Origin of the sequence: Asanoa iriomotensis (assembly GCF_016862515.1) — a bacterium.
Classification (GTDB): Bacteria; Actinomycetota; Actinomycetes; order Mycobacteriales; family Micromonosporaceae; genus Asanoa; species Asanoa iriomotensis.
The window spans coordinates 1-55,752 of sequence record NZ_BONC01000038.1; the positions used below are offsets into that span (position 1 = coordinate 1).

Here is a 55,752-nt window from a genome sequence, read left to right on the forward strand (position 1 = left end):
CCATGACTTCGACACAGACCCTGGGCGCGCTAAGTTCGGGCACATGTTGTCGACGATGCGGCTGCGACGGCTGCGCGACGTGCTCACCGATTATGTCGAGCGGGGCGACGTGCCCGGGGTGGTGGCGCTGGTGAGCCGGCGCGGACAGACCCATGTGGAGGCGATCGGCACGACCGCGTACGGCGGCGGGCGCCCGATGAGCGCCGACACCATCTTCCGGGTCAGTTCGATGACCAAGCCCGTCACCGCGGCCGCGACGATGATGCTGGTCGAGGAGTGCCGGATCCGGCTCGACGACCCGATCGACCCGCTGCTGCCCGAGTTGGCCGACCGCCAGGTGCTGCGCAGCATGGGCGCGGCGCTGCACGACACCGTGCCGGCCTTCCGCCCCATCACCGTGCGGGATCTGCTGACGTTCACGTGGGGGTTCGGGCAGGTGCTGGCGCCGCCGGACGCGTACCCGGTGCTGAAGGCGGCCTGGGACCTGGGCATCGGGATGGGCGAGCCGCGGCCGCGCGACATGCCCGACCAGGACGAGTGGCTCAAGCGGCTCGGCTCGCTGCCGCTGATGGCGCAGCCGGGGGAGAGGTGGTTCTACCACACGGGCTCGGACGTGCTCGGCGTGCTGCTGTCGCGGGCGACCGGACTGTCCTTTGCGGACCTCTTGTCGGAGCGGGTGTTCGCGCCCCTCGGGATGGGTGACACCGGGTTCGCCGTACCCCCGTCGTCTCTTGATCGCCTTGCGCACGGGTATTGGAACGAGCCCGCGGAGCCGCTGGACACGCAGGAGGAGTGGACGACCGCGCCGTCGTTCCTCTCTGGCGCCGGCGGCCTGGTGTCCACAGTGGAAGACTTCTTCACGTTCGGCCGGATGCTGTTGCGTCGTGGGGACCAGCGGTTGCTCTCGCGGCCCGCGTTGGAGCTGATGATGGCCGACCACCTGACGCCGGCCCAGAAGGTCCTGCCGCACTGGGTGCCCGACGAGTTCTCGGCGTCCGGGTGGGGCTTCGGCGGCAAGGTGACGACGCGGCGCGAGACGATCTCCGACACGCCCGGGTCGTTCGGGTGGGACGGCGGCCTGGGCACCTCGTGGCGGGTCGACCCGGCCGAGGAGATGATCACCGTGCTGATGACGCAGCGGGGGTGGCTCTCGCCCTCGCCGCCGCCGATCCTGCGCGACTTCTGGACGCTGGCTTACCAGGCGATCGACGACTAGCGGATCCTGGTGCCGCGCAGCACCACCGCTTTCGGGTCGTCGAGTTGGGTGAGATCCTTGCGGGGGTCTGTGGCGTAGACGACGGCGTCGGCGGGTGCGCCGGGTTCGAGGCCGGGCAGGCCGAGGTAGGACCGGGCCGCCCACGAGCCCGCGGCGAGTGCGTCGTGTGCGGGGACGCCGGCCGCGGCGAGGGCGCGGATCTCGCCCGCGACCAGGCCGTGCGGGCGCGAGTCGGTGCCGGCGAGCACCGTCACGCCGGCCTCGACCGCGGCGGCCACCATCGCGGGATGGGCGCTCGCGCCGGCGACGTACCAGCGGCTGGTCGGGGTCTCGGGTTGGTTCCTGCGGCGGTCCAGGCTCTCGGTGATCGTGGCCAGCGTCGGGGTCAGCGCCGTGCCCTGGCCCGCCATCTTGTCGAGCAGCAACGAGTCGAGCCACATGCCGTGCTCGATCGAGTCGACGCCGGCGGCGACGGCCACCGCGCAACCCTCGGCGTTCTGGGCGTGCACCGCCACCCGGCCGCCGACGGCGTGGACGGCGTCGACGACCGCGCGCACCACGGTCTCGGGGAAGGGCGGGTCGCCGGGGCGCCAGTCGCCGATCAGCTTGACCCAGCCGGTCGAGGCGGCCTGCGTCGCGGCGAGCATGGGCAGGTCGGCGTGGCTCGGGCGGCGGCCCCAGCCGTCGAAGAACTGGCCCTGCTGCGCGAACCAGGGGCCGGCGTGCACGGCGCGCGGCAGGTCGGGGTCGGTGCCGAACCAGGCCGGTGGGTGGTCGGCGAGCCCGGGGGCGCGGATGAGGATGACACCGCTTCTTGCGTGGCGGCGCAGGTCGTCGCGGAGGATCTCGTCTCGCATCGGCGTGCCCGGCTCTTCGGCACCGGGATGGGTGTGTGCGTCGACCAGGCCGGGCAGCAGCCAACCCTCGGCCACCAGCTCGGCGCCGGGCACCGGGTCGGTGGTCCACCGGTCGCCGTCGGCATAGAGGTCGATCTCGTCGCCGCTGGGCAGGACCCGGCCGCGGATGCGCAGAGCGCCCATCGCCATCCCTTTGTTGTCGTACCCCCATGGCACCCTTCCGGGCATGACGAACCCTACCGCGACCGCCCTGGCCTACTGGGCCGCCGCCGAGTCCCGCGACTGGTCCACTTTCGGCGCGTTGCTTGCCGACGACGTCGTCTACGACCTGCCGCAGACCCGGGAGCGCATCCGCGGCAAGGCTCGCTACCTACAGTTCAATGTGGAATATCCGGCTGACTGGCACCTGACCGTGCACCGGGTGGTCGGCGAGCAGCGCCAGGCGGCGACCTGGTGCCACTTCACCGCCGACGGCGAGCCGGCCGAGGCGCTGACGTTCTTCGAGCTCGACGAGGCCGGCCTGATCACCACGATCACCGACTTCTGGCCTGAGGCCTACCCGCCGCCCGCGGGCCGCGAGCATCTCGTCGAGAGCTATTGATTGCGATGAGATCGATCAAAGACGATGATTCGTGGAATGGGAGACAACCGTGAAAGCCAGGAGCGACACACGGCCACCCGCCGCGCGTTCCTGTCGACGTCCGCAGTCACCGCAGCGGTCACCGCCGCCGCAGCCGTTCCGCTGGTCGGCGCACAACCCGCGCTAGCCGACAACCGGTGGAGCGACCCGCCCGTCGCCGGGCCGGGCCGCCGTCTCGGTTCCCAACGTCCCAGCGCGGCGCTGCGCCGTGCGCTCCGTGAGGTCGACGCCGACCGCATCGAGGCCGACGTGCGCCGGCTGGCCGCGTTCGGCACCCGGCACACGCTGTCGACGCAGACCGACCCGGTCCGCGGCATCGGCGCGGCCCGCGACTGGCTGTTCGACCAGTTCTCGGCCATCGCCGCCCGCTCCGGCGGCCGGATGACCGTCGAGAAGCAGTCGTTCACCCAGCCGGTCTCACCGCGCGTCCCGACCCCGACGGTGATCACCAACGTGATCGCCACCCTGCGCGGCACGGTGTCGCCGGAGCGGGTCTACGTGCTGACCGGGCACTACGACTCGCGCATCACCGACGTCATGAACTTCACCGACGACTCACCCGGCGCCGACGACGACGCCTCCGGCGTCGCCATCCTGCTCGAGTTGGCCCGCGTCCTGGCCGGCCGACCGCTGGCGTCCACCCTCGTGCTGGGCGCGGTGGCGGGCGAGGAGCAGGGCCTCTACGGCTCGATCTTCATGGCGCAGCAGATGAAGGACGCCAACACCGACATCCAGGGCATGTTCTCCAACGACATAGTCGGCGCCAGCCGGGCCGACGACGGCACCCGCGAGCCACGCGTGATCCGGCTGTTCTCGGAAGGCGTGCCCACCTCGGAAACACCGGCCCAGGGCAACACGCGGCGCTCGGTCGGCGGCGAGAACGACTCGGCGAGCCGGCAGTTGGCCCGCTTCGTCGACGCGGTAGCCGACAACGAAGAGACCGACATGCACGTCCGGGTGATCTGGCGACGCGACCGCTACCTACGCGGCAGCGACCACATCTCGTTCCTGGAGCGCGGCTACCCGGCGGGCCGCTTCACCGAGCCCAACGAGGACTTCGCGCACCAACACCAGGACGTCCGCGTCGACGAGACCGGCAAGCAGTTCGGCGACCTGCCGGAGTTCTGCGACTTCAACTTCATCGCCCGGGTGGCCAAGGTCAACCTGGCCACGGTGTGGTCGCTGTCGGAGGCCCCCGGCACGCCCAAGGGCGTCATCATCGTGACGACCAACCTGACCAACGACACGCAGCTGCGCTGGCAGGCCAACCCGGACCCGGACCTGGCGGGCTACGAGGTGGTCTGGCGCGAAACCCGCGAAGACGACTGGACCACCGTCATCGACGTCGGCAACGTGACCGAAACCATCATCAACCTCTCGAAGGACAGCGTCTTCTTCGGCGTCCGCGCCTACGACCGCGACGGCCACCGCAGCCCGGTCGCCTTCCCGATTCCCGGCACCTGACGCTCGCCGTGCGCCCGGCCGGACCTCACCCGCCGGCCGGGACACATTCTCTTGGAAGAAGGAAATCCGGTCCCGGGTCCGCGGCGGTCCGGACCGCCGCTCCCGCCGGACACCGCTCCGCTTCGCTCCGCTGCCAGGCCCGCGGTGGCTAGCCGCCAAATCGGAGCCATATAAGGGGCGAATCTTCGCCGGCAGGTTGCGAGCGCACGGCCCGCGATGGACTGGAACCTCGACCACGCACTCGGCCGCCTCCCAACCCGCCCGGCGCGAATCGCCACGCCGCCCGGGTGCGCGCCGCGGCAAGCGGGTCCGGGCGCGGTCGGCTTGCGGCAATACGGTCGAACGGTGTGGGTGATGTGCCGCGAATCGTCGCCCCGGCGGGGTGCGGGTGGCGGCAAGCGGTCCGGATGCGGCCGGCGGCGGCAACGCGGTCTAACGGTGCGGGCCGAGGTGCTCGGCGACGGGTTGCACATATTGGGTCCGATGCTGTTCTTGTGAAATCAATTGCCAACGTCTCTCGCGTGGGTTGCCTGGTTGGCCTGGTTGGGCGCTGTCCGACGGGAACCGGCGCTGGCGCCGGATCTCTCCAGACCCACCGCCGCGGTTGGACTCTCGAACCGCGGCCGACGACAGCGTGGTGGGAGCCGGTGCGCGGGCACCCTGCACGACCTGGTGCGGCGCGGGTGCTCGGAGCGGCTTCCGTCAGCCGGACGGGCGGAATGCGAAGGGCCCGGGTGCGTGGCCGACGCACGGCGGAAGCTGCGGCGAGCCGAGGGGACGGTCCGCGCCGCCCAAGACCAACGGGCGTGGGTCGCGTCCGTCGACGGTCGCGCTGAGAGCCAAGCCCGGTTGATGGTGGGGGACGAGTGGGGTTGATGCCGTGGTCGGGCATGGATGGGTGCGTTTCGGGTTGAGCCGCTTTCGCGTCAACCGAACCCGTGTGGCCTTGGCCTAAATGCGTTGAGGGATCCGGGAATCCGGCGCAGGCTGGAGGTTCGCCAACCCGGGGGAATGCGCACCGATGCCTCTGCTTCGCGACCTCTGGTCGACCGCACCGCTACGCGCCTCCGTCGTAGCGGTGCTCGTGCTGATCCAGGCCGTGGGGACGGCGGTCGCGGCGGCGCTGGCCGGGCCCGTGTTGGTCGACCGGTCGGCGACCGCCTTCATGGCGCTCGCCGTCGCCCTGGTCGCCGCTGTGTTCAGTGACACCGCCGTCGGGCTGTTGATGGCTCGCCTCAGTGCCGACTGGACCGCCGACGTGCGGCGGCGGCTCTGTCGGGTCGCGATGGGGCAGGACATTCCGCGGCTCGAGTCGACGCCCGTTGGGGAACTGCTCGACCGGATCGACGGCGACGTCTACCAGATCGGCGGTGACCTGCGCGGCAGCGGCATCCGGGTGGTGCAGTCCCTGGCCATCGGGCTCGTCTCCGTCGTCACCGCGCTCGTCGTCTGGTGGCCCGCGGGGCTCGGGATGGTCGTGCTCGCGGCGATTCTCGTCGCCTGGCTGGCCAAGCCCACCCGGCGGATCGCGCCCGCGCGGATGGCCGAGGAAGAGGCCTGGTCCGATCTCGCCGCCGTGATGGAGGAGTCCATTCACGGTCAGGACGACGTACGCACGTCGTTGGCCCGTCCCTACGTTCTCCGACTCTTCGCCGGGCGCTCGCGCGAGGTGCTGCGGCTCGCCCGGATCGTCTGGAAGCTCTCCGCCAAGGTCACCACGATGGCCGTCGGCGTCATGCGGGTCGGCGTCGCGCTGGCCGTGCTCGGTGGCGTCTGGGCGCTGACCACAGGGCGGATCGACGGTGCCCGGCTCACCGCGATCTGGCTCCTCGTGATCGGCTTCGCGGGGCTCGTCGAGCACATGAGCCGCATGGTTCCCGAGCTGCAGAACGCGCTCGGTGCCTGGGGGCGTGTCCTGCTGCTGAAGGCGTCACCACAGGAACCGGTCGGTGGCACGCCGCCGCCCGACGCCGACATCGCGGTGCGGGGGTTGACCTTCCGTTACCCGGCCGCCGAGGCGACCGGGCGTCCCGCCGCGTTGCGGGACGTCGACCTCTCGTTCGTGCGCGGACGCTCGTACGCCGTGGTCGGTCGCACCGGATCCGGCAAGTCGACGCTGGCCAAGGTGCTCACCCGCGCGGTCGACGTGCCGCGGGGCACGGTCCGGTTCGGCGACGCCGACCTCGTCGACATCGACCTCGACGGGCTGCGCCGGTGGGTCGCGATCGTGCCGCAGCGCACCGAGATCCTCGCCGGCACGCTCGCCGAGAACGTCGCGCTCTTCGACCCGGAGCTGGTCGGCAAGGCCGGCGCCGCGCTCGACGAGCTAGGGCTCGCCTCCTGGGTCGCCGAGCTGCCCGACGGGCTCGACACCAAGCTCGGCGAGGGCGGCAGCGTCCTCTCCGCGGGCCAGGAGCAGCTTGTCGCGTTCGCCCGGATCCTGGTGCGCGACCCGCACGTGGTCATCCTCGACGAGGCGACCGCCCGGCTCGACCCGGTCACCGAGGCGCGCGTCCAGCAGGCCACCCAGCGGCTGCTCCGCGACCGCATCGGCATCGTGATCGCGCACCGGCTCTCCTCGGTGCGCCGCTGCGACGAGGTCATCGTGCTCGCCGACGGCGAGGTGCTCGAGGCCGGCCCGCTGCGCGAGTCGCAGCGGTTCGCGGCGCTGATGGCCCGCAGCCGCGCGGGCGCACCGGCGGCCGTCGGTGGCGGCGTCGCGCTCGCCGACCGGCCCGACGACGGCAGCGACGACGACTGGGACCTGGCGGAAGACCGACCGGAGCCGGCACCCACCCCGGCCGCGGCCACCGTCACCGTCACCGTGCCGCCGAAGGCCGACCCGCCGCCGGTCACCGAGGCCGCGCGCCCCCGCACGCTGCGCGAGATCCTGCGGCTGATGCTCAACGACCCGCGGTTCGGGATCGCCGGCCTGGTCGTGTTCTGCGGCATGACACTGCTCGGCCTCGACGGCTCGGTGCTGCCGTTCCTCTGGGCCAACCTGGTCGACGGCACCGGCAGCCTGCTCTGGCCGACCGTCGGCATCATCGCCGGCCTGCTGGTCTACCTGCCGATGCCGTACGTCACCTCCATCTGGTACCCGGAATGGTGGGTCCGCCAGATGCTGCGGATCAGCCTGCGGCTGCTGCACGGCCAGACCGGCCCAAGGCGGGTCAGCAAGCACACTCCGGCCGAGGTGGTCGCGCAGGCCGGCGACACCGAGCGCGTCGTGCTGCTCGCCGATCACCTGGTCGACCAGACGCTCTGCGTGTTCATGCTGGTGTCGATGACCGTGGTCTCGCAGTCGTTCGTGCCGGCCGGGTTCTTCCTCGCGACAATCCTGGTCTCGGGCATCGTGGCGACCGCGTTCGGCGGCCGGCTCGAGCAGCTCGCCCGCAGCACCGTGGCCGCCCGCGCCGCGTTCGCCACCGCCCTGGTCTCCTCGCTGTCGGCCGCCCGCACCATCAAGCTGGCCGGCGCGAGCGAGCCGGTCCTCGCCCACCTGGCCCGCCTCGACCTGGTGCGCAGCGACAAACAACGCCGCGAGATCTCCACCCAGGTGCTGGCCCGGTCGACCCCGTCGATCATCAGCGGCCTGCTGCCGATCGGTGCCTGGGCCCTCTACCTCGGCGGTGGCCTGTCCGGCGGCGCCGCCCTGGTCGCGGTCGCCACCCTCGGCGCGGCGCGCTGGTTCGCCTGGACCACCGCCTCGCTGGTCGCCCAGCTTCCGTCGGCCCGGGTCTGGACCCGGCGCACCGCGGCGATGGCCGGCCGACCCGACTACTCGGCCGAGGTGCCGGGCGTCGACATCTCGCTCGGCATCGCGCCCGCGCCGGCGGTGCCGCCCCGCACGCCGCTGCGCGAGCTGGAGCTGCGCGGCTTCACCGCGGTCCACGAGGACGGCACGATCGGGGTCCGCGACGTCGACCTGGCGATCGCGCGCGGCCAGCTCGTGCTCGTCGTCGGGCCGGTCGGCGCCGGCAAGTCGTCGCTGCTGCGGGCGATGGCCGGCATCGTGCACCACACCGGCACGCTGCGCTGGAACGGCGAGCCGGTCACCGAGCCGGAGATGTTCCTGCGGCCCAACCAGGTCGGCTACGTCGGCCAGCTCCCGCGCGTGCTGTCCGGCACGGTCGCGGACAACATCCAGCTCGGCCACCAGGTCGACGCGGAGAACGCGGTCACGATCGCGCAGCTCTCGCACGACCTCGCGGCGGCGGGCGGCGGGCTCGGCCTGCTGATCGGCCACAAGGGCACGCGACTGTCCGGTGGGCAGCTGCAACGGCTCGCGCTGGCCCGGGCGCTGGCGCCGCGCACCGAGCTGCTGATCGCCGACGACGTCTCGTCGGCCCTCGACGTGACCACCGAGCTCGACCTTTGGGGCGCGTTGCGGGCGACCGGCGTGACGGTGATCGGCTCGACGTCCAAACAGGCCGCGCTGGCCCAGGCCGACCACGTCATCGTGCTGGTCGAGGGCACGATCGCGGCCAGCGGCCCGTGGCCTGAGCTGGCGCCGAGGTGGAGTCACCTCGCCGGCTGATGCTGCCCGGTTAACAACGTGGGTTATCTTCATGACCGCCGGGGCAACCCGCGCGATCGCACGGGGGTGCCCACATTGGCGGAGCTGACGGCCACCGGTCGCGCCACCCGCGTCGTCGCGACCGTCGTCGCCGCGGCACTGCTGCTCGCGGGCTCGGTCTGGGGATACGACGACAAGTTCCCGTTCGGACCGTTCAGCATGTACGCCGGCGTCAACGGCCCCAACGAGCCCGCGCCGGACACCCGGGTCGAGGGCACCGACCGCACCGGCCGCGTGATCGTGCTCAACGAGCGCAACGCGGGCGTCCGCCGGGCGGAGATCGAGGGCCAGGAAGGCGCGTACGTCGAGGACCCGAGCCGGTTGGCCCGGATCGCCGACGGCTACCAGGGCCTGAATCCGGGCGCGTCGCCGCTGGTCAAGGTCGCGCTGATCGTCCGGCTGCACGAGATCCGCAACAGCAGCGCGACGGGCCGCTGGCATGACGACGTCCGCGCGGTCTGGGAGCGGCCCGCGTGAGGGCCTGGCTGTTCGAGGCCGCACCCCGCGGGCGGGTCGCCGCGCTGCGCACGCTGACGTACCTCTTCATCGTCTTCGACCTGCTCGTCTACAGCTCCTGGGTGCGCACCCGCGGCGACGTGCCGACGGAGCTCTACCAGCCACTGTGGATCGCCCGCGCGCTGCACCTGCCACCGCCGGACGCGACGCTGGTGGCGGTCGTCTTCTGGTCGCTGCTCGTGCTCGCCCCACTCGCCGCGACCGGGCGGTTCCCGCGGTTGCTCGGCTGGCTCGTCTGCGGGTTCTACTTCGAGTGGCTGATCATCGCGATGAGCTACGGGAAGGTCGACCACGACCGGTTCGCGTTCCTGATCGCGCTGGCCGTGCTGCCGACGGTGGGCCGCGCCCGGCACGGTGACGGCGACAGGAGCGAGGCCGCGGGCTGGGCACTCCGGATGATCCAGATCGCGGTGGTGGCCACCTACTTCCTGGCGGCCTGGGCGAAGCTCCGCTTCGGCGGCGTGGGCTGGATGACGGGTTCGGTGCTGGCCCGCGCGTTCATCCGGCGCGGTTCGGAGTTCGCCGACCTGATAGCCAGCGTCCCGTACCTGATGATCGCCGCCCAGATCGGCATGGTGACCTTCGAGGCGCTCAGCCCGCTGGTCTTCACCCTGCGGGGCCGCTACCGCTACGCCGCGATCGGCTTCTTCTACTCGTTCCACCTGCTCTCGTTCGCCACCATCTCGATCTCCTTCGCACCGCACCTGATCGCGATGACCGCGTTCCTCCCGCTGGAGCGGGTGCGCCCGATCGAGTGGCTACGCCGGGCGACAACCCGCCGCCAGAGCGTGGCTACGCTTGATCCACCGGTACCTGTCAAGACGGGCGGAGGCTGAAATGCCCAACACCTTCGTGTACGACGGTGACTGCGCTTTCTGCACCATGTGTGCCCGCTTCCTGGAACGCCGCATCCCCACGAACGCGACGGTCATCCCGTGGCAGTGGGCCGACCTGGACGCCCTGGGCCTGACCCGCGCGGAGTGCGTCGAGGCGGTGCAGTGGGTCCCCGCCGACGGCGGCGCCACGGCCGCGGGTCCGGTGGCCATCGCCCGCCTGCTCCGCACGAGCAACTGGTTCTGGCGTCTGGCGGGCCGCGCCCTCGACCTGCGCCCGGTCACGGCCCTGGCCTGGCCGGCCTACCGCTGGGTGGCCCGCAACCGCCACCGCCTCCCCGGCGGCACCGCCGCCTGCGCCGTCCCAACCGACTCACCCGCACACCACCCCTCGGCCAACTGACCGCCCGCGCCCGGGTGGGTTGGGCGTCACAGGGCTGACCTCCGTTATTACGGTCCCGTGACATTCCGGGGATGGCGTCCGGACATCGCGCTGGCACCGTCTGGCCCGTGATCAGCCACTCGACCGCCGTGGGCGTGACGTCCGCGCTCGCCGAGGCCGTGGTCGACCTCGACGCCGTCGCCGCCAACGTGCGGACGATCGCCGCCGTCACCCGGACCGATCTGATGGCCGTCGTCAAGGCCGACGGGTTCGGGCACGGTGCCGTGCCGGTCGCGCGGGCCGCGCTCGCCGCCGGCGCCACCTGGCTCGGCGTCACCTCGTCGGCCGAAGCCCTGGCCCTGCGCGACTCCGGCGTCGGCGCGCCGATCCTCAGCTGGCTCCACCGTCCCGACGAGGACTTCGGGCCTCTGCTCGCGGCCGGCGTCGACGTCGCGGTGTCCACCCTGCCGCACCTGCGTGCCGTGGCGGCCGCGGCCGCAGCCGCCACCAGTGGCGGGCCCGCGATGGTCCAGCTCAAGGTCGACACCGGGCTGTCGCGCAACGGTGCCCGCCACGGCAGCGACTGGGCCGATCTGGTCGCGCTCGCCAGGGCGCACGAGATGGCCGGCAGCATCCGGGTGCGTGGCGTCTGGTCCCACCTCGCCGACGCCGACCAGCCGGGGTCGCCTCTGGTGCGCAGGCAGGTGAGCGCGTTCCGGACCGCTGTCCGGGTGGCCCGTGCCGGCGGCCTCGACCCGGTGCTGCTCCACCTCGCCAACTCCGGTGCCGCGCTCACCGCGCCGGCGACGAGGTTCGACATCTGCCGGGTCGGGCTCGCCCTGTACGGCGTGGATCCGGGTGGCGGCAGAGACATCGGGCTGCGGCCGGCGATGACGCTGCGGTCCAGCGTCGTCAACCTCAAGCAGGTCCCCGCCGGCACCGGTGTCTCCTACGGGCCCGACCACGTCACCGCCGAGCCCACCACCCTCGCGCTGGTGCCGGTCGGGTTCGCCGACGGGCTGCCGCGCAATGCGGAAGGCAGAGCCGAGGTCTGGGTCGGCGGCGCCCGCTGCCCGATCGTCGGCCGGATCGCGATGGACCAGTGTGTCGTCGACGTCGGCGACCGGCCGGTGCGGCTCGGTGACCCGGTCACCGTCTTCGGGCCCGGCCCCGACGAGCCGACCGTCACCGAATGGGCCCGCTGGGCCGGCACCAACCCGAACGACGTGCTCACCGGGATCGGCGCGCGCGTCGCCCGGCGCTATCAGGGGGTCGCGGCATGAGGATCGCAGTGTTGTTCGGTGGGCGCAGCGGTGAGCACGAGGTGTCCCGCAACTCGGCCGCGAGCATCATCGCCAACCTGGGCGACGCCTACGCGGTGACCGAGGTTCTGATCGGCCGCGACGGACAGTGGCACGTCGACCGAAAACCCGTGAACTTCGGCAGAGCGCTCGACGTGCTCGCCGCACAGGACGTCGTCTTTCCCGCCCTGCACGGCCCGTACGGCGAGGACGGCACCGTGCAGGCCCTGCTCGAGTGGCTCGGCGTCCCGTACGTCGGCAACGGGGTGCTCGCCAGCGCCGCCGGCATGGACAAGGCGGTCACCAAGACGCTGCTCGCCGCCGACGGGCTGCGGGTAGCCGGCGGGGTCACGCTGCGCGCCGGCGACCACCTCGAACCCGACGACCAGGGGCGGCTCGGCCTGCCGGTGTTCGTCAAGCCGGCCCGGGCCGGGTCCAGCCTGGGCGTGTCCAAGGTGACCGCATGGTGGCAACTGCCCGAGGCGCTCGCGCTGGCCCGGATGTTCGACCCCGGCAAGGTGCTGGTCGAGCCCGCGGTGATCGGCCGGGAGGTCGACGTGGCCGTGCTGGAGCACCCGGACGGCCGCGTCGAGGCCGGGCCACCGCTGGAGATCACGGTGACCGGTGCGGGCTTCTTCGACTACGACGCCAAGTACGCGGGCGGCGCGCGGTTCCAGATCCCGGCGAAGCTGCACCCGTCGACCACCGCCGCGCTGCAGGACGCCGCGATCCGCGCGTTCCAGGCGCTCGGCTGCCGCGGCCTGATCCGCGTCGACTTCTTCCTGCCGGACGACGGAGAACCCGTCCTCAACGAGGTCAACACGTTCCCGGGCTTCACCAGCGCGAGCCAGTATCCCCAGATCTGGCAGCGCGCCGGCATCAGCTATCCCGAGCTGCTCGACATCCTGATCGCCGGCGCGGTCAGGACGGCGGGTACCTCGGGCAGGTCAGCGGTCCCCGGCGCTGCCCGCCGCTGACCAGCGACACCGGCGCCGACGAGGTCGTCGCCTGCACCGTGCAGACGATCTGCACGACCGCCAGCACCGGGAGCGATCGCACGTCCGTCCCGACCGCCACCACCGTGGCGCCGTCCTCCAGCGCGACCTTGGGTGCGAGACCGCTCGGCACCTCCGTCGTCAGACCCAGCGACCGCTCGGCGTCGCTCGGCCCTGCGGCGAGCAACCGCAGCACCTCGTCCGGCGTGGCCGGCTTGGACTGGCGCAGCACCAGCGCCGGCTCGCCGTCGGAGATCAGGTAGATCCGCGCGCCGTCGACCTTCCCGGTCGGCGCCGGCCCGCCGGTGATCACCCCGCTGGGCCGCACGCCGCAGCCACCGAGGAAGGCGACGAGCAACAGCGGTACGACGATCCAGCGCTTCACGCACCACCTCCCGACGGCAGGCGCAGCGTGAACACCGCGCCCTGGGGCGAGCGGTTGCCGGCGACCAGCGAACCGCCGTGCAGCCGCGCGTTCGCCAGCGCGATCGCCAGGCCCAACCCGGCACCGTCGGACCGCGACCGCGCCGTGTCCGCCTTGTAGAACCGGTCGAAGGCCCGCGCCAGCACGTCCGGCGGCAGCCCCGACCCGTGGTCGGCCACGGTCACCTCGACCCATCCCGCAGGAGCCCGCAGCCGCACGGTGACCGGCGCCGCGCCGTGCCGCAGCGCGTTGCCCACCATGTTCGCCACGATCACGTCGAGCCGCCGGGGGTCCAGGCGCGCCACGATCCCGTCGGGCAGCTCGGTTTCGACCTGGTCGGTCCAGCCGCGCGAGCGCAGTGTCGCGCGCACCGCGGCGCCGACGTCGAGGTCGTCGAGCGAGAGCGCGGCCGTCCCCGCGTCGAACCGGCTGATCTCGATCAGGTCCTCGACGAGCTGCGCGAGGTTCTGCGTCTCCTGGCTGACCAGCCGGGCGGCCTTGCCGGCATCACCGGGCAGCCGGGCCGACTCCTCGTCGAGCACGTCGGTCACGGCGGTCATGGCGGCCAGCGGCGTACGCAGCTCGTGCGACACGTCCGCCACGAACCGCCGGGCGTCCGCCTCCATCCGGCGCAGCTCGCCGACCTGGCGCTCCAGCCGTTCGGCGGTCTGGTTGAAGATCTGCGCGACGCCGGCCAGCTCGTCGGTGCCGCGCACGGTCGCCCGGGTGCGCAGGTCGCCCTCGCCGAGGCGGCGCGCGGCGCGGCCCAGCTCCCGCACCGGCCGCAGCACGCCGCGCGCGGCGAGCAGGGCCAGCAGCACGGCGAGCACCAGCGACGCCGAACCCGTCGACCAGGCGAGCGCGGCCAGCTGGTCGATGCTGCGCTGCTCGTCGCCGAGCGCGTGCATCCGGTAGACCTCGATCCCGGTGGGCTCGGTGCCGCCGTCGGGCCGCTCGGTCATCAGCTGCGTCCCGATCGCCAGCCACGGCCCGCCGCCCATGGTGACCCGCTGCCAGACCACCCGGCCGCCGGTCACCTCACCGCGCAGCTCCGCCGGAATCTCGTCGAGCGACAGGTCGGACGAGGAGGCGGTCCGGCCGCGGTAGGCGACCACCGCCGGATCGGGTCCCTCGCCGAGGTTCTGCGCGATCGCGTCGAGCTGGTCCTGGCTCGGCGGCAGCTCCCGCAGCGGCAGCACCCGCGCGGCCTGGTCGACGAGCGAGACCACCGCGGCGTCCTGCGCCTTCTGCAGGATCACGGTGCGGGCCTGCCCGTAGCTCACCCCGGCCACGAGCGCGGTCGTGGTCAGCCCGAGCACCGCGAACGCGAGCAGCAGGCGACCACGCAGGCCGAGGGTCCAGGCGGTCACAAAGGCCCGAACCGGTATCCGAACCCGCGGACCGTCTGCACGTACACCGGTGCGGTCGTGTCGTCTTCGATCTTGGCCCGGAGCCGCTGCACGCAGGCGTCGACCAGCCGTGAGTCGCCGAGGTAACCCTGGTCCCAGACCGCTTCGAGGAGCTGCTGGCGGCTGTGGACGCGGCCCGGCGTCGCGGACAGCTCGAGGAGCAGGCGCAGCTCGGTCGGTGCGAGACCGACGGGCTCGCCACCCTTGCGGACCACCAGCGCGGCCCGGTCGATGCTCAGGTCGGCGTGCTTCTCCACGGCCGCGGGCTCGGCCGCGCGTGCGTTGCCGCGCCGCAGCACCGCCCGGATCCGCGCCTCGAGCACCCGGGCCTGCACCGGCTTGACCACGTAGTCGTCGGCGCCGGCCTCCAGACCGGCGACCACGTCCATGTCGTCGTCGCGGGCGGTCAGCATGATGATCGGCAGGTCCTGGCTGGCGCGGATCCGCCGGCACACCTCGAAGCCGTCCATGCCGGGCAGCATCAGGTCGAGCACCACGACGTCGGCGGGTGCGGAGGAGAGGTGCGCCAGCCCGCGCTCGCCGCTGTCGACGGCGTCCACCGCGTGCCCCTGCCGCGTGAGCGCGATCCGCAGACCCTCTCGCACCGTGTGGTGGTCTTCGATCAGCAGCACCCGTGACATGGCACAACTATCGCATTTCGCGTCCACCCGAAGGCTGCTCGTGTTGTGCGTTTGCCCACGAAAGACGGTTACCGCCGCGTAGCGTGACCTGTCGATGACCGAGATGCTGGCGCAGGACTACCTGCTCGAAGCCCGTCAGATGCAGGCCCTCTCGTTCGTGGTGCACATACCGCTGGTCTGCTTCGGCATCGCGTTCCCGGCGCTGGTGCTCTTCGTGGAGTGGCGGTACCTGCGCACCGGCGACGAGCTCTACCGCACGCTGGCCCGCCGCTGGTCGAAGGTGCTGGTCGCGCTCTTCGCCGCGGGCGTGGTCACCGGCACGATCCTCAGCTTCGAGCTCGGCCTGCTCTGGCCGAACTTCACCGCGACGTTCGGCGAGGTGTTCGGCCTCGGCTTCGCCATCGAGGGATTCTCGTTCTTCCTGGAAGCCATCTTCATCGGCATCTACGTGTACGGGTGGGACCGGCTCTCGCCTCGCGCCCACTTCTTCTCGGGCCTGCCGATCGCGGTCGCCGGTGTGGTGGGCTCGTTCATGGTGATCTCCGTGAACGGGTGGATGAACCACCCCGAGGGCTTCACCTACGAGAACGGGCGGGTGACGAGCGCCAACGCGGCCCGGGCGCTGTTCGGCAACACCTACTTCTGGCACGAGTTCGTGCACATGTACGTCGCCGGCTTCATCGTCACCGGCTTCCTGGTGGCAGCCGCGTACGCGGTGTGCGCCCTGCGCGGCCGGTGGGGTCGCTACGAGCGCACCGCGTTCGCCGTGCCGATGACCGCGGCCGCGGTGGCGGCGCCGGTGCAACTGCTGATCGGCGACTGGGCCGCCCGCCAGGTCGCCCAGCACCAGCCGGTCAAGCTCGCCGCGATGGAAGGGCTGGGCCAGACCACGAAGGGCGCGGCCCTGCACGTCCTCGGCTGGTACCAGAACGGCGAGGTCATCTGGGGCCTCGGCATCCCGAAGCTGCTCTCGCTGCTGGCCTTCCACGACATCAACTCGACCGTGCAGGGCCTCGACACCGTCCCGGTCGAGGACCAGCCGCCGGTCAACGTGGTCCGCTACGCGTTCCAGAGCATGGTCGGCGCCGGCACCGTGATGGCGCTGGTCGCCGTGCTCTTCCTCTACCTGCGCTGGCGCAAGGGCCGCCTGCCGGCCAGCGCCTGGTTCTACCGGGCGGTCGTGCTCTGCGGGCCGCTCTCGCTGGTCGCGCTGATCGCGGGGTGGATCACCACCGAGGTCGGTCGCCAACCCTGGGTCGTGTACGAGTTCATGCGCACCGAGGAGGCCGTCACCGGGGCGTCGGGGATCCCCGTCGGCTACGGCGCCCTCGCGGCCGTCTACCTCGGCCTGGTGATCGCGGTGGTCTGGGTGCTGCGGCGCCTCGCGCGCGTGCCGCTGGCCGAGCCTCCGGAGGACGACGTCAGCGCCGTCTATCCGCTCAGCCGCGCCGAGTGACGAGATGGTGCTGCAGACCCTCCCGGCCGCCGTCGTCGTCATCGGCCTGATCCTCTACACCCTGCTGGCGGGTGCGGACTTCGGCGCGGGCGTCTGGCAGCTCTCCGCGGGCGGTGGCGAGCACGGCCGGCGGATTCGCGACCACGCGCACCACGCCAACGCACCCGTCTGGGAGGCCAACCACGTCTGGCTGATCCTGGTGATCACGGTGCTCTGGACGGCGTACCCGTCGGTGTTCGGTGCCGTCTTCTCGACGATGGCGATCCCGATCTTCCTGGCGGCGCTCGGGATCGTGCTGCGCGGGATGTCCTACGCCCTGCAGAACGCCGCGAACGCGCGGCAGCGGCGGTACATCGACGTGTCGTTCGCGGCAGCGTCGATCATGACGCCGTACATGCTCGGCAGCGTGATCGGCGGGATCGCCGCCGGGCACGTGCCGCCCGGCAACGCGCTCGGCGCCGAGGTCGGCAGCTGGACCAACCCGACGTCGATCCTGGCGGGCTTCCTGGCCGTCGTCACCGGTGCCTTCCTCGCGGCGGTGTTCCTCGCCGCGGACGCGGAGCGGCTGCGCGAGCCCGACCTGGTCCGCGCGTTCCGCGCCAGGGCGCTGCTCGCCGGCGTGGTCGCGGGCGGGCTCGCGATCGGCGGGCTGTTCGTCGTCCGGTCCGACGCGCCTCTGCTCTTCGACGGGCTGACCTCCGGCTGGGGCCTCGTCCCGGTGGTCGTCAGCGGGGTCGCCGGGCTGGTCGCGATGGCGCTCGTGTGGCTGAGCCGGTTCACCGCGGCCCGGCTGGCCGCCGCGCTGGCGGTGGCCGCGGTCATCATCGGCTGGGCGGTCGCGCAACGGCCCTACCTGTTGCCGACCACGGTGACGATCGAGGACGCGGCCGCCAACGACACCACGATGATCGCGCTGATCGTCTCGCTGGCCGTCGGCGCGGTGGTGCTCTTCCCGAGCCTGGCGTTGCTGTTCCGACTCACGCTGGCCGGCCGGTTCGACCCGACGTCGGAGGGGCCGCCGGTCGTGCCGGGCGCGCCGGTGACCCGGGAGCGGCGCAAGCACGCGGCGCAGACCGCGATCGGCTTCCTCATCGCGGGGGTCGTCCTGCTGACCATCGCCGAGCCGGAGTTGGCGCACCTGTTCGGTCTGATCTTCTTGCTCGTCGCGATGCTCGCGGGCTTCCGCGCGGTCGGCCCGATCGAGATCGGATCGCGGCCCACGCCGGCGGTGTCGGGCCGATCGCTGCGGTCGCTGCTGCGCCGCGACCGCTAGCATTTCGGATTTTTCCGACTTGGGCGATCTGTGCCTGAGGCGGAAGTCCGGCTCCTCCCAGAGAATATGCAGCTCAGCGCCTTGTAGTCTGCCCGTCATGGACATCGGCAAAGAGACCCACGAGTACGAGTTCGCGCCGTTGCGGAGCGACCCCTTCGCGCCCGTCGTCGAGCCCGCCATCCCCGCCGCCCCGGTTGAGCCGGCGCCGGAAAAGGAGCCAGCAACCACGTGAGCCGGTCGCCTTTCCAGGACCAGTTCAGCGCGGACCGACCGACGACCCTGGTGGCGGGAGCCCTGCGCGGCTACCGGCAGTGGGAAGTCACCCTCGACATGAGGCTCAAGGCCGTGAGCCAGAACCACATCTGGCACTCGCCCATGCGCGCGATCTGCCGTCACCCCGACACGAGCCACAGCGCACCGCACGCCGACTGCACCTGCGGCATCTACGCCTGCCACCGCCCCGACGACGACCAGCTGGCCACCTCGTCGGTGCTGCACCCGGGCTGCGTCGTGACCGGCGTGGTCGAGGCCTGGGGCCGGGTCGAAGTGGGCGAGCGCGGCTTCCGCGCGCAGCACACGAAGATCGTCGCGCTGGAGTACGCCATGCCGACCCAGGCCAACCTGGTCCAGGCGTTGGGTGAGTCGCGTTACATCTTCGACGAGCGCCGGCGCACGGAGCTGCCCGACGGGCGTGTGGTGAAGACCGTCGAGCTCGTGCTCTACCTCGGCAGCCCGCGCAAGTGGGCGACCAAGCTCGCCGAGAGCTACCCCTCGGTCGAGATCTTCGACGACCGCGCCACGATGGTCCGCAAGTACCCCCCGATCGAGGTCGCCGGCCTGCTACCGCGTTAGCGCGGCGCGGCGCCGTTCCAGGAAGCGGCGTTCGGCGGCGTTGCCGGTGCCGGCGATCGCCGCGTCGTAGGCATGTGCCGCCTCCGTGTCGCGGCCCAGCCGGCGCAACAGGTCGGCGCGCACCGAGTGGTAGAGGTGGTAGCGCTCGAGGTCCAACCCCACGACGATGTCCAGCGCCGCCGCGGGCCCGTCGACCTCGGCGACCGCGACCGCGCGGTGCAGCGTCGTCACCGGGCTCGGCGCGATCGCCAGCAACTGGTCGTACAGCGTCACGATCTGCCGCCAGTCGGTGTCCGGCCCGTCGGTGTGCACCGCGTTGATCGCGGCCTGGATCTGGAGCGGCCCCGGCCGGTTGCGGGCCAGGCAGGCGCGCACGATCGCCCGCCCCTCGGCGATCTCCTCCGCGTCCCAGCGGTCCCGGTCCTGGTCGGCCAGCAGCACGAGGTCGCCGTCCGGCGTGGTGCGAGCCGCCCGACGGGCGTCGGTGAGCAGCATCAGTGCGAGCAGGCCCGCCACCTCGGGCTCGTCGGGCAGCAGCGTCACCAGCAGGCGGCCGAGCCGGATCGCCTCGGCGGTCAGCGGCTCCCGGGTCAGCTCGTCGCCGGACGTGGCGGTGTAGCCCTCGTTGAAGATCAGATAGACCACCGCGAGCACCGACCGCAGCCGCTCGGGCAGGTCGGCCGCGCTCGGCACGCGGTACGGGATGCCCGCGTCACGGATCTTGCTCTTCGCCCGCACCAACCGCTGCGCCATCGTCGGCTCCGGCACGAGGAAGGCCCGGGCGATCTCCGCGGTGGTCAGCCCGCCGAGCAGCCGCAGGGTGAGCGCGACCCGGGCCGGCATGGCCAGCGCCGGGTGGCAGCAGGTGAAGATCAGCCGAAGCCGGTCGTCGCCGATCGGGTCGGGCTCGGCCGGGTCGGGTTCCGTGGCGTAGAGCAGCGCGGCCTGGGCCTGGCGGGCGTCGCGGGTCGACTCGCGGCGGGCGTGGTCGATCGCGCGGTTGCGGGCGGTCGTGATGATCCAGCCGGCCGGGCTCGGCGGCAGGCCGGCCTCCGGCCAGCGGCGGACCGCGGTGGCGAAGGCGTCCTGGACCGCGTCCTCGGCGGTGTCGATGTCACCGAGGACACGGACCAGGACCGCGACGGCGCGGCCGTACTCCGCCCGGAAGATCCGCTCGATCTCGGCGGTCGAGACGACTGGCATCCTGCCAGCCTGCCTCACCCGGTCAGGGCAGGTGCGATCCCGGGTCGCCGTGGAACGGGCGGACCTCGATGGGCAGCCGGGTCGCGCGGGCGAACTTGCGGGCCCAGGACAGTGCTTCGTCCAGGTCGTCGGCGGCGAGGACGGTGAGGCCGCCGACATGTTCCTTGCCCTCCACGTACGGGCCGTCGGTCGTCACGAAGTCGGTGCCGTCGTGCCGCACCACGGTCGTGGCGCTGACCGGATGCAGGCCGCCCGCGAAGACCCAGGCCCCGGCGGCCCGCAGCTCTTCGTTGACCGCCTCGACGTCCTTCATGATCGGTTCGAGCTCCTCCGGCGGCAGCGCGCGGCCGTCGCCGGGCTGCTGGAGAGCCAACAGGTAGTGCTTCATCCGTCTCGTCCTCTCGTGTGCGTCACTCCACCAGCTACACGAACGGCCACCGGCCCGATCGACACCGGGTGAAAGAATCCTCTGTCGTGACCGAACTCTCGCTCGTCGCACCCAACGGATACAGCCACGTCGCCAGCATCCCGGCCGGGAAACGGCTGGTCTGGACGGCCGGTCAGGTCCCGGTCGACGCGACCGGTGCGGTGGCGGTCGGCGACTGGGCGGAGCAGACCCGCCAGACACTGCGCAACGTCGAGACGGCTCTGGCAGCCGCCGGCGCCGGCTGGGCCGACGTGTTCAAGCTCACCGTCTACGTCACGGACGTCGCCGAGTTGCCGACGATCCGGGCCGTCCGTGACGAGTTCGTCGACGTCGAACGCCCGCCGACCAGCACGCTCGTGCGCGTGGCCGGCCTGGTCAACCCGGACTTCCTGATCGAGATCGAGGCCGTCGCGGCGATCTAGGTCTCGACGCTGGCCGCGGGCCGAGACAGGACCGCCGGCGGCGCGGGGCGGCGGGTGGTGACGAGCGCGCGGTAGAGCAGCACGATGCCGCCGATCTGGGCCAGGTGGTAGAGCGAGTCGCCGTCCAGGTAGACCGCACCGGTGAGGTTCTCGGAGATCACCTTCGTCGCGGCGGCGGCGCCGCTGGCCACGACCGCGAGCAGGATCGGCAGCGCGAGCGGGTGCCGGCGGCGGGCGGCATAGGCCCAGAGCCCGATGATGCAGGCGAAGGTGATCGACTCGCACGCGACCAGGGCGCCGACGCCGGCGCCGGTGGTGACCGCCAGACCGAGGTACGCGCCGAGCCCGCCCGCCCGGAGCACCCAGAACACCCGACGGTGTCCCGGGCCGAGCACCTCCTCCACCGTGGCGGCCAGCAGGCAGGAGACGCCGAGCACGACCCCGACGCTGATCAACGTCCAGCTCACGGTCGCGACGGCGGGCCACTGGACGAGGAAGCCGTGATGGACGAAACCGCCCAGAGCGGACACCCCGAGCCAGCCGAGGGCGAACTCCCAGTAGCGGTGGGCCGGCGACACTCGCCGCCGCAACAGGCCGATCGCCAGCGCGCAGGCGACCAGACCCAGCAGCAGGTCGGTCAGGGACTGCGCGGGCTCCACCAACATCACTCCAAGCTACGCTGCCCGTCACGTCGTGTTCACCTCCGCGTACCCCGGGCTGGATAACTTCCGCCACATGTCGGCCATCCCAGAGGTCAGCGTCGTCATTCCCACCCGCGGCCGGCCTGAGCTGGTCACTCGCGCGGTGCGCGGGGTGCTGGCCCAGACCTTCGACAACCTCGAGGTCATCGTGGTGGTCGACGGCCCGGACGACGGGACCGTGGCGGCGCTCGGTGCGATCGGGGACCCCCGGTTACGCACCGTCGTGCTGCCCCGCAGCGGCGGCGCGCCGAACGCCCGCAACACGGGCGTCGCGGCGGCGCAGGGCGCCTTCGTCGCCATGCTCGACGACGACGACGAGTGGCTGCCCGAGAAGCTGGCGGTGCAGCTCGAAACGGCCAAGTCGGCCGACGTGCCGCTGCCGATCGTCACGTGCCGGCTGGTCAACCGCACGCCCCGGGCCGACTTCGTGATGCCGCGCCGGCTGCCCGAGCCCGGGGAGGCGCGCAGCGAATACCTGACGGTCCGGCGCGGGCTGTTCCACGGCGACGGCTTCGTGCAGACCTCGATGATCCTGGCGCCGACCGCGCTGTTCCGGAAGGTGCCGTTCACCGTCGGCCTGCCCCGCCTGCAGGAGCTCGACTGGACGTTGCGGGCCCTGGCCGAGGACGGCGTCGACCTGTTCGTGGCGCCCGAGGCGTTGGTCCTCTGGCACGCCGACGAGAACCGGCCCCGACTGAGCCTGGCGTCACCGTGGGAGCAGATGTTCGACTGGTCCCGGCGCAACCGGGCGCTGTTCACCCCGCGGGCCTACGCGGCCGTGACGATGAGCGTGATCAGCTCGATGGCCGTCGCCAGCGGCAGCTTCCGGGTGTTTCGTGCGGTGCTGGGCGAGGCGGTCCGGCACGGCCGGCCCGGCTTCTTCGACTACCTCACGTTCCTGCAGATCTGGCTGGTGCCGCCGAAGCTGCGCGCCACGCTGCGCGACCGGCTCCTCCGCCGCCGGTCGGCAGGGGAGGCCGTCGCCGCCTAGCGGGTCCGCAACACGCGCCGCACGCCCAGCCGGCCGACCAGCATCGCCGCGCGCAGCAGCGACCGCACGCCGCCGACCTCCGCCGTCGACGGCATCGGCCGCCGGCGCCGGCCCGGGTCGCCCGGCGCGCCGTCGACGGTGACACCGACCGCCGCCAGGGTCTCGTCCCGCGTGCCGTGCACCGCCGCGACCGCGTCCCGGAGCGCCTCGCCCGGCGCCCGGACCAGCTCGGCGCGGCGCACCGCCGCGGTCCGCCAGAGCGCCGCCGCGCCGACTTGGACCAGGCCGACCCGGTGGTGGTCGGCCAGCTCGACCAGGTGGCGCAGGCTGTCGCGGGCGAGCCGGTACGCGGGCGGCAACTCCAGCAGGAACGGCGCCGGGAACGCGGCGACGGGCTCGGTGACCAGGCGGACCCGCGGCTCGCCCCGGTAGGTGGCGGCGATCAGCCGCAGGTCGAGGCAAGGGTCGGCGAGCGGCGACACGCGCCCGTCGTCGAGCGTGTCCCAGGGGCCGAGCAGGTTGACCCGCACGTCGAGGTCGGTGCCGGAGAGCACCGCGTCGGCCGCCGCCCGGACCCGCTCCAGCGGCTCGTCGCCGACGGGGATGACCACCTCGGCCAGCGGAACGGTCCAGGTGGTGCCGCCCGCTGTCCGGGCATGCCGGGGGTACGGAATCCGGTCGGCGAAGAACGGCCGGTTGTAGCGGGCCACCGCCGCCTGCGCCCGCATCACCTGGGTCCGGCCGAGATGCCAGGCCCGGGCCGCCGGCTCGGGCACGAACACGGCGCCGGCCTGGGCGAGCCGGTAGCCGAACTCGGTGTCCTCGCCGAGCCGCAGCGCGGTGTCGAACCCGCCGGCCGCCGTGTAGAGGTCCCGGCTCAGGGCGGCCGTGGCACCGACGTGGATCCGGAACGCCAGGTGGTCGGCCAGGCGGAGCCGGTCGGTCTGCGCGATGTAGCGCTCGACGTAGCGATGCGGCTCGCCACCGTCGAACAGGGACTCCGCCCCGCTGCGCACGACCACCTCGGGTGCCGGCCATGGCCCGTCGACGAACCGCTTGTAGCCGAGCGTCACCGCGTACGGCAGGACGTGGTGCCACCGCGCCTGCGCCGCGACGTGCTCCGGGTAGACCACCATGTCGGCGTCCAGCCAGTGCAGGATCTCGCCGGTGCTGTGCCGGACACCCCAGGCCAGCGCGTTGGCCCGGCCCCAGCCGGACGCGACGCGGACCAGCGTCGTGCGCGCCGGCCGCAGCGGGGGCAACTCCAGCGCGGGCTCCGACCCGTCGTCGACGACGACGACCTCGAGCAGCTCGCTGGGGTACGTCTGCCGGCTCAGCGCGGCCAGCGTCAGGTCGAGCGTCGCCTGGCACCGGTAGGCCGGGACGATCACGCTGACCGACCGGGACGGCCGCCAACCGGCCAACTCCGGGGCGCGAACGGTGGACCAGTCGTTGCGGAGCACCCGCGGAATGGTGTTCACGCCCGGCCTAACGCGGCTGGCCGCCCGAAGGACCCGCCGTTTGATCCGGATAGCAGCGGGTAGGCCGGTTTCAAGTCCCCCTGTCCGCACGGTGTTGTCGCGAACAAGGAGGAGTCACGTGTTGCTGCTGCGAGACCTCGCCCACCAGGTGCCACTGCGGCTGGCCGCCGGAGCCTTCGTGCTCAACTCGGGCCTGGAGAAACGAGGTGCCGACGAGGTCACGGCGAAGGGCTACCACGGGCAGGCGGCCACGGCGTACCCGTTCCTCGGCGAGATGGAGCCGAAGCGGTTCTTCAAGCTGCTCTCGACCGCCGAGATCACCGTCGGCTCGATGCTGCTGTTCCCGCTGGTGCCCGAGGGGATCGCCGGGCTGGCGCTGACCGGGTTCGCGGCGGGGCTGGTGGGCTTCTACTTCCGGACGCCCGGCCTGCGGCGCAAAGGCAGCCTGCGGCCGACCGACCAGGGTGTGCCGCTGGCCAAGGACACCTGGCTGCTGGGCATCGGGCTCAGCCTGCTCGCCGACGACGTCGTCCGTGGCTTCCTGCGCGTCCGGAGGTGACGCGGGTAGCGACTGAGCCGGATGGGGTTTGCTGAATCCCTGCCGACCCGGTGCGGCGCTGGCTGTAATGGCTAAGGGGTGTACCCCGGGGCGGAAGGTGGTCGATGCGGGCGTCGGGCAGCCGATTGATCAGCGTTGGTGCGTACCGGCCCTCGCGGGTCGTCTCCAACGCCGAGATCTGCACGCTCATCGACTCGACCGACGAGTGGATCCGCCGGCGGTCGGGCATCGTCAGCCGCCGCTTCGGCGGCCCCGACGAGACCGTGGTCAGCATGGGTGCGGCCGCCGGGCGGCAGGCGATCTGCCGCGCCGGGTTGGACCCGAGCGAGATCGACACCGTGCTGCTGGCCAGCATGTCCTGGGTGCACCAGTCGCCGCCGGCCGCACCGCAGGTGGCCGAGCAGGTCGGCGCGTCCGGTGCGGCCGCCATCGACGTCGGTGTCGCGTGTGCCGGGTTCTGCCACGCGGTCGCGGTCGCGGACGCGCTGGTCCGGGCCGGCACCGCTCGGCACGTCCTGGTGGTCGGCGCGGAGAAGATGACCGACATCGTCGAGCCCACGGATCGGACGATGGCGTTCCTGTTCGCCGACGGCGCGGGCGCCGTGGTCGTCGGCCCGGCCGCCGAGCGCGGCATCGGCCCGGTGGTCTGGGGCGCCGACGGCTCGAAGGCCGCGCTGATCGCCCACCCGGTGCCGTGGACGAACCTGCGCGAGCACCCCGACGTGTGGCCGTCGCTGAAGATGGCCGGGCCGGAGGTGTTCCGCTGGGCGGTCGCCGACGTGACCGCGACGGCCCGCGCGGCGCTGGCCGCGGCCGGGCTGAAGCCCGAGGCGCTGGCTGCGTTCGTGCCACACCAGGCCAACGCGCGGATCACCGACAAGATGGCGACGGCGCTGGGCCTGCCGGCGTCCTGTGTGGTCGCCGGCGACATCGAGACGGCCGGCAACACCTCGGCCGCCTCGATCCCGCTCGCGCTGGACGCGCTGCTCGCGGCCCCGACAGCACCGACCGGGCCGGCCCTGCTGGTGGGCTTCGGCGCGGGGCTGTCGTACTCCGCGTTGGTGGTCGATCTTCCTTAGGCGGCGGCGCCCCGGTGCTCGAAGGCGGTCAGGCCGAAGTCGGCCGGGTGGAAGTGGTCGAGGTCGAGGTGCGGGTAGAGCACGTGCTGGGCGAGCAGCGCGTGCACGCGCTTGCCGGCCTCGTCGACCGCGTCGGGCTGGGTGCTGAACTTGGCCTTGCTGGCCGGCTTGTCACCCTCGCCGGCGGCCGGCGTGGTGGCGGCCAGCACGCGGGCGATGATGTCGGCGATCTCGTCCATCTCGCCGGTGCCCATGCCGAGCGTGGTCAGCGCCGGCGTGCCCAACCGCAGCCCGCTCGTGTACCAGGCGCCGTTGGGGTCGCCCGGCAGGCTGTTGCGGTTGAGCGTCATGCCGCAGTCGCGCAGGGCCTGCTCGGCCTGCCGGCCGGTGAGCCCGAAGCCCTGCTCGACGTCGACGAGCAGCAGGTGGTTGTCGGTGCCGCCGGTGAGCACCGGGACGCCGCGCTTGAGCAGGCCCTCGGCCAGCGCCTGCGAGTTGGCGACGATCCGGGCGGCGTAGTCGGCGAACTCCGGCTTCGACGCCTCGCGCAGCGCGACGGCCTTCGCGGCCATCACGTGCGACAGCGGGCCGCCGAGGATCGCGGGGCAGCCCTTGTCGAGCGCCTCCGCGTATTCGGCGGTCGAGAGCACCATGCCGCCGCGCGGGCCGCGCAGGGTCTTGTGCGTGGTCGTGGTGACGACGTGCGCGTGGGCGACCGGGTCGAAGTCGCCCTGGAACACCTTGCCCGCGACCAGGCCGGCGAAGTGTGCCATGTCGACCATCAGGGTCGCGCCGACCTCGTCGGCGATGGAGCGCAGCTCCGCGAAGTTGATTTTCCGGGAGTACGCCGAGTAGCCGGCGAGCAGGATCAGCGGCCGCACCTCGCGGGCCCGGTCGCGCACGGCGGCGAGGTCGAGCAGCTTGGTCTCGGGATCCACGGAGTACGAGTGCGCCTCGAACATCCGGCTGGAGATGTTGAACCGGTAGCCGTGCGTCAGGTGCCCGCCGGAGTAGTAGTCCATCGCGAGCAGGCGCTGGCTGTTGACCGCCGCGCGCAGCTCGGCGAACTGCGCCTCGGTGATCTGCGGCAGCCGGGCGGGCCCGTCGAGGCCGCCGAACCGCTCGAGCACGTCGGCCTCGACCCGGGTGGCCAGGATGGCCAGGAACGCGACGAGGTTGGCGTCGGCGCCGGAGTGCGGCTGCACGTACGCGTGCGCGGCGCCGAACAGGTCGGTGGCGAGCTTCGCGGCGGTGGCCTCGATCGTGTCGACGTTGTCGCAGCCGGCGTAGAACCGGTGGCCCGGGAAGCCCTCGGCGTATTTGTCGGTGAGCAGCGAGCCCTGCGCCGCCTGCACGGCCAGGGAGCTGAAGTTCTCCGAGGCGATCAGCTTGAGGTGTGACCGCTGGTCGAGCAGCTCCTGCACGGTCGCGGCGGCGATGCCCGGGTCGACCGCCCGCACCGCGTCGAGCATCGCGTAGAACCCGATGGCGGACGGGTCCACCTGCGCGGGACTCACGGCCCCGAGATACCTGCCGACGATCGTCTCCATGCGGGTCATTGTCCGCCAGCACCGTCACCGGTCAGCGGGCGGGTGTCCCGCGCCGTACGGTAGGAATCATGACAAAGCTGCCCGCCGATGTGGTTCGGCTGATCGACGAGCCCTGCACCGCGCACCTCGCGACCCTGCTGCCCGACGGCGCACCGCACAGCGTGCCGCCCTGGGTGGGCCTCGAAGGCGACCGCGTCTCGTTCCTGACCTCGCTGGGCTCGCGCAAGGCCCGCAACATCGCCCGCGACCCGCGCGTGGCGATCTCGCTGACCCACCCGCAACGCCCGAACGACATGGCCTACCTGCGCGGCCGGGTGGTCGAGGTGGTGGAGGGCGACCGGGGCTGGGAGATCATCGACCGCCTGGCCCAGAAGTACATGGGCGGCCCGTACCCGTTGCGCACCGACCGGGTGGCCTTCCTCGTCGAGGTCGACCAGTCCGGCGCGATGTCGTTCTAGCCGGGAAAGGAACGGACCGTTGTTAACGCATAGCGTTAACAACGGTCCGTTCCTTTCGGCTCAGGCTAGGAACGCCTGGAACTCGGCGGCGCGGACGAAGTCGTCCTGGACGCTGCCCGCGGCGCAGTCGGTCGTGTACTGCGGGTCCTGGTCCTGCTCACCCGCGTAGTCCGGTGCGCCGGTGCACTGGTTGGTGACCACCTCGAAGCGCAGGTGGGTGGCCAGCGTCGGCTTGAAGCGGAAGCCCTTGAACAGCAGTTCGGGCGCCCGCGGCCGCGGCGCGACCGACGGGAAGGCGTCATCCGGGCTGGTGTAGACGGCCCGGAAGTCGGCCGGGTCCGCGCACGTCACGGAACCCTTCGCCAGGCACGCCGACACCTTGAACTGGCGCAGCGCGGTGAACCTGTTCTGGCCGCCCGCGTCCGGGTCGCCGGCGACGGCCGGCCGGAGCATGGCGCTCACCTGGACCCGGCTGACCAGTTGTGTGCCGCCGGCCAGGTCGACCGTGACCTGCTTGCCTGCGACCGGGCTGTTCAGCGACGCCCAGTTGGTGGTCTCGTCGTCGTCGATCAGCTTGGCCTGGTTGACGCCGTCGCCGGTGGCGGTGGCGCCGGCCGAGCCGGACGCGAGGTTTTCCAGCATGACCACCGGCAGCGGCACGGTCTGGCCGGCCTTGACGGTGATCGGGCCGACGCGCACCAGGCCGCGGCCCGGCGCCTGGGCGACGAACTCGTAGGTGCCCGGCACCAGCGCCACCTCGCTGCCCAACGGCGTCGCGGCGTCGGTGTCCGCCACCGGCACCGCGCGGGCCTGGTAGCGGCCCACGAACAGCTTGGCGTTGGCCAGCGGGCCCGAGCCGCCGCCGAGCGCGACCGGCTTGAACTGTACCCGCGCCTCGGTCGCGTGCGGCGACGCGAAGCTCGGCACCGGGTTGGCGTCGGCCGGGCTCAGGCTCGTCGCGCCCTCGCCGAGACCGCGCTTGGCGAACGCGTTCCAGAGCAGGTCCTGGTTGGCGCCGCCGAACCGGATCTGGTCGGCCGCGAGCATCGCGTCGCGGGAGTCGACCATGCTGACCCCGCTGACGCCCATCAGCAGGTACGAGTCGAAGACGAGCTGGATCCAGCGGCGGTTGCCCGGGCACGAGGTGACCGGCCGTTCGCCGTTGGCGCAGGCCTTCTGGAGCTTCGCGTTGCCCGACCCGTACCGCTTCATCATCGCGGCCCGGATGTCGTAGTTCGTCGCCGTCCACACCTCGCCCGAGGCGTGCACCTGCAGACCCACGAAGTCGTAGTCGACCGAGCTGTAGTTCAGCGGGCTGTCGGCCATGTTGTAGTTGCGGATGCCGGCGATCGGGTCCGAGGTCACGTACTGACCGATCGTCGTGCCCTGCAGGCCCTTGGCCGCGTAGCCGTGCTCGTAGAGGTATTCCATGGCGAGCTGGTCCGACCAGCTCTCGCTCATGCCCTGCGGGCTGCTCACGCCCGCGTTCGGGCCGGCGATCATGCGGTTGGTGATGGCGTGGCCGTACTCGTGGGCGATCACGGACATGTCGTAGTCGCCGTCGACGCACGGTGCGTAGAAGGTGCCGGGGATCGCCTGCCACAGGTACATGTTGGTGATCGGCGCGGTGCCCTCCGGCGGCGTGATCTGGTTGGCGTTGTCGCGGGCGGCGAAGCCCGGGAACCCGCCGGCGATGCCGCCCGCCTGCGCGTTGCCCTGCTCGAAGTCGTTGCCGAGCCCGCCCTTGCCGAAGTTGTCGCCCTGCATGTTCCAGGCTTCCTCGGTGAAGCCCAGGTGGTAGGACCAGTCGTGCATCCGGTTGTGCATCGCGAACAGGTTGGCCCGGGCCGCGTCGATGTCGTTGCGCTCGGGCGAGGTGAACACCGCGGGGTCGCAGCCCTGCTCGTACCACTGGTTGGTCCAGTTGTAGTTGTAGTCGCGGTTGGGCCGGGCCGTCGAGGTCTCGGTGCCGACGGTGAACGGGTCGGCGCTGTTCCAGTTGTGCACCGCGATCGCGTTGTTGCCACGGGTCGTGTTGGTGGACAGGCCCGTCGCCGGGTCGACGTCCCACGGCAGCGGCGACGCCGACGTGCCGACGGCCTCGTCACAGCCGCGCTGCTGGGTCCAGCACCAGTCCTCGCGGGTGTCCTTGGAGCTGTAGTCGACGCGCGGGTTGCTCGGGAAGACCTGCCACTGCGGGTTGTCGCCGGAGTCGTGGTGGTCGACCAGGTCCTCGCGGACCAGCACGCCGCCGTCACGAGCGTCCACATAGGTCGAATAAGCCACCGGCTCGGCGCCGTTGGCGACGACCACCACCTGGTACGCCGCGCGGGCGCCCCGGTCGGCGGTCGGCACCGCCACGAGGTCGGTGCGCAGGACCGTGGCGCCGGCCGCCGCGGCGTCGGCGATCGCGATCCGTTCCGCGTCGGCGGCGGACAGCGTCGCCGGCTCCGGCGCGCCGCCGTCGCGGGCCAGGGAAGAGCTGACGTGCCAGACCGATCCGTCGCGTACGCCGACGCTCAGGATGCCGTCCTGTCCGGCGGGCAGGTCGCCGAACCGCTGACGCATGATGACGGCGGCACCGTCGCCGATCGGCCGCACCGTGAGCACCTCGAGCGCGGCGGCGCCGGACTCCGACAGCCCCAGCAGCTCGCGGTTGGCGGCCACGTATTCGCGCGCGGCCTGCGCCGGATCGGCGGACAGCCCGCTGGCCAGTGCCTGGTCGGTCGGCGCCACCACCGCGGCGGTGCCGAGGTTGTTGTAGGTCACCCGGGCCTGCGTGCGGCTGGCCCGGTTGCGCTGTTCGCCGGTCGGCGCGATCGCGCCCCGGCGGTTGTCCTTGTCGCCGGTGCCGACGTGGTCGCCTTGCACGACACCGCCGCCGGCCGGCCCACGCTGCTGCTGTGGTGCCGACCGCGCGGCGCCGCCGGCCGCACCGGACGCGAGAACCAGCACCGCTGCGGTCAGCAGCACGGTGGATCCTCGCCGGCTAAGAAGTCGTCTTTGCACGGCCCCTCCTCTCCGGACGGCTGCGTTGCCGTCGGGGAGGAATCTACGGGCGACATTGATCTACGGGAATGGGCCGGATGGACGTGAATCGATCCACAGCGCCTGACTTCGGCAGATTATCCGTTACGGACCTATGCTGGGAGCCATGACCGCGATGGCACCCCGGCGCGAGCGCCCCGACCTGTCGTTCCTGCTCGACCACACCAGCCTCGTGCTGCGCTCCCGGATGACGGCGGCGCTGGGCGAGATCGGCCTCACGCCGCGGATGCACTGTGTGCTCGTGCACGCCCTCGAACAGGAGCGCACGCAGATCCAGCTCGCCGAGATCGGCGACATGGACAAGACGACGATGGTCGTCACGGTCGACGCGCTGGAGGAGGCCGGGCTGGCGGAGCGGCGCCCGTCGAGCACCGACCGCCGGGCCCGGATCATCGCGGTCACCGACGCGGGCGCCCGGCTGGCCCGGCGGAGCCAGGAGATCGTCGACCGGGTGCACGCCGAGGCGCTGGACGCGCTGCCCGCCACCGAGCGCAAGGCGTTCCTGCGGGCCCTGGAGCGGTTGGTCGGCGACCACCTGGCCGCGCCGGTGGAGGCACCCCGGCCGGTCCGCCGGGCTCGGGAGGTAGTCCGCTGAGAGATTGTCTGTAACAAAACTATCTAGTACGGTCCTTCGTATGAACGAAGCCCGTACTCGGTGGACCGCGCTCGGCGTGCTCGCCACCGGCTCGCTGATGACCATCCTCGACGGCTCGATCGTCACGGTCGCGATGCCCGCCATCCAGGCCGACCTGGGCTTCTCGCCGCCGGCCCTGAGCTGGGTGGTCAACGCGTACCTGATCGCCTTCGGCAGCCTGCTGCTGCTCGCCGGGCGGCTCGGTGACCTGATCGGTCGCAAGTGGATGTTCCTGGCCGGCACCGCCGTGTTCACCGCGGCCTCGCTGCTGGCCGGCGCCGCCACCACGCCCGCGCTGCTGATCGCGGCCCGGTTCCTGCAGGGCGTCGGCAGCGCGCTGGCCGTCGCGGTCAGCCTGGGCATCCTCGTCACGCTGTTCACCGCGCCGGGCGAGCGGGCCAGGGCGATCGCGGTGTTCAGCTTCACCGGCGCGGCCGGCGCGGCCATCGGCCAGGTGCTCGGCGGCGTGCTCACCGACGCGCTGAGCTGGCACTGGATCTTCCTGATCAACCTGCCGATCGGGCTGGCCACGATCGCGCTCGGCCGACGGACGCTGCCGGCCGAGCCGGGCCTGGGCCGCCGCGCCGGGGCCGACGTCCTGGGCGCCGGGCTCGTCACCGCCGGCCTGGTGGTCGGCATCTACACGGTCGTCAACGTCTCGTCGTACGGCGCCGGCCGGGTAGTCGGCCAGTTCGCGCTCGCGGCGGCCCTGCTGGCGGGCTTCGCCGTGCGGCAGGCCACCGCCCGCGACCCGCTGGTGCCGCCGCGGGTGCTCCGCGCGCCGGGGGTCGCGGTGGCCAACCTGGTGCAGGTCCTCACCCTCGCCGCCTGCTTCGCGTTCCAGGTGCTGGTGACGCTCTACCTGCAGAACGTCCTCGGGTACGACGCCCTGCGCACCGGCCTGGCCATGCTCCCGGCCGCCGTGGCGATCGGCGCGGTCTCGCTGGGCCTCGCGGCGCGGCTCAACGCCCGCTTCGGCGAGCGCCGGATGCTGCTGGTCGGCCTCGTGTCCCTGTTCGGCACGCTCGCGCTGCTGGTCCGGGTGCCGGTGCACGCGAGCTATGCCGTCGACGTGCTGCCGGTGATGCTGCTCGCGGCCGGCTTCGGTCTCGTGCTGCCGGCGCTGGCGAGCCTGGCCATGTCGGGCGCACGACCCGACGACGCGGGCCTGGTGTCCGGGGTGTTCAACACGACGCAGCAGATCGGGATGGCGCTCGGCGTCGCGGTGCTGTCGACGCTCGCGGCGGCGCGCACGGACGGCCTGCTCGCCGCGGGCCGGGACGCGGCCTTCGCCCTGACCAGTGGCTACCGGCTGGCCTTCGGGGTCGGTGCGGGGCTGGTCGCACTCGCCTTCCTGACCACGTTGGCGCTGCTGAAGCCGGCTGTGCGGCCCGCGATCGAGCCGGCTCCCGAGTTCATCAAATCAGTTTGATGTAATGTGGACCGCGTGGTCCCGCCCGACTTCCTCCGGCTGGCCGCGCACCCGGTGCGGTGGCGGTTGATGTCCGCGCTCGCGGTCAGCGACCTGCGGGTGCGCGAGCTGGTCGGTCAGGTCGGTGAGCCGCAGAACCTGGTCTCCTACCACCTGCGCCTGCTGCGGGACGGCGGCCTGGTGACGGCGACCCGCAGCAGCCTCGACGGACGGGACAGCTACTACCACCTCGAACTGGACCGTTGTGCCGACGGCCTCGCCCGCAGCGGCGGAGCGTTGCACCCCGCGCTGGTCGGCGCGAGCGCGGGCGCCTCGCCGCAGCCGGCCGGCCCGGTGACGGTGTTGTTCGTCTGCACCGGCAACAGCGCCCGCTCGCCGATCGCCGAGGTGCTGCTCCGCGGGGCCGCCGGCGGGTGGGTGGAGGTGACCAGCGCCGGCAGTCACCCGAAGCCGACGCTGCATCCGCAGGCGCTGCGCGTGCTGCGCGAGCGGTGCGGCATCGACCTCGGCGCCCAGCGCCCGCGCCACCTCGAGTCGCTCGCCGGGCGCCGCTTCGACGTCGTGGTCACCCTGTGCGACAAGGCCCGGGAGGTCTGTCCCGAGTTCGGCGACGGCTCCCGGCGCATCCACTGGAGCATCGCGGACCCGGCGGCGGGCCGCGTCACGTTCGACCGCACCGCCGACGACATCGAGACCCGGATCAGACACCTGCTGCCCATCCTTGCGACCTGAGGAGGTCCTGCCATGACCGCACCGGAGCCGTACGCCAGCGTCCGCTATCTCGTGGACGACGTGCCGGCCGCCGTGGACTTCTACACCACCCACCTCGGGTTCCGGCTCGGTCACGACGCCGCGCCGGCCTTCGCCGCCGTGCTGCGCGGCCCGCTGCGGCTGCTGCTGTCCGGCGCCGCCAGCTCCGGTGCCCGGGCGACGCCCGCGGACGTCACCGGGCCCGGCTACAACCGCGTGAACCTCACCGTCGACGACCTGGACGCGGAGGTCGCCCGTCTGCGCGCGGCCGGCGTCCCGTTCCGCAGCGAGCTGGTCTCCGGCCCGGGCGGTCGCCAGATCCTGCTGGCCGACCCGGCCGGCAACCTGGTTGAGCTCTTCCAGCCCGCGGGTTCCTAACGCGACCACGGTTCCGCCGGACCGCACGCCGTCGGGTCCGCCTGGTACGCCTCGTCGAGCACGTAGTCGTTGGCGGGGTTGACCTCGGCGCCGGTCGGGTCGAGGTAGCAGCGGCCCGGCTCCGGCCGGAACAGCGGCCAGCGGTGTAGCTCCACCCCGCTCGCGTCGTAGCTCGTCAGCACCCCGGCGCCTGGCGCGAGCGGGCCGTTGCTGAAGACGACGAACGTGCCGCGGGCCAGCTTGGCCGTGCTGCGGTGGCCGGCGCCGTCGTCGAGCACGACCCGAGCGACCCGGTCGCTGACCCGACCCGCGGCGGCCGCCAAGCCGCCGTCGAGGTCCGCCGTCTCCGCGAGCTCGATCGAGGCCGAGCCCGGCAGCCAGGCCGAGCCCGGCAGGTGACCCATGAAGGCGGCGTGTCCCGCAACACCGATCGAGCAGTAGATGAGCTCGCCGGCCCGGGTCTCGTAGACGACCAGGGCGCCGCGGCCCGGCTGCTCGACGTGGTTGAGCAGCGTCGGCGGCGCGTCCGCGGGCCAGCTCGGCCAGGGCTCGCCCGGCGTCTCGCCCTCGCGTATCTCCCCGACGCCGCGCAGGCACTGCCGGCCGGCCTCGCGCACCCGTTCGGACAGCGCGCTGTCGCCGAGCGCGTAGATCTCGGGCTGGCCGGTCCGGCCGAGGGCGAAGACCGTGCCGGCGACCACCGCCAGCGCCACCGCCGCGGCGAGCGCGAGCCGGTACCGCCGCCGCGGTCGCGCCGGCTCGGCGATGCCGGCGAGCACCCGGCTACGCAGGTGGGCGTGCCTTCCGGGCGGGAGGTCCCGCTCGCGGGGGAGTTGGTCGGTCATTTCTCGCTCCTTTCGAAGGTGCGGGTCAGCCGGCCCCGAGCCCGGCTGACCCGCGATCGCACGGCGCCCTCGGTGATGCCGAGCAGGGCGGCCGCGTCGGCGTACGAGACGGCCGACCAGACGCAGAGCATCAGCGCCTCGCGTTCGGCCCTGGGCAGGCGGCGCACCGCGTGCAGCACGGCCCGCATCCGGCGCGTGTCGTCGACCCGGCCGGCCACCTCGTCAGCGAGCTCGGTCGCGTCGTCGCGGTCGGGTGGCAGCCGCAGCACGGCCGCCAGCCAGCGCCGGGCCGAGCGCCGTTCGTCGCGCACGGCGTTGGCCGCGACCGCCAGGAGCCAGGGGAGCACCGACCCGTCCAACACCCGGGCCCGGTCGCGCCTGCGCCAGGCGATCAGGAACGTCGCCTGCGTCGCGTCCTCCGCCACCGACCAGGACGCGGTGAGCCGGAAGCAATGGTTGTAAACGGCCTTCGCGTGGCGGTCGAACACCACTCCGAACGCCGACTGGTCGCCGAAGCGCACTTTGGTCCACAGCTCGCCGTCAGTCGGCCGCGACACGGTCATCACACCTCTTCATGGCCGGCTGGCCGGGGTGTGTCGCATCTTCTCCCAACCGAACGGCTGACCCAGGGTGCTGACCGGCCAGGTGGCCCTATCCGCTACGGCGACCGCAATGGGATGAAACAGACGAATCGGACAAGTCACCACGTCCTTGCTGGTTGTGGTGGGTCAGATCTCGTGAATTATTAGGACATCCGCCACAACAAGTAGTTCTTCGGAGGAAATCGTGCGAAAGACCGTCGGAATCATCTTCGCTTCCTTGCTGGCTTTCGGTGCCGTTCTCGGCGGGGCCGCCTCGGCGTCGGCCGACCCGAGCCACCCGGGCGGCCGCGATGGCGGCGGGACGGGTCGCCCGGGTGGCGATGGCGACCACCGCGGCGGTGGCGACCACCGCCCTGGTGGCGGCAACAACAACCGTCCGCCGGTGCGGGTCGGTGTGCAGATCGCCGGGATCCAGTTCGACTCGCCCGGCCGGGACAACGGCAGCAACGCGAGCCTCAACGGTGAGTGGATCTCGCTGGTCAACAACGGCCGGCGGGCCGTGAACCTCCGGGGTTACACGATCAAGGACAGGGCGAACCACGTCTACCGGTTCGGCAACGTCTGGATCGAGGGCGACGGCGGCCGGGTCCGCGTGCACACCGGCATGGGCCGCAGCAACGGCGACGTGCGCTACTGGGGCAGCCGCTCCTACATCTGGAACAACAACGGCGACACCGCCACCCTGAGCGGCCCGCAGGGCCGGACGATCGACTCGTGCTCCTACCGCGGTGGCAACGGCCGCACCCGCGTCGCCTGCTGACACCACACCCAACCGCAGCAGTGCGGGCTTCCGCCGGCGAGAGCCGCGGAGGCCCGCACCGCTATGTAGGCGGTCCGGACGTGTCCGTCCAAACTGGCCAATAGCCAGAATCTAGACGAACCACACGAACCGTCGAGATCGGCGGCAGGGACGGACAACCCCGGTTGGCCGGGACGGCGATGACCGGTAGCCTGCGGGGCGGCCCAGCTGAAGTCGAAGATCGACAGGAGACGGTGTGCCCCCCGCAAACGCCGCGCCGATGTTCAGTCCTGAGCTCCGCCGTGGACTCGGCCGATTGCTCACCGTCGCTCTCGCGATCACCGTCGGTCTCTGGATCGCCGCTCCCGCCAGCGCCGCGACCAACCTGGTGCCGAACCCCGGGTTCGAGCAGTTGGGCACCAACGGCATCCCGACCTGCTGGGAGCGGGTCGGCAGCGGCAACAACACCTACACCTTCGGGCCGACGACCGACGCGCGTTCGGGCAGCCGGGCCATGCGGGTCGCCATCTCCCAGCGCGTCGACGGCAACCACAAGGCGCTGATGGTGAAGAACGCGCAGTGCGCGCCGAAGGTGACCGCGGGCCGCCAGTACGACCTCTCGGTCTGGTACAAGTCGACCACGTCCGCCAACGCGATCACCCTCTACCGCCACGACACCAAGCTCGGCTGGCAGTACTGGATCGACCCGGCGACGCTGCCGGCGACCGGGACGTGGCAGTACAAGACGGTGCGCACGCCGCTGGTCCCGCCGAACACCGACCAGGTCACCTGGGGCGTCAGCATCTACAGCACCGGCACGCTGACGACCGACGACTACTCGATGACCGAGGTGCCCGCGCCGCCGCCGACCCCGGCCGGCTGCACCGACGCGAGCGGCTGCATCAAGGGCAAGTGGCAGGTGATGCCCTACCAGTCGACGGTGCGCGGCATCCACGCCGTGGTCCTCGACAACGGCAAGGTCCTGCTCGTCGCGGGCTCCGGCAACGACCCGAAGCAGTTCGCCGCGGGCACGTTCAAGACCGCCGTGTACGACCCGGTGACCGGCAGCTTCACCAACGTGCCGACACCCGACGACCTGTTCTGCGCCGGGCACGTGCAGCTCAGCGACGGCAAGGTGCTGGTGATGGGCGGCAACAAGGCCTATCCGACACCGGACGGCGTCGGATACAAGGGCCTCAAGAACTCCTACATCTTCGATCCGGCGAAGAACACGTACACCCGGATCAACGACATGGAGAAGGGTCACTGGTACCCGTCGGCGACCATCCTCGGCAACGGCGACGTCATCTCGCTAGGTGGCCAGGGTGAGGACGCCAAGGGCACCGTCGTCACCGAGTACTACAGCGACGCGCAGCAGAAGTGGCTGCCGCCTAACCAGGTCAAGCAGAACTACGCCTGGTGGGGCTTCTACCCGACGATGGTGCTGATGCAGGACGGCCGGCTGTTCTACACCGGTAGCCACACGTTCGGCAAGGGCCGCAACGGCACCGGGGCGTCCATCTACGACATCGGCTCCGGCTCCGTCACCGACGTGCCCGGCCTGCGCAAGAAGGACGAGCGCGACCAGTCGATGAGCGTGCTGCTGCCGCCCGCGCAGGACCAGCGCGTGCTCACGGCCGGCGGCGGCAACGGTGACACGGGTGTGACCGCGCACCGGCTGACCGACATCATCGACCTCAAGGCCGCCAACCCCACCTACCAGCCGGGTCCCGACCTGCCGCAGGGCACTCTCTCCGGTGGCGTGCCGCAGACCGGCACCCAGGGCAAGATGTACGTCTCGCTGGTGCTGCTGCCGGACGGCAACGTCCTGGAGACCGGCGGTGCCCTGCACAACCGGGCCGACCCGGTCTACGAGGCGTCGATCTACAACCCGGCCACCAACACGTTCAGCGGCGCGGCGATCGACCCGGTGCCGCGCGGCTACCACTCGTCGGCGTTCCTGCTGCCCGACGGCCGGGTCATGGCGGTCGGCGACAACCCCGCCAACGGCTCGTTCGACATGCGGATCTCGATCTACTCGCCCGCGTACCTGTTCAAGGGCGCCCGGCCGCAGATCAGCGCGGTCGCGAACACCGACTGGACGTACGGCAGCACCCAGCGGATCACGGTGAACTCGACGATCACGCGGGCGTCGCTCATCCGCCCGGCGGCCGTGACCCACTCGTCCGACCCCAACCAGCGGTTCGTCGAGCTGCCGTTGACCGTCAAGGGCAACGGTGAGATCGACCTGAACGTGACGAACAACCCCAACGTGGCGCCGCCCGGCTGGTACATGCTCTTCGTGCACAACGGCCAGGGCGTCCCCTCCGTCGCCAAGTGGGTCAAGCTCGGATGACCCGTTGGTACGGGGCCGTCGCCGAATGGGTGCGGGCCCGCAGCCGCCGCGAGCGCCTCGGCCTCGCGGCGGCCCCCGTGGTGGTCGTGCTCGCCGTCGTCGTGGCCTTGCTGGTCACGGGCGGCGGTGACGGCGAGGGCCGTTGGCAGGCGGGCAGCACCGCCGAGGCGCCGGCCGACGGGTCCGCGGCGGACAGTGGCGTCGGCGAAAAGCCGGAGGAGCGCGGCCAGGACGGGCCGGACCCCGTCGGCCCGACGGGAGCGCCGCCGCCGCTGGTGCAGCCGTTCGCCCAGCAGCCGGGCGCCAAGCCGAACCCGCCGTTGCCGTCGCCCACCGCCGGCCTCGAGATCCCCGAGGGCACCGACGGCTGCGACCACGCGTACGGCGACCGCAGCATCTGTGTGCCCTGGGTGTTCCCGGAGGGCGTCACCGACAAGTGCGCGTGGCTGCGGGAACGCGGCTTCGGCGAGCTGCCGGTCACCGGTGACCGCGACCGGCACGGCCTGGACGCCAACGGCGACGGCACCGCCTGCGGCTCCGGAGACTGACACCGTCCTAACGGGACAGTGCCGCTCCGCGCACGTAGACGGCCTTGACGGCGTGCAGGGCGGCGAGGTCGGTCAGCGGGTCGCCGTCGATCGCGAGCAGGTCGGCGTCGTAGCCCGGTGCGATCCGGCCCTTGCGGTCACCCAGGCCGAGCACCGTCGCGGCCTTGGACGTGCTGGCCCGCAAGGCCTCGGCGGGCGGCATGCCGAGGACGCCGTGCAGCATGCCGACCGCCCAGCGCAGCACGTCCGGCGGCTTGACCGTTGCGATGCCGGCGTCGGTGCCGGGGATCAGGTCGACGCCGCCCGCGTAGAGCCTGCGGAAGTTGGAGGCCATGGCCGGCGCGCGTGCCACCATCCCCGGCGGCGGCGCCACGCCCGGTGCCAGCGCGAGACCGGCCGTGAGCCCGACGGTGACCGGCGCCGCGGCCAGCGCGGCGACCAGGTCGTCCGGGATCGGGTCCACCCCGTCGGCGGTCATCAGCGTGACGTGCTCGAGCCCCTCGACGCCCGCCGCGAGCGCCGCGCGGACCGCCGCCAGACCGTGTGCGTGCGCCACGATCGGCAGCCCGCACGCGTGCGCCTCGTCGACCGCCGCACGCAACTCCGCCGCCGTGAACTGCGACAGCTCCGGGCGGCTGCCCGGGGTCAGGTTGCCGCCACTGGCCATGATCTTGATGACGTCGACGCCGCGGCCGGCGTGTGCCCGCACCACGGAGCGCACACCGTCCACACCGGACGCTTCGCCGCCCAGGTAGTGGCAGTGGCCGCCGGGGGTCGTGACCGGTGGGCCGGCGGCGAGCACGGTCGGCAGCGTGTGGTCGGTGGCCGCGGCGGCCCGCACGCGCAGGGCCAGGTGGCCGCGGTCGCCGAGGTCGCGCACCGTGGTCACGCCGCCCGCGGCGGTGTGCCGCGCGGCGACCAGCATCGCCTCGTAGGCTTCCGCGTCGTCCCGGGCGGCCAGCGCCGCCACCGGGTCGTCGGACGCGTCGAAGGCCAGGTGCACATGGCCGTCGACCAGGCCGGGCAGCAGTGTGGCCCCGCCCAGGTCGACCACCTCCGCCTCGTCCGGTGCGGCCGTGCCGACCGCGACGATCCGGCCGGTGCCGGCGTCGATCGTGACCACGGGATCGGGGGTGAGCGGGCCGCCGGAACCGTCGAAGAGCCACGCGGCCCGGACAGCGGTGAGCCGCCGGCGCGGCGTCGCGGTGGTGGTCATGCCGGGAGTGTCCGCCGACGGGCGCCGGGACGCCGTCAGCTTCCGTACACCCGTAGGGTTTGATCATGCAGCTCACCAAGTACACCCATGCCTGTGTACGACTCGACGACCGCGACCGCCGGTTGCTGGTCGACCCGGGGATCTGGACCGAGCCGGCGGCGTACGCGGACGTCACGGACATCCTGGTCACCCACGAGCACGCCGACCACTTCGACGTCGCGCACGTCGCGTCGCTGCTCGCGGCGCGGGAGCTGCGGATCTACGGCCCGGCCGGGCTGCGGGCGGCGGCCGAGGAGGACGGCGCGCCCGAGGTCGCCGCGGCGATCCAGCCGGTCGCGACCGGCGACGTGTTCACCGCGGCCGGCTTCGAGGTGCGCGCGGTCGGCGGCGCACACGCCAAGACCTACGAGAACCTGCCGGGCTGCGACAACGTCGGTTTCCTGGTCGCGGGCGTCTACCACCCGGGCGACTCGTACTTCGTGCCGGCGGAGCCGGTGGAGACGCTGCTCGTGCCGGCCAGCGGTCCGTGGACCAAGCTGTCGGAGGCCCTGGACTTCACCCGCGCGGTGGCGCCGGCCCGGGCGTTCCCGATCCACGACGCGATGTTCTCGGACCGCGGCAACGGCAACTTCGACGGCTGGCTGGGGGAGAAGGGTCAGACGGCGTACGCGCGCGTTCCGGTGGGGGAGTCGGTCACGTTCTGAGCAGTGCCGCCTTGGTCGACTCGGCGGTGGCGGCGAGCAACGGCGGGCGTACCGCCGCGGTCGGTATCCGGCCCTGCGCGTGCAGGACGGCCTTGAGCACCGTCGGGTTGGGCTCGGCGAACAGGGCTGTCGACAGTGGAGCCAACTGGCGCCCGAGGGCGCGGGCCGTGGTCGCGTCGCCGGCCCGCCACGCGGCGACCAGGTCCGCGAACCGCGCCGTCGCGACGTGGGCCGAGGCCAGGATTCCGCCGTGCGCGCCGAGCGCGAGCAGGGGCGAGATGAACGCGTCCTCGCCGCCGAGGATCGCGAAGTCGGCGGGCGGGTCGGCGAGCAGGTCGACCGTGTCCGCGTCGATGCCGCCGACCGCGTGCTTGACGCCCACCACGTTGTCGAGGGCCGCCAGCCGGCGGATCGCGCCGGCGCTCAGCTGCTGGCCGGTGCGGTAGGGCACGTGGTAGACGAGCACCGGCACCGGGCTCGCGGCGGCCAGGTCGGTGAAGTGGGCGAGCACGCCGGCCTCGCCCGGCCGGAGGAACGGCGGCACGACGCTGAGGGTCGCCGTCACCTGCGGCCAGCGGCTCAGCGCCCGCGCCACCTCCGCGCTGTCGGCGCCGACGACGAGCGGGGCGGAGCGCTCCCCGCAGACGCGGGCCAGCAGGTCGACGACCCGGTGGCGGTCCTCCCGGGTCAGGGACGACGGCTCGCCGGTGGTGCCGAGCGCCACGACGCCGGCGGCGCCGCCGTCCAGCACGTCGTTGGCGAGGGCTTCGAGGGCGCCGAGCGCGACGGCGCCGTCATGGTCGAAGGGCGTGATCAGCGGGACGTACAGGCCGGTCAAGGTCATGACCCCAGCCTCGGGTACGGCGAAGCGTAAGGTCCAGTTCGCATTCCTGCCGAGAACCGTAAGCTGATCTGATGCTCGACCTGCGCCGCCTGCGCCTGCTCTGCGACCTGTCCCGGCTCGGCACGATCGCCGCCGTGGCGGAGGCACACACGTACACGCCGTCGGCCGTCTCGCAACAGCTCGCCACCCTGGAGCGGGAGGCCGGCGTCGCCCTGCTGCGCCGCACGGGCCGGCGGGTCACGTTCACGGCGGCGGGGCACGTGCTGGTGCAGCACGCCGGCGCGGTGTTCGCGGCCATGGAGCACACGACGGCCGCCCTGGCCGCGGTCGGCGCCGGGGTGTCGGGCCCGTTGCGGATCGGGGCGTTCCCGACGGCCGTGCGCACGCTGCTCCCGGCGACCCTCGTCGCCCTCGGCCGCGACCACCCGGCCCTGGAGCTGATGGTCACGGAACTGGACCCGGCGGAGGTCCCGGCCGCGCTGCGGGACCGGCGCCTGGACGTGGGCCTGCTGCACGACTACGACGTGGTGCCGGTCAAGCCGGACCCGACCCTGGACTCGGTGCCGCTGCTCTCCGAACCGGTCCACCTGGCGGTGCCGAACGCCGGCGGGCTCGGGTCACTGGCCGACGCGGGCGACGAGCCGTGGATCCTGGCGACAGCGGGCACGCTGTGCCACACGGTCACGCTGCAGGTCTGCCGGGCCGCCGGCTTCGTGCCGCGCGCCCGCCACCACGCGGACGACTTCGCGACGGTGCTCGCCCTGGTCGCGGCGGGCCAAGGGGTGTCGGTGGTGCCGGCCCTCGCGGCGGCCGAGCCACCGGCCGGGGTGCGGCTGCTGCCGTTGGACACGCATCGCCGGACCCGCGTCGCATACCGTACGGGCGCCGCCGCCCATCCGGCCGTCGCGGCCTTCACCTCCGCGATCCAAGCGGCCGCCGACTCGATAGGGAAGAAGCCATGACGCCGTCCTGGACCACCCGACCGGAAACCGCCGCCGACCTCGCCGGGATCCGCGACGTCAACCTCGGCGCCTTCCCCACCTCCGAGGAAGCCGACCTGGTCGAAGCACTGCGCGCCGACCCGACGGCCTGGCTGCCCGGCCTGTCGTGGATCGCCCTGGCCCCGGACGGGACCATCGCCGGGTTCGCGCTGCTCACCCGCTGCCACGTCGACGACGCTCCCGCCCTGGCGCTGGGCCCGTGTGCGGTTCTGCCGCGATTTCAGCGGCAGGGCGCCGGCGCGGCCGCCATCGCGGCGGCATTGGCTGCCGCCCGCGAACAGGGCGAGAACCTCGTGCTCGTCCTCGGTCACGCCGACTACTACCCGAGGTTCGGCTTCACCCCGGCCTCCGGCCACGGCATCCGCCCGCCGTTCGACGTCCCGGACGACAACATGATGGCGCTCGCCTTCGACCCCGCACTCCCGGTCCCCACCGGCCTCATCCGCTACCCGGCGGCGTTCGGGGTCTAGTTCGATCGACGGGCATGACCAGCCTGTTATCCTCCGCCGCGTGAAGCCTTCCCCGAGCTCGACGGCCAGCCGCGGCCGACAACTTGCCTACGTGTTCGGGGCGCTGGGCACGGGTCTGGTGCTCGCGCTCGGCGTGGCCGCGTTCCTGTTCGTCAAATGGAGCCAGGAACCCGACGCGGTCCAGCCCGTCGGCAGCCTGTGGGTCGGTGATTGCATCGCCGACTACGAGCGCGGTGGCATCTACACCGAGGTGCTCACGGTCCCCTGCGAAGACGAGCACAACGCCGAGGTCGTCGGACGCTTCGAGATGCCGCCGGGCGACTATCCCGACTACCGCACGCTGACCGAGCAGGGCGACGCGGCATGTCCTGCGCAGTTCGAAACCTTCGTTCCGAGTGCGGTCAGTCGCGCGAAGTACCTGCTGTTCTACCTCCCGCCGCCGGAGGAGAACTGGGCTGCGGGCGACCGATCGGTCAAGTGCCTCGCGCACGTCCTCGAACCCACGACCGGTTCGGCGCGCGACGCTTCCTGAGCCTGCCTAGTGGCCGTGGGCGTTGATGAAGGCGGCGACCCGGTCGTTCAGCTCGTCGATGCGGTTGAAGCCGCCGTGGCTGCCCGGGACGATCGCGACCGCCGCGTGCGGCATGACGCTCCCGCGGGCGCGGGCCTCGGCCGGGGTGAGCATCGCGCTGCGCGCTCCGGCGACCAGCAGGACGGGCACCGCGATTTCGCGCAGTTGGTCGTCGGTCAGCACGCCGGGAAACTTCGGCTCCGCCCGGTAGCCGCGGGTGCCCGCCCACAGCAGCGTCATCAGGTCCGGCACGAGCATGGCCGGGGCGTCCAGCCACCGTGACAGGTGGCGGCGCAGCGGCATCGGGGTCAGCGTGGCCAAGCCGCTGACGGACAGCCACCACCAGAAGCGGGCGTCGAGCTTGGTGAGCCCCGCGGGGTCGAGCAGCGTGATCGACGCGACCCGCTCCGGCTTCAGGATGGCCTGGTTCATCGCCATCCAGCCGCCGTAGGAGAAACCGACCAGGTGCGCCGGACGGTCGCTGAGCTGGGCGAGCAGTTCGTCGAGCCACGCCGCGCAGGATGCCGGTGGTGTCATCAGGTCGCGCGGGACGCTGGGGTTGGCCTCGCCGGGCATGTCGATCCCGTACACCGGGCCGACGTCGGCGAGCGCCGCCACATGTGGGTGGAAGCCCGCGGAGTTGAACGCGCTGAGCAGCACGACCGGCTCGCCGTCGGGGTGTGGCCGGAAGGCGTGCACCCGCGTGGTCGCCGTGGCCGTCTCGACGTCGAACTGCTCGCGGGGTTGCGGCCACAGGTCGAAGGCCCGCTCGTATGCCGCCATGAACTTCTCGCGTGCCGCATCGCTCACCCACGAGCCGACCTTGCCCTCGGGCGCCAGGTCCGCGGCGCCGGTGATGCGCTTGATCCCGAACACGTTCCCGCCTCCTACCAGCTATTTGATACGATCGTATCATTAAAAACTACACGGGTACGGTGAGCGCATGCCGAAGCGGGTCGACCACGAGGAGCGCCGGCGGCAGATCGCGGACGCGCTGATCCGGACAGCCGCCACCCGCGGGTTGCACGCGACCGGGATGCGCGAGATCGCCGCCGAGGCGGGCGTGTCCCTGCGCCTGGTGCAGTACTACTTCGGCACCAAGGAGGAGCTCCTCCTCGCCGCCATGCAGCACCTGGCCACCCAGTTCGCGGAGCGGGCGACGACGCGGTTCAGGCAGGCCGGCGGGGCGGCGGGCCCGGGCGGCGCCCGCAACGTGGTCGCGGCCGTCCTGGCGGAGGCGCTGCCGGCCGACGACGAGCGACGCGTCTTCAGCGTCGTCAACACCGCCTACCTGGCGCTCTCGCTGACCGACCCGGCGCTGGCGATCGGATCGCTGGTCAAGAACTCCGACGCGGTGACGGGCGTGCTGGCCGAGCAGCTACGCAGATCCCAGGCGGCCGGCGAGACCCCGACCGACCTGAACCCGGACCTGGAGGCCCTGAGCCTGTTGGCCATGTCCGCGGGCCTGGCCACCAGCGTGCTGGTCGGTCAGTCCACGATCGACCAGGCCCAAGCCGCGATCGACTATCACCTGCACCGCCTTTTCGTCGCACCCTAGGCCGGGTCGAGAGGATGTCGAGATGCACCTCACCCATGCGCTGCACCGGGCCCTGCAGCAGGATCCGGACCGGGTGCTGACCGTCTGCGGCGACCGCGTGCGGACCGTGCGCGAGTCCGTCGAGCGGGTCGCGCGGCTGGCCGGCGGGCTGGGTTCCCTCGGGGTCGCGCGCGGCGACCGGGTGGCGTTGCTCGGGCTCAACTCCGATCGCTATCACGAAGCCCTGCTGGCGGTGGCCTGGGCCGGCGGCGTCGTGGTGCCGATCAACAGCCGGTGGACCGCGGCCGAGGTTGGCGCGGTGCTGCGGGACTCGGGCGCAACCGTCGTCGTCGCCGATGACGCGTACACGCGAATGGTTCCTGAAGGGACGCTCGTCGCCATGGGCGACGGCGATCCTCCAGAAGGGACGGTCGGGTTCGAGGACCTGGTCGCGGACGCGGCGCCGATTGCCGACAGCCGCGCGGTGGCGACGAGCTGTTCGGGATCTTCTACACCGGTGGCACCACGGGCGCGGCCAAGGGCGCGATGCTCACGCATGACAACGTGCTCACCTCGGCGCTCGGGTGTCTGGCGACCGGACAGTTCCTCACGCCCGGCGGGACCCTGCTGCACGTGGCGCCGATGTTCCACCTCGCCGACCTGGCGACCTGGATCGCGATGCTGGTCACCGGCGGCACGCACGTCATGCTGCCGGCGTTCACGCCCGGCGGCGTGCTGGCGGCGATCGTGTCCCACAAGGTCACCGACGTGCTGCTCGTGCCCACGATGGTCCAACTCGTCGTCGGCGACCCGGACGCCTCCCGCCACGACGTGTCGAGCCTGAAGCACCTCGTGTACGGCGGTTCCACCATGCCACCCGCCGTGCTGGCCAGGGCCCGCGCGTTCTTCCCGGACGCGGGCTTCGTCCAGGCGTACGGCATGACCGAGCTGGCACCGGTCGCCACGCTCCTGCTGCCCGCCGACCACGACGTCCCCGAGCTGGCGGGTTCCGCCGGCCGGGCCGCGCCACACAGCGCGGTCCGCGTGGTCGCCGCCGACGGCGTGGAGGTCCCGCGCGGCGCGGTCGGCGAGGTCGTCGTGTCCGGCGACCACGTGATGGCCGGCTACTGGGGACGGCCGGACGAGACCGCCCACGCCGTCCGCGACGGATGGATGCACACCGGCGACGCCGGCTTCATGGACGACCGCGGCTACCTCCACGTCGTCGACCGCATCAAGGACGTCATCGTCACCGGCGCCGAGAACGTGTTCTCCAGCGAGGTCGACGGCGTGCTCGCCGCGCACCCGGCGGTGGCGGGCTGTGCGGTGATCGGGTTGCCCGACGGGCAGTGGGGCGAGCGCGTGCACGCGGTCGTCGTGCTGGCCCAGGGCGCCGGCGTCACGGCCGACGAGCTGCGCGGGTTCTGCCGCGACCGGCTCGCCGGCTACAAGGTGCCGCGGACTGTCGAGTTCGCCGACGCGCTGCCGGTGTCCGCGGCCGGCAAGGTCCTCAAACGACAGCTCCGGGACGAGCGGCGGTGACCGGGCCGGCCGGCGCACACGGATGGCGGCACGATGCCGCGCGCCCGCTGTTCGGTCGCGACCCGGAGATCGCGGAGGCACGCGCGTTCGTCGACCGGGCCCGCGTCTCCGGCGATGCCCTGGTGCTGGCGGGCGACCCGGGTGTCGGCAAGACGGTGCTGCTCGACGCGGCGACCGACTATGCGGCCGCCGTCGGGACCCGTACCGCCCGGGTGACGGGCAGCCAGTTCGAGGTGGACGTCAGCTTCTCCGGGCTCCAGCAGGTCGTCGACCCGTTCCTCGACCACCTGACGGCGTTGCCGGAGCCGCAACGCAACGCACTGCGCGGCGCGCTCGGCCTGGCCGAGGGCGGGGCGGCGGACCGGTTCCTGGTCGCCAGCGCAGCCCGGGCGCTGCTCGTGGCGGCGGCCGCGACCGCGCCCGTCCTGCTAGTGGTCGACGACCTGCCATGGATGGACCAGGCCAGCTCGATGGTGCTGAGCTTCGTCGCCCGCCGGGTCGCGGGGCACCGCATCGGCCTGCTGGGCGCGTTGCGCACCGGGGACAAGGGCTTCTTCGACCACACCGGCATCCGTGTGCTCGACCTGGAACCGTTGTCCGACGAGGCGGCCGCCGAGCTGCTCGCCGACCGGTTCCCGGCGCTGACGTCCCGCGTCCGCCAGCGGCTGCTGGCCGACGCGCAGGGCAACCCGCTCGCGCTGCTCGAGCTGCCGGTCGCGTTGCACATCGGGTCGAGACCCGCACCGAGTGCGCTGCCCGCCACGCTGCCGCTCACCCGCCGGCTGCAGACCGTGTTCGCGGGGCGCGTGCGCGACCTGCCCGAGCCCACCCGGCACGCGCTCCTGCTCGCCGTCCTGGACGGCAGTGGTGACCTGCGCGTGCTGACCACAGGCGAGATCGACCGGCTCGGCCCGGCCGAGCGGACGCACCTGGTGTCGCTCGACCGGGCCGCGGCGCGCCTGCATTTCCGCCACCCCCTCATCCGCTCGGCGATCGTCGAACTGTCCACGAGCGACGAACGCCGGGACGTCCACCGCCTGCTGGCCGTGCGGCGCAGGAGCGAGCCGGCCCGGCGGGCGTGGCACCTGGCCGAGGCGGCGACCGGTCCCGACGAGCGCATCGCGGCCCTCCTGCAGCAGGTCGCGCACACCAACCTCTTCCGCGGCGACTCCGTCGGCGCGATCACCGAGCTGCTGCGGGCGGCCGACCTGAGCCCGGCCGGCACCGCGCGCAGCTCCCGGCTCGCGGAAGCGGCCTACCTGGGCGCGATCGTCACCGGCGACCTGCGCGACGTGCCCAAGCTGCTCGACGCGGCCCGGGACGCCGATCCACGGCACGGCGGTGCGCTGGCTGGTGCCGTCGCGGGCGCGTACCACCTGCTCAACGAGAACGGCGACATCGATTCCGCGTACGGGCTGCTGACCGGTGCGATCGACGCGCTGGCCGACCCCACGGACGGTGGCAACAAGACCCTGATCGAGGCGCTCTACACGCTGTTGATGGTGTGCTTCTTCGGCGGGCGGCCGGAGCTGTGGCCGTTCCTGCACACCGCCGTCGACCGGCTGCGGCCCCGGCCACCCCAGTTGCTGACGATCCTGCGCCACACGTTCAGCGACCCGGCCCACCTCGCGCACGCGGTGCTCGACCGGCTCGACGTCGCGATCGACAACCTGCGCGGCGAGTCCAGCCCCGCCCGCATCGTGCGCACGGCGATCGCCGGGAGCTACCTCGACCGCCTGGGCGACTGCCGCGAGCCGTTGTGGCGCGCGGTCCGGCACGGTCGCGAGGGCGGGGCCGTGACCTCCGCGATCGAGGCGCTGTTCCTGCTCGCCAACGACGCGTACTTCACCGGCCGATGGGACGAGGTGCTCACGCTGACTGACGAGGGACTGGACCTCTGCGAGAGCCACCACTACCGGCTCATGCGGTGGCCGGGACTGTTCCTGCGCGCCATGGTCGCGGGTGGGCGCGGCGACGAGGCGCTCAGCGCGCGGCTGACCGAGGAGATGACCGCGTGGGCGGCGCCCCGGCGGGTCGGGGCCGTCACCGCGTACGTGTCGCACGTGCGGACGTTGACCGCCCTCTCGCGCGGCGCCTTCGACAGCGCCTACCGCCATGCGAGCGCGGTCGACGCGCACGCACCGAACGCCCTGTGGCTGGTGATGGAGACCGTCGAGGCCGCCGCGCGGTCGGGTCGTGGTGCCCAAGCGGCGGCCCACGTCGCCGCCGCCGAGCGGGCCCGTATCGGCGCGCTGTCGTCCCGGCTCGCGCTGAGCGTGGCCGGTGCCGCCGCGATGGCCTCCGCCGACGACGACCACGCCGACCTGTTCGCACGCGCGCTCGCGACGCCGGACGCCGACCGGTGGCCGTTCGACCTGGCCCGGATCAGGCTCGCCTACGGCGAGCGTTTGCGCCGGACGGGCTCGCCGGCCGCCGCCCGCGACCACCTGAGCGCCGCGATCGACGTCTTCGATCAGCTTCAGGCCCAGCCCTGGGCGTCGCGTGCCGCGCACGAGTTGCGGGCGACGGGCGCGCACCGGGAGCGGTCGGGTCCGCACCTGGCACCCACGCTGACGCCGCAGCAGCACCAGATCGCCGCACTGGCCGCCGCGGGCCTGTCCAACAAGCAGATCGGCGAGCGGCTGTTCCTCTCGGCCCGGACGGTCGGCTATCACCTGCACCAGATCTTCCCGAAGCTGGGCATCGCCGCACGTGCGGCCCTGCGCGACGCATTGGCCGACCTGCCACCGCCGCCGGACCAGTGACCGGTCCCCAAACTGGACAGCGGGGAACGATCCGCCCATCATGTCCCGGGTGAGAGATGGGGAGGGCGCGATGGCGTACGACGTGATCGTCGTCGGGGCTCGGTGTGCGGGGTCGCCGCTGGCGATGCTGCTGGCCCGCCAAGGCCACCGGGTGCTGTTGGTCGACCGGGCGACGTTTCCCAGCGACACCGTGTCCACGCACGTCATCCACCCGCCGGGTGTGGCCGCGTTGCGGCGGTGGGGGCTGCTCGACCAGGTCGTGGCGACCGGGTGCCCGCCGGTGGGCCGCTACTCGTTCGACCTCGGGCCGCTGGCCCTGGCCGGCGCGCCGGGCAGCCCGGACGAGCCGTACGCTTATGCGCCGCGGCGGGTGCTGCTCGACAAGATCCTGGTGGACGCCGCGGCGGCCGCCGGGGTCGAGGTGCGTGAAGGGTTCAGCGTCGACGAGGTGCTCCTCGGCGACGACGGGCGGGTGACCGGGATCCGCGGGCGTGACCAGGGTGGAGCGTCCGTCGTGGAGCGGGCGCGCGTCGTGGTCGGCGCGGACGGGCGCAACTCGGTCGTCGCCAAGGCCGCCGGGGCCGCCGACTACGAGCAGCGGCCGCCGCTGACGGTCGGCTACTACTCCTACTGGAGCAACCTGCCGACCGACACGTTCGAGGCCTACAGCCGGCCCGGGCGCGGCTGGGCCGTGTGCCCCACCAACGACGACCTGACGCTCGTGATCGGCGGCTGGCCGCACGCCGAGCTCGCCACGCACCGCGACGACGTCGAGGGCACGCTGATGGCGATGTTCCAGAGCTCGCCGGAGTTCGCCGAGCGGATCCGCGACGCCGAGCGCGAGGAGCGCATCGTCGGCAGTTCGGTGCCGAACTACTTCCGCAACCCGTACGGCCCGGGCTGGGCGCTGGCCGGCGACGCCGGATACTGCCGGGACTTCATCACCGCGCAGGGCATCACCGACGCCTTCCTCGACGCCGAGGGGTGTGCCGAGGCACTCGGCGCGGCGCTGGCCGGCTCGACGGGCTACGCCGAGGCGATGGCCGGCTACCAGCGCGGTCGGGACGCCCGGGCGATGCCGGTCTACCAGCTGACGCTCCAGATCGCCGCGCTCCAGCCGCCCGACGAGCAGATGGTCCAGCTCGTCGGCGCGATGGCCGGCAAACAGGACGCGATGGACGCGTTCGCCCGCCTGAACTCCGGCGTGACCTCGCCGGTCGAGTTCTTCGCGCCGGAGAACGTCGGCCGGCTGATCAGCGGCGCCACCTAGGCGTCCAGACCTCGGTGCCCGACAGGTCCGCCCGTCGGGAGCCGAGGTACGCGCGGAGCCGGCCGAGGGCCGGATGCCGGTTGTCGGCCCGCCAGATCAGCGACATCGGATAGATCGGCATCGGGTCGCGCACCGGGATCCGCCGCAGGTCGTAGCTGTCCGGCCACAGGTAGCGCGAGCGCGCTCCGACCAATGTGGCCAGTTCCGCCGAGTCCGCCAGCTCGGCCATCAGGGACTCGTTGCCGAAGCTGGGCCCGATCACGTCGATCGTGAGGCCGAACGCGGCGGCGAGCTCGGCGTAGTAGGCGGCCCACTCGCTGCCGGGGTCCATCCCCGGCATCCAGATCCGGTGCCTGACGAGTCGCGCCGGCGTCACCGTCCGCGCGTTGGCCAGCGGGTGCGCCGGGCCCACGAGCAGCTCGTGCGTTTCGTCGATCACCCGGGCGGTGCGGATCGTCGCGGGCAGGTCCCGCGCCGGCATCGTGACCGCGTGGAAGGTGGCGTCCACCGTGCCGGCCTCGACGGCGGCGATCGCGCCCGCCACGTCCGCGGTGAGCGTCACGACGTCCAGGTCGATCTCGGGATGCGCGCGGTAGAAGTCCTCCAACAGCACGGCCGGCGCGACCCGCCGGCTGTGCACGTCGACGCGCAGCGCCCGCCGGCCCGGGCGCACGGACGCGTCGGCCCGGTCCGCCACCCGCAGCAGCTCGCGGGCGTGCGGCAGGAACGCCTGGCCGTCGACCGTGAGCGCGACACCGCGGGCGGTGCGGGTGAACAGCCGCACGGACAGGTCCTTCTCCAACCCCGCGATCCGCTTGGAGGCGGCCTGCTGGGTGATCGACAGCGCGGCGGCGGCCTCCTGGAACTGGCCGGCGTCGGCTGCGGCGACGAAGGTGCGCACGGCCTCCAGATCCACGCGCCGAACCTTACGGGCACAACTAATGGTTGTGGCTCGCCGCCCCGACGGTTGTTTGAGCCAGGCCACCGGCCCTTGCTGAGATGCCAGCGGTCAACGGGACGTTGTGGGGAGGGCCGAAGTGTCGAGACTCGGGCGCCGGTTCGGGTGGCTGTGGGCGGCGTACGCGGTCAGCGCCTATGGCTCTGGTCTGGGCTTCGGCGCGTTCCCGCTGCTCGCGGTGCTGGTGCTGGACGCCGGTCCGGGGCAGGTGGCCGCCCTGGCCGCGGTGGGTCCCGCGGTCGGTGCGCTGATCGCGCTGCCGCTCGGGCCGTGGGTGGAGTTCCGCCGCAAGCGGCCCGTGCTGATCGCGATGGACCTGGTGCGGTGCGCGGCCATGCTGACGATCCCGATCGCGTACGCGTTCGGCCGGCTCAGCTTCGCCCAGCTCCTGGTCGTCTCCGCCGTGATCGCCGCGGCCAGGATCGCGTTCAACGCGGCGAGCGGCGCCTATCTCAAGAGCCTGGTCTGCCCCGCCGACCTGCTCGTGGCGAACGCGCGGTTCGAGTCGACGACGTGGAGCTCCATCGCCGTCGGCCCGCCGCTCGGCGGCGCCGCGATCGGCCTGTTCGGCCCGGTGACCACGGTGATGGCCGACGCGTTCAGCTACCTGCTCTCCGCACTCGGCATCACCGCCATCGGAGGCCGCGAAGCACAGCCGAGGCGCGCGGCGCAGCCGAGGACCGGCGAGCTCCTGGACGGCTGGCGACACCTGCTGACCCACCCGGTGCTGCGGCCGCTCTTCCTCAACCAGCTCGCCGTCAGCGGCCTGATCATGGCCACCGAACCGCTGCTGGCCGTGCTGCTCCTCGGCGAGCTCGGTTTCCCGCCCTGGCAGTACGGGCTCGCGTTCGCCGTGCCCTGCGTCGGCGGCCTGATCGGCGCGCGCCTCGCCCGCCGGGTCGTGGCCCGCTACGGCCAGCAGCGGATCCTGCGCACGGTCGGCACGCTGCGCGCGGTCTGGCTGATCGGCCTCGCCTTCGTCCAGCCCGGTGTCGCCGGCCTCGCCACGGTGATCGCCGTCGAGCTGGCGATCGTGATCAGCATGAGCCTCTACAACCCGGTGCTGGCCACCTGCCGGCTCGAGCACACGCCCACCGCACGCGTCGCCCGCACCCTGACGGCCTGGTCGGTCAGCAGCAGCGCCTCGATCGCCGTCCTCAGCGCCCTCGCGGGCCTGCTCGCCGACGTCACCGGCCCGCGCACGGCCATCACGGTCGCCGGCGTGCTCATCCTCGCGAGTCCGCTGCTGCTCCCGGGTCCATCGTGGACAACAGCTCGACCCGGGTCGGTCCGGGAAGTGGATACTGCGGCGCCCCGCCGCCGAGCGTGACAACCCGTTCGCGTACGCCCGGCGTCGCGAAGACCTCGTCCGGGCCGGCGATGAACGACGAGAGCGCGCTGTAGGCGCGGGTCAGGTCCGGGTCGTGCAGGCTGGCCGCGAACAGCGCCTTGCTGGCACCCCACCTGGGATCGTCGGGCCGATAGGGCAGTCCGGCCAGGTCCGCCTCCAGCTCGGCGAGCCGGTGCCGGTCGAGCCAGATCGTCGCGCGGTACATCGGCTCCATCACCCGTGCGGTCACCTCGTCGAACCGGCGCGCCAGCTTGTCGTGCTCCGCCGGATCGACCTCGCGCAGGGTGTCCCGGAGCAACCGCGCGTGCAGCAGACCGATCGCCGCGCCGCGACCGACGGACGGGTTGGTGCAGGCCCAGGCGTCGCCGACCATGACGACGCCGGTCGCGACCGGTGCGCCGTCCACCGCCAGCCGCCGGTAGCGATCTTCGATGCCGGCCATCACGTCGACGCCGGTGATCGGCTCACCGTCGGCCCACTCGGCGGCGTAGGGGTACAGGGCCAGCGCCCGATCCCAGCACGCCGGGTCGCGCAGCGCGCGCATCGCCTTGTCGCGGGCGTGCGTCACGAGCACGACGCTCCAGGTGCCGTTGTCGCCGGGCAGGGTCAGCACGCCCATGGAGTCGTGCGCCTGGAGCAGGTTGGTCCGCAGCGCGGGCAGCTCACCGCGGAAGTGCCGGCCGTAGTAGACGAACCCGCACGGCTCCCGTTCCTCCACGGGAGGTTGGGCGCCTGCCGCGACCAGCCACGCCGGCAGGGCCGACCGGCGGCCGCCGCAGTCGACGACCAGGTCGGCGCGGATGGGCCGGCCGGCGGCGGTCAGCACGCCGGTCACGTGCGGCACCCCGCCGCGCCCGTCGGTGGTGAGCCCCGTGACCGCGACGCCCCGGCGGACCGTGACGCCCGCGGATTCGGCCGCCGCCGACAGGACCGCTTCGAGCACCGGCCGCCGGGCGGTGACGGTGTCGAACCGCTCGTCGTCGGGGCGCACCGCCCCGCGCCGCGTCTCAGGCAGCAACTCCAGCAGGTTGCACCGCAGCGCACCGGCCGCGAGCAGCGCCTCCGTCACGCCGGGCAGCTCGTCGCGCACCACCGCCCACCACCGCGGCAGCATGAAGTGCGGCAACCGGAACTGGTTGACGCCCTGGCGTTGCCAACCGTCCCACGCCTGCTCCGGCACGGGTGCCGGCGCCTGGTCCCGCTCCACGACCGTGACGTCGTGCCCGTCCCGCGCGAGCAGCGTCGCCGTGGCCAGACCCGTGAGACCGGCACCGAGCACGAGAATCTCCGCCATCGTGCACCTCCCCCTCGTCGTGCCTGACGGTGGGCGCCCGCGGTGCTCACTCACCAGGCCAGAAACCGCCCAATCGGTGCCCACTCAGTGTCGACCGGCCGCGGAGCGGCACACCAGCTCAACGCGATGTCCGATGGGCGCCAGACGGCGCACCTCCGGCCCAGCAGGCTGGTGTCCATGAACAACACGCTCGATGGCAAGGTGGCGCTGGTGACCGGCGGCAGTCGCGGGATCGGCGCCGCGGTGGCGGTGCGGCTCGCCCGGCTCGGTGCCGACGTCGCCCTCACGTTTCAGCAGGACAAGATGCGCGCGGACGCCGTGGCCGACGAGGTCCGGCTGGCCGGTCGGCGGGCCGCCGCGGTGCGGGCCGACAGCGCGGACCCGGCCGCCTTGATCGGCGCGGTCGACCGGGCCGCCGCCGAGCTCGGCCGGCTCGACATCGTGGTCAACAACGCCGGCGCCTACCTGACCGGGCCGCTCGACGGGCTGACGCTCGCGGAGTTCGAGCAGACCGTGGCGGTCAACATCCGGGCGCCGTTCATCGCGACGCAGGCGGCCGTGCGGCACATGCCGGCCGGCGGCCGGATCATCAACATCGGCAGCAACATGGCCGAACGCGCGGTCTTCCCGGGCTTCGCGCTGTACGCGATGAGCAAGACCGCGCTGGTCGGCCTGACCAAGGCGCTCGGCCGCGAGCTGGGGCCGCGGGCGATCACGGTCAACCTGGTCAACCCCGGCCCGACCGACACGGACTCCAACCCGGCAGGCGGGCCGAACGCGGGCCTGATCGCCGGTTTCACCGCGCTCGGCCACTACGCGAGCCCGGACGACGTCGCGGCGACCGTGGCGTTCCTCGCCGGCGACGGCGGCCGCTACATCACCGGCGCGACCGTCAACGTGGACGGCGGGTTCACGATCTAGCGCTTGCGGGGCGGGCGGACCGTCACCGAGCCGAAGACCACTTTGACCTTGACCTCGAGCACCGGGCCGCCCGGGCGGGGCATGCCGCGCAGCTTCGACTCCTTGCTGCCGAAGACGGCCGGCCCGGTCAGGCGGACCTCCACCCCTTCGGGCACGAAGATCGTCGCGGCGCCGAAGACCGCGGTCACCTCGATCGTGGTCAGCGGGGCCTGGAGCTGGGCTTCCTGAAGCTCGAGGTGGCAGTCGCCGAACACGGAGTAGGTCCGC

At 72.7% G+C, this 55,752-nt stretch carries 52 protein-coding genes and 3 pseudogenes (1 of these 55 only partly in view); 37 read left to right on the plus strand and 18 right to left on the minus strand.

Features of this window, described 5'->3' with window-relative positions:
• Positions 1-43: 43 nt before the first annotated feature.
• Complete coding sequence (locus Air01nite_RS24695; protein ID WP_203705589.1) at positions 44-1,216, plus strand: serine hydrolase domain-containing protein; 1,173 nt, start codon at positions 44-46, stop codon at positions 1,214-1,216.
• Here Air01nite_RS24695 and Air01nite_RS24700 read toward each other — a convergent pair.
• Positions 1,213-2,256 carry an amidohydrolase family protein gene (locus Air01nite_RS24700; RefSeq protein WP_203705591.1) on the minus strand — a complete coding sequence of 348 codons (1,044 nt, stop codon included), beginning with the start codon at positions 2,254-2,256 and terminating at the stop codon, positions 1,213-1,215. The two genes, Air01nite_RS24695 and Air01nite_RS24700, sit on opposite strands and share 4 nt — an antisense overlap.
• Before the next feature lie 43 nt (positions 2,257-2,299).
• Here Air01nite_RS24700 and Air01nite_RS24705 point away from each other — a divergent pair, with 43 nt between their 5' ends.
• From Air01nite_RS24705 to Air01nite_RS24740, 8 genes are all read left to right on the plus strand, one after another.
• The gene (locus Air01nite_RS24705) at positions 2,300-2,674 is read left to right on the plus strand and encodes a nuclear transport factor 2 family protein (RefSeq protein WP_203705594.1); all 375 of its coding nucleotides are present in this window, start codon (positions 2,300-2,302) and stop codon (positions 2,672-2,674) included.
• A 36-nt stretch (positions 2,675-2,710) separates the two neighbouring features.
• Positions 2,711-4,177, plus strand: coding sequence for a M28 family peptidase (locus Air01nite_RS24710; protein WP_203705596.1), 1,467 nt, complete (start codon positions 2,711-2,713; stop codon positions 4,175-4,177).
• A 1,021-nt stretch (positions 4,178-5,198) separates the two neighbouring features.
• Positions 5,199-8,717: an ATP-binding cassette domain-containing protein gene (locus Air01nite_RS24715; RefSeq protein WP_203705598.1), complete on the plus strand. Its 3,519-nt coding sequence runs from the start codon at positions 5,199-5,201 to the stop codon at positions 8,715-8,717.
• Between the two features lie 66 nt (positions 8,718-8,783).
• A complete protein-coding gene (locus Air01nite_RS24720; RefSeq protein ID WP_239090957.1) occupies positions 8,784-9,233 on the plus strand; it encodes a hypothetical protein in 450 nt (149 codons plus the stop codon).
• Positions 9,230-10,108, plus strand: coding sequence for an HTTM domain-containing protein (locus Air01nite_RS24725; protein WP_203705601.1), 879 nt, complete (start codon positions 9,230-9,232; stop codon positions 10,106-10,108). Before Air01nite_RS24720 ends, Air01nite_RS24725 begins: the two co-directional genes overlap by 4 nt.
• A 1-nt stretch (position 10,109) precedes the next feature.
• Positions 10,110-10,508, plus strand: coding sequence for a thiol-disulfide oxidoreductase DCC family protein (locus Air01nite_RS24730; RefSeq protein WP_203705602.1), 399 nt, complete (start codon positions 10,110-10,112; stop codon positions 10,506-10,508).
• A gap of 107 nt (positions 10,509-10,615) precedes the next feature.
• Positions 10,616-11,770: an alanine racemase gene (gene alr / locus Air01nite_RS24735; protein ID WP_239090946.1), complete on the plus strand. Its 1,155-nt coding sequence runs from the start codon at positions 10,616-10,618 to the stop codon at positions 11,768-11,770.
• Positions 11,767-12,765, plus strand: a complete 999-nt coding sequence (locus Air01nite_RS24740; protein WP_203705605.1) for a D-alanine--D-alanine ligase family protein — start codon at positions 11,767-11,769, stop codon at positions 12,763-12,765. The genes alr and Air01nite_RS24740 overlap by 4 nt, the downstream gene beginning before the upstream one ends.
• Here the strand turns inward: Air01nite_RS24740 and Air01nite_RS24745 are convergent.
• From Air01nite_RS24745 to Air01nite_RS24755, 3 genes are read right to left on the minus strand one after another with little or no spacing between them, the layout of a single operon-like run.
• The gene (locus tag Air01nite_RS24745) at positions 12,710-13,168 is read right to left on the minus strand and encodes a hypothetical protein (RefSeq protein WP_203705606.1); all 459 of its coding nucleotides are present in this window, start codon (positions 13,166-13,168) and stop codon (positions 12,710-12,712) included. The two genes, Air01nite_RS24740 and Air01nite_RS24745, sit on opposite strands and share 56 nt — an antisense overlap.
• Positions 13,165-14,577 (minus strand): ATP-binding protein, encoded by a 1,413-nt coding sequence (locus Air01nite_RS24750; protein WP_203705607.1) that lies wholly within the window; start codon positions 14,575-14,577, stop codon positions 13,165-13,167. The genes Air01nite_RS24745 and Air01nite_RS24750 overlap by 4 nt, the downstream gene beginning before the upstream one ends.
• Positions 14,574-15,257: a response regulator gene (locus tag Air01nite_RS24755; protein WP_203705608.1), complete on the minus strand. Its 684-nt coding sequence runs from the start codon at positions 15,255-15,257 to the stop codon at positions 14,574-14,576. The genes Air01nite_RS24750 and Air01nite_RS24755 overlap by 4 nt, the downstream gene beginning before the upstream one ends.
• A 94-nt stretch (positions 15,258-15,351) precedes the next feature.
• Here Air01nite_RS24755 and Air01nite_RS24760 point away from each other — a divergent pair, with 94 nt between their 5' ends.
• The 4 genes from Air01nite_RS24760 (at position 15,352) to Air01nite_RS24770 (ending at position 18,838) form a co-directional block, all read left to right on the plus strand.
• On the plus strand, positions 15,352-16,713 hold the full coding sequence (locus Air01nite_RS24760) for a cytochrome ubiquinol oxidase subunit I (RefSeq protein WP_203705609.1): 1,362 nt from the start codon (positions 15,352-15,354) through the stop codon (positions 16,711-16,713).
• A 4-nt stretch (positions 16,714-16,717) separates the two neighbouring features.
• Positions 16,718-17,986 (plus strand): cytochrome d ubiquinol oxidase subunit II, encoded by a 1,269-nt coding sequence (locus tag Air01nite_RS24765; protein WP_203705610.1) that lies wholly within the window; start codon positions 16,718-16,720, stop codon positions 17,984-17,986.
• A gap of 97 nt (positions 17,987-18,083) precedes the next feature.
• Positions 18,084-18,218, plus strand: a complete 135-nt coding sequence (locus tag Air01nite_RS41645) for a hypothetical protein (protein ID WP_275408307.1) — start codon at positions 18,084-18,086, stop codon at positions 18,216-18,218.
• On the plus strand, positions 18,215-18,838 hold the full coding sequence (locus Air01nite_RS24770) for a hypothetical protein (RefSeq protein WP_203705611.1): 624 nt from the start codon (positions 18,215-18,217) through the stop codon (positions 18,836-18,838). The genes Air01nite_RS41645 and Air01nite_RS24770 overlap by 4 nt, the downstream gene beginning before the upstream one ends.
• Here the strand turns inward: Air01nite_RS24770 and Air01nite_RS24775 are convergent.
• Entirely contained in the window at positions 18,827-20,041 is a 1,215-nt protein-coding gene (locus tag Air01nite_RS24775; protein ID WP_203705613.1) for an RNA polymerase sigma factor, read from the minus strand. The two genes, Air01nite_RS24770 and Air01nite_RS24775, sit on opposite strands and share 12 nt — an antisense overlap.
• Before the next feature lie 22 nt (positions 20,042-20,063).
• The gene (locus Air01nite_RS24780) at positions 20,064-20,429 is read right to left on the minus strand and encodes a YciI family protein (protein ID WP_203705614.1); all 366 of its coding nucleotides are present in this window, start codon (positions 20,427-20,429) and stop codon (positions 20,064-20,066) included.
• 86 nt (positions 20,430-20,515) lie between these two features.
• Here Air01nite_RS24780 and Air01nite_RS24785 point away from each other — a divergent pair, with 86 nt between their 5' ends.
• The gene (locus Air01nite_RS24785) at positions 20,516-20,890 is read left to right on the plus strand and encodes a RidA family protein (protein WP_203705615.1); all 375 of its coding nucleotides are present in this window, start codon (positions 20,516-20,518) and stop codon (positions 20,888-20,890) included.
• Here Air01nite_RS24785 and Air01nite_RS24790 read toward each other — a convergent pair.
• Positions 20,887-21,555 (minus strand): DUF6962 family protein, encoded by a 669-nt coding sequence (locus tag Air01nite_RS24790; RefSeq protein ID WP_203705616.1) that lies wholly within the window; start codon positions 21,553-21,555, stop codon positions 20,887-20,889. The genes Air01nite_RS24785 and Air01nite_RS24790 overlap by 4 nt on opposite strands.
• A gap of 70 nt (positions 21,556-21,625) precedes the next feature.
• Between Air01nite_RS24790 and Air01nite_RS24795 the strand changes: the two genes are divergently transcribed.
• On the plus strand, positions 21,626-22,582 hold the full coding sequence (locus Air01nite_RS24795) for a glycosyltransferase family 2 protein (RefSeq protein WP_203705617.1): 957 nt from the start codon (positions 21,626-21,628) through the stop codon (positions 22,580-22,582).
• Here Air01nite_RS24795 and Air01nite_RS24800 read toward each other — a convergent pair.
• Complete coding sequence (locus tag Air01nite_RS24800; protein ID WP_203705619.1) at positions 22,579-24,045, minus strand: glycosyltransferase family 2 protein; 1,467 nt, start codon at positions 24,043-24,045, stop codon at positions 22,579-22,581. The two genes, Air01nite_RS24795 and Air01nite_RS24800, sit on opposite strands and share 4 nt — an antisense overlap.
• Before the next feature lie 136 nt (positions 24,046-24,181).
• Here Air01nite_RS24800 and Air01nite_RS24805 point away from each other — a divergent pair, with 136 nt between their 5' ends.
• Both Air01nite_RS24805 and Air01nite_RS24810 read left to right on the plus strand, forming a co-directional pair.
• Positions 24,182-24,622 carry a hypothetical protein gene (locus Air01nite_RS24805; RefSeq protein ID WP_239090947.1) on the plus strand — a complete coding sequence of 147 codons (441 nt, stop codon included), beginning with the start codon at positions 24,182-24,184 and terminating at the stop codon, positions 24,620-24,622.
• A gap of 104 nt (positions 24,623-24,726) precedes the next feature.
• The gene (locus Air01nite_RS24810) at positions 24,727-25,701 is read left to right on the plus strand and encodes a beta-ketoacyl-ACP synthase 3 (RefSeq protein WP_203705621.1); all 975 of its coding nucleotides are present in this window, start codon (positions 24,727-24,729) and stop codon (positions 25,699-25,701) included.
• 59 nt (positions 25,702-25,760) lie between these two features.
• Here the strand turns inward: Air01nite_RS24810 and Air01nite_RS24815 are convergent.
• Positions 25,761-27,251 (minus strand): annotated as a pseudogene (locus Air01nite_RS24815) (glycine hydroxymethyltransferase); the annotation flags it as partial.
• A gap of 68 nt (positions 27,252-27,319) precedes the next feature.
• Here Air01nite_RS24815 and Air01nite_RS24820 point away from each other — a divergent pair.
• Positions 27,320-27,709, plus strand: coding sequence for a TIGR03618 family F420-dependent PPOX class oxidoreductase (locus Air01nite_RS24820; protein WP_203705625.1), 390 nt, complete (start codon positions 27,320-27,322; stop codon positions 27,707-27,709).
• A gap of 60 nt (positions 27,710-27,769) precedes the next feature.
• Here Air01nite_RS24820 and Air01nite_RS24825 read toward each other — a convergent pair whose 3' ends face one another.
• Positions 27,770-30,682: a M36 family metallopeptidase gene (locus Air01nite_RS24825; protein ID WP_239090948.1), complete on the minus strand. Its 2,913-nt coding sequence runs from the start codon at positions 30,680-30,682 to the stop codon at positions 27,770-27,772.
• A gap of 181 nt (positions 30,683-30,863) precedes the next feature.
• Here Air01nite_RS24825 and Air01nite_RS41650 point away from each other — a divergent pair, with 181 nt between their 5' ends.
• The 4 genes from Air01nite_RS41650 to Air01nite_RS24845 are packed head-to-tail and all read left to right on the plus strand — an operon-like array spanning position 30,864 to position 33,951.
• A complete protein-coding gene (locus tag Air01nite_RS41650; protein ID WP_203705629.1) occupies positions 30,864-31,352 on the plus strand; it encodes a MarR family winged helix-turn-helix transcriptional regulator in 489 nt (162 codons plus the stop codon).
• A 40-nt stretch (positions 31,353-31,392) separates the two neighbouring features.
• Positions 31,393-32,823, plus strand: coding sequence for an MFS transporter (locus Air01nite_RS24835; protein ID WP_203705630.1), 1,431 nt, complete (start codon positions 31,393-31,395; stop codon positions 32,821-32,823).
• 15 nt (positions 32,824-32,838) lie between these two features.
• Complete coding sequence (locus Air01nite_RS24840; protein WP_239090949.1) at positions 32,839-33,555, plus strand: arsenate reductase/protein-tyrosine-phosphatase family protein; 717 nt, start codon at positions 32,839-32,841, stop codon at positions 33,553-33,555.
• A 12-nt stretch (positions 33,556-33,567) separates the two neighbouring features.
• Positions 33,568-33,951 (plus strand): VOC family protein, encoded by a 384-nt coding sequence (locus tag Air01nite_RS24845; protein ID WP_203705631.1) that lies wholly within the window; start codon positions 33,568-33,570, stop codon positions 33,949-33,951.
• Here the strand turns inward: Air01nite_RS24845 and Air01nite_RS24850 are convergent.
• Both Air01nite_RS24850 and Air01nite_RS24855 read right to left on the minus strand, forming a co-directional pair.
• Positions 33,948-34,796 (minus strand): hypothetical protein, encoded by an 849-nt coding sequence (locus Air01nite_RS24850; RefSeq protein ID WP_203705632.1) that lies wholly within the window; start codon positions 34,794-34,796, stop codon positions 33,948-33,950. The genes Air01nite_RS24845 and Air01nite_RS24850 overlap by 4 nt on opposite strands.
• Positions 34,793-35,353, minus strand: a complete 561-nt coding sequence (locus Air01nite_RS24855) for an RNA polymerase sigma factor (protein WP_239090950.1) — start codon at positions 35,351-35,353, stop codon at positions 34,793-34,795. The genes Air01nite_RS24850 and Air01nite_RS24855 overlap by 4 nt, the downstream gene beginning before the upstream one ends.
• A 229-nt stretch (positions 35,354-35,582) precedes the next feature.
• Here Air01nite_RS24855 and Air01nite_RS24860 point away from each other — a divergent pair, with 229 nt between their 5' ends.
• The 3 genes from Air01nite_RS24860 (at position 35,583) to Air01nite_RS24870 (ending at position 39,041) form a co-directional block, all read left to right on the plus strand.
• A complete protein-coding gene (locus tag Air01nite_RS24860) occupies positions 35,583-36,158 on the plus strand; it encodes a lamin tail domain-containing protein (RefSeq protein WP_239090951.1) in 576 nt (191 codons plus the stop codon).
• Positions 36,159-36,393: 235 nt separating this feature from the next.
• Positions 36,394-38,493, plus strand: a complete 2,100-nt coding sequence (locus Air01nite_RS24865) for a galactose oxidase early set domain-containing protein (protein ID WP_239090952.1) — start codon at positions 36,394-36,396, stop codon at positions 38,491-38,493.
• A complete protein-coding gene (locus Air01nite_RS24870) occupies positions 38,490-39,041 on the plus strand; it encodes a hypothetical protein (RefSeq protein WP_203705634.1) in 552 nt (183 codons plus the stop codon). Before Air01nite_RS24865 ends, Air01nite_RS24870 begins: the two co-directional genes overlap by 4 nt.
• Positions 39,042-39,048: 7 nt before the next feature.
• Here the strand turns inward: Air01nite_RS24870 and Air01nite_RS24875 are convergent, their stop codons facing one another.
• Positions 39,049-40,257, minus strand: coding sequence for an amidohydrolase family protein (locus Air01nite_RS24875; protein WP_203705635.1), 1,209 nt, complete (start codon positions 40,255-40,257; stop codon positions 39,049-39,051).
• Positions 40,258-40,322: 65 nt separating this feature from the next.
• Between Air01nite_RS24875 and Air01nite_RS24880 the strand changes: the two genes are divergently transcribed.
• Positions 40,323-40,961: an MBL fold metallo-hydrolase gene (locus tag Air01nite_RS24880; RefSeq protein ID WP_203705637.1), complete on the plus strand. Its 639-nt coding sequence runs from the start codon at positions 40,323-40,325 to the stop codon at positions 40,959-40,961.
• Here the strand turns inward: Air01nite_RS24880 and Air01nite_RS24885 are convergent.
• Positions 40,951-41,805, minus strand: coding sequence for a 4-hydroxy-tetrahydrodipicolinate synthase family protein (locus Air01nite_RS24885; RefSeq protein ID WP_203705639.1), 855 nt, complete (start codon positions 41,803-41,805; stop codon positions 40,951-40,953). The two genes, Air01nite_RS24880 and Air01nite_RS24885, sit on opposite strands and share 11 nt — an antisense overlap.
• Before the next feature lie 71 nt (positions 41,806-41,876).
• Between Air01nite_RS24885 and Air01nite_RS24890 the strand changes: the two genes are divergently transcribed.
• From Air01nite_RS24890 to Air01nite_RS24900, 3 genes are read left to right on the plus strand one after another with little or no spacing between them, the layout of a single operon-like run.
• A complete protein-coding gene (locus Air01nite_RS24890) occupies positions 41,877-42,767 on the plus strand; it encodes a LysR family transcriptional regulator (protein ID WP_203705640.1) in 891 nt (296 codons plus the stop codon).
• Entirely contained in the window at positions 42,764-43,276 is a 513-nt protein-coding gene (locus tag Air01nite_RS24895; protein ID WP_203705641.1) for a GNAT family N-acetyltransferase, read from the plus strand. Before Air01nite_RS24890 ends, Air01nite_RS24895 begins: the two co-directional genes overlap by 4 nt.
• Before the next feature lie 40 nt (positions 43,277-43,316).
• The gene (locus tag Air01nite_RS24900; RefSeq protein ID WP_203705642.1) at positions 43,317-43,808 is read left to right on the plus strand and encodes a septum formation family protein; all 492 of its coding nucleotides are present in this window, start codon (positions 43,317-43,319) and stop codon (positions 43,806-43,808) included.
• A 6-nt stretch (positions 43,809-43,814) separates the two neighbouring features.
• Here the strand turns inward: Air01nite_RS24900 and Air01nite_RS24905 are convergent, their stop codons facing one another.
• A complete protein-coding gene (locus tag Air01nite_RS24905) occupies positions 43,815-44,723 on the minus strand; it encodes an alpha/beta fold hydrolase (protein WP_203705643.1) in 909 nt (302 codons plus the stop codon).
• Positions 44,724-44,790: 67 nt separating this feature from the next.
• Here Air01nite_RS24905 and Air01nite_RS24910 point away from each other — a divergent pair, with 67 nt between their 5' ends.
• From Air01nite_RS24910 to Air01nite_RS24925, 6 genes and pseudogenes are all read left to right on the plus strand, one after another.
• Positions 44,791-45,405 (plus strand): TetR/AcrR family transcriptional regulator, encoded by a 615-nt coding sequence (locus Air01nite_RS24910; protein ID WP_203705644.1) that lies wholly within the window; start codon positions 44,791-44,793, stop codon positions 45,403-45,405.
• Positions 45,406-45,427: 22 nt separating this feature from the next.
• A pseudogene (locus Air01nite_RS41970) lies at positions 45,428-45,745 on the plus strand (AMP-binding protein); the annotation flags it as partial.
• Between the two features lie 128 nt (positions 45,746-45,873).
• Positions 45,874-46,503, plus strand: a pseudogene (locus Air01nite_RS41655) (AMP-binding protein); the annotation flags it as partial.
• Positions 46,504-46,581: 78 nt separating this feature from the next.
• Positions 46,582-46,926 (plus strand): AMP-binding enzyme, encoded by a 345-nt coding sequence (locus Air01nite_RS41275; protein ID WP_239090958.1) that lies wholly within the window; start codon positions 46,582-46,584, stop codon positions 46,924-46,926.
• Entirely contained in the window at positions 46,923-49,691 is a 2,769-nt protein-coding gene (locus Air01nite_RS24920) for an AAA family ATPase (RefSeq protein WP_203705647.1), read from the plus strand. The genes Air01nite_RS41275 and Air01nite_RS24920 overlap by 4 nt, the downstream gene beginning before the upstream one ends.
• A 49-nt stretch (positions 49,692-49,740) precedes the next feature.
• Positions 49,741-50,961 (plus strand): NAD(P)/FAD-dependent oxidoreductase, encoded by a 1,221-nt coding sequence (locus tag Air01nite_RS24925; RefSeq protein WP_239090953.1) that lies wholly within the window; start codon positions 49,741-49,743, stop codon positions 50,959-50,961.
• Here Air01nite_RS24925 and Air01nite_RS24930 read toward each other — a convergent pair.
• Positions 50,945-51,877, minus strand: coding sequence for a LysR family transcriptional regulator (locus Air01nite_RS24930; protein WP_203705649.1), 933 nt, complete (start codon positions 51,875-51,877; stop codon positions 50,945-50,947). The two genes, Air01nite_RS24925 and Air01nite_RS24930, sit on opposite strands and share 17 nt — an antisense overlap.
• Before the next feature lie 121 nt (positions 51,878-51,998).
• Between Air01nite_RS24930 and Air01nite_RS24935 the strand changes: the two genes are divergently transcribed.
• Positions 51,999-53,249 (plus strand): MFS transporter, encoded by a 1,251-nt coding sequence (locus Air01nite_RS24935; RefSeq protein WP_239090954.1) that lies wholly within the window; start codon positions 51,999-52,001, stop codon positions 53,247-53,249.
• Here the strand turns inward: Air01nite_RS24935 and Air01nite_RS24940 are convergent.
• The gene (locus tag Air01nite_RS24940) at positions 53,146-54,564 is read right to left on the minus strand and encodes an FAD-dependent oxidoreductase (protein WP_203705650.1); all 1,419 of its coding nucleotides are present in this window, start codon (positions 54,562-54,564) and stop codon (positions 53,146-53,148) included. The two genes, Air01nite_RS24935 and Air01nite_RS24940, sit on opposite strands and share 104 nt — an antisense overlap.
• Positions 54,565-54,741: 177 nt before the next feature.
• On the opposite strand from Air01nite_RS24940, the gene Air01nite_RS24945 reads away from it, so the two are divergent.
• On the plus strand, positions 54,742-55,485 hold the full coding sequence (locus tag Air01nite_RS24945; RefSeq protein WP_203705651.1) for an SDR family NAD(P)-dependent oxidoreductase: 744 nt from the start codon (positions 54,742-54,744) through the stop codon (positions 55,483-55,485).
• Here the strand turns inward: Air01nite_RS24945 and Air01nite_RS24950 are convergent.
• A protein-coding gene (locus Air01nite_RS24950; protein ID WP_203705652.1) for a DUF1707 SHOCT-like domain-containing protein crosses the window boundary here: on the minus strand, positions 55,482-55,752 show its final stretch. 293 nt of this gene lie beyond the right edge of the window; only the last 271 of its 564 coding nucleotides appear in the window; the start codon falls outside the window, past its right edge — the gene reads right to left on this strand; its stop codon occupies positions 55,482-55,484. The genes Air01nite_RS24945 and Air01nite_RS24950 overlap by 4 nt on opposite strands.

Bases quoted from the DNA above. Each gene is read 5' to 3' on its own strand.
- Air01nite_RS24780 (WP_203705614.1), bottom strand. From the start codon at position 20,429: ATGAAGCACTACCTGTTGGCTCTCCAGCAGCCCGGCGACGGCCGCGCG.
- Air01nite_RS24715 (WP_203705598.1), top strand. From the start codon at position 5,199: ATGCCTCTGCTTCGCGACCTCTGGTCGACCGCACCGCTACGCGCCTCC.
- Air01nite_RS24755 (WP_203705608.1), bottom strand. From the start codon at position 15,257: ATGTCACGGGTGCTGCTGATCGAAGACCACCACACGGTGCGAGAGGGT.
- Air01nite_RS24700 (WP_203705591.1), bottom strand. From the start codon at position 2,256: ATGGGCGCTCTGCGCATCCGCGGCCGGGTCCTGCCCAGCGGCGACGAG.
- Air01nite_RS24775 (WP_203705613.1), bottom strand. From the start codon at position 20,041: ATGCCAGTCGTCTCGACCGCCGAGATCGAGCGGATCTTCCGGGCGGAG.
- Air01nite_RS24810 (WP_203705621.1), top strand. From the start codon at position 24,727: ATGCGGGCGTCGGGCAGCCGATTGATCAGCGTTGGTGCGTACCGGCCC.
- Air01nite_RS24765 (WP_203705610.1), top strand. From the start codon at position 16,718: ATGGTGCTGCAGACCCTCCCGGCCGCCGTCGTCGTCATCGGCCTGATC.
- Air01nite_RS24890 (WP_203705640.1), top strand. From the start codon at position 41,877: ATGCTCGACCTGCGCCGCCTGCGCCTGCTCTGCGACCTGTCCCGGCTC.
- Air01nite_RS24740 (WP_203705605.1), top strand. From the start codon at position 11,767: ATGAGGATCGCAGTGTTGTTCGGTGGGCGCAGCGGTGAGCACGAGGTG.
- Air01nite_RS24870 (WP_203705634.1), top strand. From the start codon at position 38,490: ATGACCCGTTGGTACGGGGCCGTCGCCGAATGGGTGCGGGCCCGCAGC.
- Air01nite_RS24885 (WP_203705639.1), bottom strand. From the start codon at position 41,805: ATGACCTTGACCGGCCTGTACGTCCCGCTGATCACGCCCTTCGACCAT.
- Air01nite_RS24790 (WP_203705616.1), bottom strand. From the start codon at position 21,555: ATGTTGGTGGAGCCCGCGCAGTCCCTGACCGACCTGCTGCTGGGTCTG.
- Air01nite_RS24710 (WP_203705596.1), top strand. From the start codon at position 2,711: ATGGGAGACAACCGTGAAAGCCAGGAGCGACACACGGCCACCCGCCGC.
- Air01nite_RS24760 (WP_203705609.1), top strand. From the start codon at position 15,352: ATGACCGAGATGCTGGCGCAGGACTACCTGCTCGAAGCCCGTCAGATG.
- Air01nite_RS24705 (WP_203705594.1), top strand. From the start codon at position 2,300: ATGACGAACCCTACCGCGACCGCCCTGGCCTACTGGGCCGCCGCCGAG.
- Air01nite_RS24795 (WP_203705617.1), top strand. From the start codon at position 21,626: ATGTCGGCCATCCCAGAGGTCAGCGTCGTCATTCCCACCCGCGGCCGG.
- Air01nite_RS24820 (WP_203705625.1), top strand. From the start codon at position 27,320: ATGACAAAGCTGCCCGCCGATGTGGTTCGGCTGATCGACGAGCCCTGC.
- Air01nite_RS41650 (WP_203705629.1), top strand. From the start codon at position 30,864: ATGACCGCGATGGCACCCCGGCGCGAGCGCCCCGACCTGTCGTTCCTG.
- Air01nite_RS24940 (WP_203705650.1), bottom strand. From the start codon at position 54,564: ATGGCGGAGATTCTCGTGCTCGGTGCCGGTCTCACGGGTCTGGCCACG.
- Air01nite_RS24850 (WP_203705632.1), bottom strand. From the start codon at position 34,796: ATGACCGACCAACTCCCCCGCGAGCGGGACCTCCCGCCCGGAAGGCAC.
- Air01nite_RS41645 (WP_275408307.1), top strand. From the start codon at position 18,084: ATGGACATCGGCAAAGAGACCCACGAGTACGAGTTCGCGCCGTTGCGG.
- Air01nite_RS24910 (WP_203705644.1), top strand. From the start codon at position 44,791: ATGCCGAAGCGGGTCGACCACGAGGAGCGCCGGCGGCAGATCGCGGAC.
- Air01nite_RS24895 (WP_203705641.1), top strand. From the start codon at position 42,764: ATGACGCCGTCCTGGACCACCCGACCGGAAACCGCCGCCGACCTCGCC.
- Air01nite_RS24945 (WP_203705651.1), top strand. From the start codon at position 54,742: ATGAACAACACGCTCGATGGCAAGGTGGCGCTGGTGACCGGCGGCAGT.
- Air01nite_RS24835 (WP_203705630.1), top strand. From the start codon at position 31,393: ATGAACGAAGCCCGTACTCGGTGGACCGCGCTCGGCGTGCTCGCCACC.
- Air01nite_RS41275 (WP_239090958.1), top strand. From the start codon at position 46,582: ATGGACGACCGCGGCTACCTCCACGTCGTCGACCGCATCAAGGACGTC.
- Air01nite_RS24880 (WP_203705637.1), top strand. From the start codon at position 40,323: ATGCAGCTCACCAAGTACACCCATGCCTGTGTACGACTCGACGACCGC.
- Air01nite_RS24875 (WP_203705635.1), bottom strand. From the start codon at position 40,257: ATGACCACCACCGCGACGCCGCGCCGGCGGCTCACCGCTGTCCGGGCC.
- Air01nite_RS24730 (WP_203705602.1), top strand. From the start codon at position 10,110: ATGCCCAACACCTTCGTGTACGACGGTGACTGCGCTTTCTGCACCATG.
- Air01nite_RS24695 (WP_203705589.1), top strand. From the start codon at position 44: ATGTTGTCGACGATGCGGCTGCGACGGCTGCGCGACGTGCTCACCGAT.
- Air01nite_RS24845 (WP_203705631.1), top strand. From the start codon at position 33,568: ATGACCGCACCGGAGCCGTACGCCAGCGTCCGCTATCTCGTGGACGAC.